42 protein-coding genes (1 of these 42 running past the window's edge) are annotated in these 57,671 nt (G+C 70.5%); 19 read left to right on the top strand and 23 right to left on the bottom strand.

From position 1 onward, the window contains the following. On the top strand, nt 1–47 hold the 3' portion of the coding sequence (locus VGB24_RS17445) for a hypothetical protein (protein WP_331074227.1). It extends 205 nt beyond the left edge of the window; 47 of the gene's 252 nt are visible here — the last part of the coding sequence; its start codon lies off the left edge, out of view; the stop codon is at nt 45–47. A 222-nt stretch (nt 48–269) separates the two neighbouring features. Here the strand turns inward: VGB24_RS17445 and VGB24_RS17440 are convergent, their stop codons facing one another. From VGB24_RS17440 to VGB24_RS17425, 4 genes are all read right to left on the bottom strand, one after another. Next, on the bottom strand, nt 270–3,821 hold the full coding sequence (locus VGB24_RS17440) for a carboxypeptidase-like regulatory domain-containing protein (RefSeq protein ID WP_331074241.1): 3,552 nt from the start codon (nt 3,819–3,821) through the stop codon (nt 270–272). Nucleotides 3,822–3,946: 125 nt separating this feature from the next. Then, nucleotides 3,947–4,360 (bottom strand): PDZ domain-containing protein, encoded by a 414-nt coding sequence (locus VGB24_RS17435; RefSeq protein ID WP_331074226.1) that lies wholly within the window; start codon nt 4,358–4,360, stop codon nt 3,947–3,949. Nucleotides 4,361–4,414: 54 nt separating this feature from the next. After that, the gene (locus tag VGB24_RS17430; RefSeq protein ID WP_331074225.1) at nt 4,415–5,068 is read right to left on the bottom strand and encodes a DsbA family protein; all 654 of its coding nucleotides are present in this window, start codon (nt 5,066–5,068) and stop codon (nt 4,415–4,417) included. A 135-nt stretch (nt 5,069–5,203) separates the two neighbouring features. Beyond that, the gene (locus VGB24_RS17425; protein ID WP_331074224.1) at nt 5,204–5,410 is read right to left on the bottom strand and encodes a hypothetical protein; all 207 of its coding nucleotides are present in this window, start codon (nt 5,408–5,410) and stop codon (nt 5,204–5,206) included. A gap of 305 nt (nt 5,411–5,715) precedes the next feature. On the opposite strand from VGB24_RS17425, the gene VGB24_RS17420 reads away from it, so the two are divergent. The 4 genes from VGB24_RS17420 (at nt 5,716) to VGB24_RS17405 (ending at nt 9,460) form a co-directional block, all read left to right on the top strand. After that, entirely contained in the window at nt 5,716–6,081 is a 366-nt protein-coding gene (locus VGB24_RS17420) for an alpha-amylase C-terminal beta-sheet domain-containing protein (RefSeq protein ID WP_331074223.1), read from the top strand. A gap of 150 nt (nt 6,082–6,231) precedes the next feature. Then, nucleotides 6,232–7,605, top strand: coding sequence for an amidohydrolase family protein (locus VGB24_RS17415; RefSeq protein WP_331074222.1), 1,374 nt, complete (start codon nt 6,232–6,234; stop codon nt 7,603–7,605). Further along, entirely contained in the window at nt 7,602–8,699 is a 1,098-nt protein-coding gene (locus tag VGB24_RS17410) for a sensor histidine kinase (RefSeq protein WP_331074221.1), read from the top strand. Before VGB24_RS17415 ends, VGB24_RS17410 begins: the two co-directional genes overlap by 4 nt. Further along, nucleotides 8,696–9,460 (top strand): LytTR family DNA-binding domain-containing protein, encoded by a 765-nt coding sequence (locus VGB24_RS17405; RefSeq protein ID WP_331074220.1) that lies wholly within the window; start codon nt 8,696–8,698, stop codon nt 9,458–9,460. Before VGB24_RS17410 ends, VGB24_RS17405 begins: the two co-directional genes overlap by 4 nt. Before the next feature lie 34 nt (nt 9,461–9,494). Here VGB24_RS17405 and VGB24_RS17400 read toward each other — a convergent pair whose 3' ends face one another. The 3 genes from VGB24_RS17400 to VGB24_RS17390 form a co-directional block, all read right to left on the bottom strand. Further along, nucleotides 9,495–10,118, bottom strand: coding sequence for a hypothetical protein (locus VGB24_RS17400; RefSeq protein WP_331074219.1), 624 nt, complete (start codon nt 10,116–10,118; stop codon nt 9,495–9,497). A 35-nt stretch (nt 10,119–10,153) separates the two neighbouring features. Then, a complete protein-coding gene (locus VGB24_RS17395; protein ID WP_331074218.1) occupies nt 10,154–11,326 on the bottom strand; it encodes a hypothetical protein in 1,173 nt (390 codons plus the stop codon). A 186-nt stretch (nt 11,327–11,512) separates the two neighbouring features. Next, a complete protein-coding gene (locus tag VGB24_RS17390; protein WP_331074217.1) occupies nt 11,513–12,226 on the bottom strand; it encodes a carbonic anhydrase in 714 nt (237 codons plus the stop codon). A gap of 162 nt (nt 12,227–12,388) precedes the next feature. On the opposite strand from VGB24_RS17390, the gene VGB24_RS17385 reads away from it, so the two are divergent. Further along, a complete protein-coding gene (locus VGB24_RS17385) occupies nt 12,389–13,369 on the top strand; it encodes a LysR family transcriptional regulator (RefSeq protein ID WP_331074216.1) in 981 nt (326 codons plus the stop codon). Between the two features lie 453 nt (nt 13,370–13,822). After that, entirely contained in the window at nt 13,823–14,773 is a 951-nt protein-coding gene (locus tag VGB24_RS17380; protein ID WP_331074215.1) for a TerC family protein, read from the top strand. A gap of 52 nt (nt 14,774–14,825) precedes the next feature. On the opposite strand, the gene VGB24_RS17375 is transcribed toward VGB24_RS17380, so the two are convergent. After that, complete coding sequence (locus VGB24_RS17375; protein WP_331074214.1) at nt 14,826–14,969, bottom strand: hypothetical protein; 144 nt, start codon at nt 14,967–14,969, stop codon at nt 14,826–14,828. 27 nt (nt 14,970–14,996) lie between these two features. Then, complete coding sequence (locus VGB24_RS17370; RefSeq protein ID WP_331074213.1) at nt 14,997–17,519, bottom strand: patatin-like phospholipase family protein; 2,523 nt, start codon at nt 17,517–17,519, stop codon at nt 14,997–14,999. A gap of 576 nt (nt 17,520–18,095) precedes the next feature. On the opposite strand from VGB24_RS17370, the gene VGB24_RS17365 reads away from it, so the two are divergent. Together VGB24_RS17365 and VGB24_RS17360 are read left to right on the top strand one after the other, a co-directional pair. After that, nucleotides 18,096–19,478, top strand: a complete 1,383-nt coding sequence (locus VGB24_RS17365; RefSeq protein WP_331074212.1) for a DUF1800 domain-containing protein — start codon at nt 18,096–18,098, stop codon at nt 19,476–19,478. Between the two features lie 2 nt (nt 19,479–19,480). Further along, nucleotides 19,481–20,644: a DUF1501 domain-containing protein gene (locus VGB24_RS17360; RefSeq protein WP_331074211.1), complete on the top strand. Its 1,164-nt coding sequence runs from the start codon at nt 19,481–19,483 to the stop codon at nt 20,642–20,644. A gap of 1 nt (nt 20,645) precedes the next feature. Here VGB24_RS17360 and VGB24_RS17355 read toward each other — a convergent pair whose 3' ends face one another. Further along, the gene (locus tag VGB24_RS17355) at nt 20,646–21,335 is read right to left on the bottom strand and encodes an ABC transporter ATP-binding protein (RefSeq protein ID WP_331074210.1); all 690 of its coding nucleotides are present in this window, start codon (nt 21,333–21,335) and stop codon (nt 20,646–20,648) included. Nucleotides 21,336–21,508: 173 nt separating this feature from the next. Here VGB24_RS17355 and VGB24_RS17350 point away from each other — a divergent pair, with 173 nt between their 5' ends. From VGB24_RS17350 to VGB24_RS17330, 5 genes are all read left to right on the top strand, one after another. After that, nucleotides 21,509–21,844 (top strand): PadR family transcriptional regulator, encoded by a 336-nt coding sequence (locus VGB24_RS17350; protein ID WP_331074209.1) that lies wholly within the window; start codon nt 21,509–21,511, stop codon nt 21,842–21,844. A 6-nt stretch (nt 21,845–21,850) separates the two neighbouring features. Beyond that, complete coding sequence (locus VGB24_RS17345) at nt 21,851–24,463, top strand: ABC transporter permease (RefSeq protein ID WP_331074208.1); 2,613 nt, start codon at nt 21,851–21,853, stop codon at nt 24,461–24,463. Nucleotides 24,464–24,523: 60 nt separating this feature from the next. Continuing rightward, nucleotides 24,524–26,029, top strand: coding sequence for a hypothetical protein (locus tag VGB24_RS17340; RefSeq protein WP_331074207.1), 1,506 nt, complete (start codon nt 24,524–24,526; stop codon nt 26,027–26,029). A 119-nt stretch (nt 26,030–26,148) separates the two neighbouring features. Further along, nucleotides 26,149–27,741 (top strand): erythromycin esterase family protein, encoded by a 1,593-nt coding sequence (locus VGB24_RS17335; protein WP_331074206.1) that lies wholly within the window; start codon nt 26,149–26,151, stop codon nt 27,739–27,741. Nucleotides 27,742–27,945: 204 nt separating this feature from the next. Further along, nucleotides 27,946–28,242: a metalloregulator ArsR/SmtB family transcription factor gene (locus VGB24_RS17330; RefSeq protein WP_331074205.1), complete on the top strand. Its 297-nt coding sequence runs from the start codon at nt 27,946–27,948 to the stop codon at nt 28,240–28,242. Nucleotides 28,243–28,267: 25 nt separating this feature from the next. Here the strand turns inward: VGB24_RS17330 and VGB24_RS17325 are convergent, their stop codons facing one another. The 8 genes from VGB24_RS17325 to VGB24_RS17290 form a co-directional block, all read right to left on the bottom strand. Continuing rightward, a complete protein-coding gene (locus tag VGB24_RS17325; protein WP_331074204.1) occupies nt 28,268–33,952 on the bottom strand; it encodes an SdrD B-like domain-containing protein in 5,685 nt (1,894 codons plus the stop codon). Nucleotides 33,953–34,037: 85 nt separating this feature from the next. After that, the gene (locus tag VGB24_RS17320) at nt 34,038–35,273 is read right to left on the bottom strand and encodes a hypothetical protein (protein ID WP_331074203.1); all 1,236 of its coding nucleotides are present in this window, start codon (nt 35,271–35,273) and stop codon (nt 34,038–34,040) included. 44 nt (nt 35,274–35,317) lie between these two features. After that, nucleotides 35,318–35,839, bottom strand: a complete 522-nt coding sequence (locus VGB24_RS17315; RefSeq protein ID WP_331074202.1) for a hypothetical protein — start codon at nt 35,837–35,839, stop codon at nt 35,318–35,320. Between the two features lie 48 nt (nt 35,840–35,887). After that, on the bottom strand, nt 35,888–38,170 hold the full coding sequence (locus VGB24_RS17310; protein WP_331074201.1) for a DUF11 domain-containing protein: 2,283 nt from the start codon (nt 38,168–38,170) through the stop codon (nt 35,888–35,890). 737 nt (nt 38,171–38,907) lie between these two features. After that, on the bottom strand, nt 38,908–39,324 hold the full coding sequence (locus VGB24_RS17305; protein ID WP_331074200.1) for a hypothetical protein: 417 nt from the start codon (nt 39,322–39,324) through the stop codon (nt 38,908–38,910). 108 nt (nt 39,325–39,432) lie between these two features. Further along, nucleotides 39,433–40,905, bottom strand: a complete 1,473-nt coding sequence (locus VGB24_RS17300) for a sensor histidine kinase (protein WP_331074199.1) — start codon at nt 40,903–40,905, stop codon at nt 39,433–39,435. Continuing rightward, on the bottom strand, nt 40,902–41,306 hold the full coding sequence (locus VGB24_RS17295) for a response regulator (RefSeq protein WP_331074198.1): 405 nt from the start codon (nt 41,304–41,306) through the stop codon (nt 40,902–40,904). Before VGB24_RS17295 ends, VGB24_RS17300 begins: the two co-directional genes overlap by 4 nt. A 17-nt stretch (nt 41,307–41,323) precedes the next feature. Next, nucleotides 41,324–44,095 (bottom strand): response regulator, encoded by a 2,772-nt coding sequence (locus tag VGB24_RS17290; protein ID WP_331074197.1) that lies wholly within the window; start codon nt 44,093–44,095, stop codon nt 41,324–41,326. 118 nt (nt 44,096–44,213) lie between these two features. On the opposite strand from VGB24_RS17290, the gene VGB24_RS17285 reads away from it, so the two are divergent. The 4 genes from VGB24_RS17285 to VGB24_RS17270 all read left to right on the top strand — a co-directional run bounded on the left by VGB24_RS17285 (nt 44,214) and on the right by VGB24_RS17270 (nt 49,608). Further along, on the top strand, nt 44,214–44,813 hold the full coding sequence (locus VGB24_RS17285; RefSeq protein WP_331074196.1) for a TetR/AcrR family transcriptional regulator: 600 nt from the start codon (nt 44,214–44,216) through the stop codon (nt 44,811–44,813). A 142-nt stretch (nt 44,814–44,955) separates the two neighbouring features. Then, nucleotides 44,956–46,686 carry a glycosyl hydrolase family 8 gene (locus tag VGB24_RS17280; RefSeq protein WP_331074195.1) on the top strand — a complete coding sequence of 577 codons (1,731 nt, stop codon included), beginning with the start codon at nt 44,956–44,958 and terminating at the stop codon, nt 46,684–46,686. A 176-nt stretch (nt 46,687–46,862) separates the two neighbouring features. Further along, nucleotides 46,863–47,495 (top strand): hypothetical protein, encoded by a 633-nt coding sequence (locus VGB24_RS17275; protein WP_331074194.1) that lies wholly within the window; start codon nt 46,863–46,865, stop codon nt 47,493–47,495. 1,033 nt (nt 47,496–48,528) lie between these two features. Next, complete coding sequence (locus VGB24_RS17270) at nt 48,529–49,608, top strand: AI-2E family transporter (RefSeq protein WP_331074193.1); 1,080 nt, start codon at nt 48,529–48,531, stop codon at nt 49,606–49,608. An 18-nt stretch (nt 49,609–49,626) separates the two neighbouring features. Here VGB24_RS17270 and VGB24_RS17265 read toward each other — a convergent pair whose 3' ends face one another. Further along, a complete protein-coding gene (locus VGB24_RS17265; protein WP_331074192.1) occupies nt 49,627–51,795 on the bottom strand; it encodes an ATP-binding protein in 2,169 nt (722 codons plus the stop codon). A 243-nt stretch (nt 51,796–52,038) separates the two neighbouring features. Between VGB24_RS17265 and wrbA the strand changes: the two genes are divergently transcribed. Then, nucleotides 52,039–52,722: an NAD(P)H:quinone oxidoreductase gene (wrbA, locus tag VGB24_RS17260; protein WP_331074191.1), complete on the top strand. Its 684-nt coding sequence runs from the start codon at nt 52,039–52,041 to the stop codon at nt 52,720–52,722. Between the two features lie 856 nt (nt 52,723–53,578). Here wrbA and VGB24_RS17255 read toward each other — a convergent pair. The 4 genes from VGB24_RS17255 to VGB24_RS17240 form a co-directional block, all read right to left on the bottom strand. Then, a complete protein-coding gene (locus VGB24_RS17255; RefSeq protein WP_331074190.1) occupies nt 53,579–53,833 on the bottom strand; it encodes a twin-arginine translocase TatA/TatE family subunit in 255 nt (84 codons plus the stop codon). A gap of 320 nt (nt 53,834–54,153) precedes the next feature. Further along, nucleotides 54,154–55,341, bottom strand: coding sequence for a polysaccharide deacetylase family protein (locus VGB24_RS17250; protein WP_331074189.1), 1,188 nt, complete (start codon nt 55,339–55,341; stop codon nt 54,154–54,156). 116 nt (nt 55,342–55,457) lie between these two features. Next, nucleotides 55,458–56,066: a hypothetical protein gene (locus tag VGB24_RS17245; protein WP_331074188.1), complete on the bottom strand. Its 609-nt coding sequence runs from the start codon at nt 56,064–56,066 to the stop codon at nt 55,458–55,460. A gap of 47 nt (nt 56,067–56,113) precedes the next feature. Continuing rightward, complete coding sequence (locus VGB24_RS17240) at nt 56,114–56,935, bottom strand: undecaprenyl-diphosphate phosphatase (RefSeq protein ID WP_349263935.1); 822 nt, start codon at nt 56,933–56,935, stop codon at nt 56,114–56,116. Between the last annotated feature and the right edge of the window lie 736 nt (nt 56,936–57,671).

Raw genomic sequence — 57,671 nt, 5'->3', positions numbered from 1 at the left:
CTGCAGCCGAGTGGATGCGCGAACACGAAAGCGTCCACGCGAGCTGAAGGTAGTGCCCATTCGGAGAACATCGAGAGGACGCGTGGCGCTATGAACGGCCGGCGGCCTCTCTGTTCTGCGCAGCCGGTAGCGCACCTGAATGGCGTCAGGGCGCCTGTTCGAATCCGACCGGCCGACTGTCCGTAAACAAAGCCCCCCAACGCTGTAGCGCTGGAGGGGCTTCTCGCGTCGGGGGGCATGGTTTTGTCCGAGTCCGGAGAGGGCCCAGTTCAAAAGTCCGGCAGCAGCTTTACCCCCGAATGAGCGGACATGGGCAGTGTCGCGCGAACTTCCGCCCGGAGCCGGCGCGGAAGCCGCGACCACTGCTCGGGTGTGAGAATCGAGCGCGTGGTGGTGAGGCCCCGGTCCAGAACGCCCTGTCCGTCACGGAGCAGTTCGCGCTGGCGCTCCGCGGCGGACCGCACGCGTGCCGCGTCCGAGCCGCCGAGGTCCAGGACGCCGTCCGCCAGCGCACCGGCGATCCGCTCGGACTCCGCTCGCACCGTGTCCGCCGCCGCCCGGAGCGCGGCGATCTGCCCGGGAGCAAGCCCGACGGTGTGCGTGATGTCGTGCTGGAGCACGTCGGCGGGCACGTTCCGCCACGACCGCAGCATGTCCGCCCGCAGCTTCTCCGGGTCGGCCCGGTCCTGGTTCAGGACCGCCTGCGCCACCAGCGCCTGCGTGGCCGGGTCCGCGCCCACCATCACCCGCGCCTGGATGCGCAGGGACGACGGCACGCGGCCCCAGCGCCCCGCGTCGGGTCCGAAGCCGGGGTTCACCTGGTAGCGGAACTCCCTCGCCTCCGCGTCGAATCCCACCGAGCGGAGCAGCACCGGATCCGCCGACGGGAACTGCCCCCAGCCGCGTACGCCCCTCGGCCCGGGGAAGAGGTGGTCCAGGGCGGACGTCACGTTCTCCGCCGACACGGTGAGCACGACCCGCTTGTTCCGGGGCCCGCCCGGAAAGAGGTTCAGCTGCAGGTCGAGGAACGAGTTCCACGGAGTGCGGCAGCTGTTCCTCGCGGCGATCCTGCCCGCCTGCCTCTGCAGGCAGGAACGGGTCGCCGCGGGAACCCGGTCCAGCAGGGCGGCCATGTCCGCCGACAGCCGGGGATCGCCGGCGCCGGGAGTGAAGACGAAGGCCCTGTCGTTCGCCAGCCCGTCGCCGTTGATGTCGCCATCGATCACGGGCGTAAACGGCGTTCCCGACAGGAGCCGCCAGACCACGGTCCCGGTCGCCCACCGCCGCAGGTACCGGATCATCGACAGCTGGACCGCGTGCCGCTGCTCGAAGTCGCTCGCGGCCCACTCCGCCGTGCGGGGATCGGCCGCGGTCGTGGCCCAGCCGCCGGCGGGGCCCGCAAACCCGGTGCTCTGGTCGCGCGCCCAGGTGAGGGTGTAGTGCAGTTCCGTCAGTCCGCTCCCGGTGAGCCGGTGCAGCACCAGGCCGAGGGTGCGGGAGGACGAGGCGCCGCGGCCGTTCACCTCACGCACCACCCCATAGCGCGGGTCGCGCCGCGAACTTTCCGGCGAGAGCTGGCCAGAAGCGGGGTCGATGGAGACGGGCGCAACGAACACCGGGCGCCCCCCTTCCGCGTCCAGAAAGAACGCGGGCTCGGGATGGAGGTTGCGGTCGCTCGCGAGCGCGACGGCACGCCCGCGCGCGTAGCCGAGACGCAGTTCGGCCCCGAACCCCGACGGCCGGTGGAGCCAGGTGGCACCCAGCGAGGAGTGCCAGACGCTGGGCGGCGAATAGCCGGCGGAGAAGCCGGTCACCCCCACCATCGCGGCGGGGGACGATCCCGCGGCCCCGCCCGCGCACTCCGTGGGGATGGCGGCCGGATTCTCGACGTACTCCTCCCAGCGTGGCGCGGGCACGGCCGATCCTACGCAGAAGAGGTTCGCGGTCCGGCCGCTCTCGCCCGCCAGCAGGGCCGCAAGGAGGCGCGTGGGCGCCCCGCCCCGGAAGAGCCCCGTGCCCCCGAGAACGCTGAAAGTCGACGCCGGCCCGGATCGGTACCACGTGAACCCGGCGCGCGGACTCATGCGCCAGCGCGAGTCGGCGGGAATCGGCAGCATTCCGAAGGTGGAGTCCGCGCCGGTCCAGGAGCGCGTAGGGCTCGCGAAGGAGTATCGCTCGCCGCGGACGCCGGTGAGAACCCGGAGGTCGGGACCGGGCTTCCACACGTGGGCTGCGTACGCGGCCATGTACCCGGCCGTCACTTCGGAGGCACGGTCCCCCAGCGCCCGCGTGAACCGCACCGGGCGCCCGGCTTCCAGGTCGCCCAGGCTCGCGAAGGTGAAGGTCCCCAGCCGGTTGGCGCGGCTCGCGCGCCACACCTGCTCCGTCTGCCAGGCGCCCCCCACCTGCAGCTGGTGCTTCCCGTCCCCGAGCGTCAGGACCAGGCGGTCCCCCACCTCGAAGGCCGTGCGCTCCTCCGCCGGAAGTCCCAGGGGTTCCCCGCCGAAGGCCAGCTGTCCCCCGGACCATGGGTCGCTGCTTCCCCCGGAGGTGATCCAGACCTCCCCGGCGGGACCCGCCCCCGCGCCGGGAACGCGTTGGCCCGAAAGGGAGCCGCGGAGGCTGAGCTCGTTTTCGGCCCGGTCAAGGCGCGACGTGAGCTGCACGAGCGCCCCGCCGCCGAAGCTCTGTTCGCGCGCCTGCGCGAGGAGCCCCTGGGCCGGGCCGGCGGCGCGGCTCGATTCACGGCCGCGTGCATCCAGGCGGAGCATCGCCTCGTGCCGTCCGTCCGGGAGGTAGTCCAGCCGTGCGATCGCGCTCGCGGACCGTGTATGGCCGGCCGCGGCGCCGATCGAAGAACCGAATCCCAGGCCCTCCACGATCTGGCGGAAGCGGGCGAGCGAGTCGGCGGGGAGGGCGGAGCCCGGCCCGGCGGGGTCCGGTCCGAGCGGCTCCACCCGCCGCTGGTCCGCCTGGGCCGCACCGTACACGAAGAGCCGCCCGGGCAGCAACGGTCCCCCGCCGCCGCCGCTGACGAACAGCTGGCGGGGCCAGGCGCTCCGTCCGGCGTCCGGGACGCCGTCGGACGCGCGCCACTGCGTCTCCGCCGCCAGCCGCATCGCGCCGCCCCAGACGTTGGTGCCCCCCATCGTCCGCCCGGCGATCTCTCCGCCCGTGAACTGTCCGCGTGATACGTCGTAGGGATGGGGGAACACGCCGGCCGCCGCCAGGCCCTCCGCCGGCACGTCGCGCGCGTCGAAGCCCGCCCCGTCCAGCGTGGTGCGGTTGCCCGTGGGCGGCTGTCCGTCGATGGAAAGGTCGCCGCCCGCGACCGGCACGTACTGTCCGGACACCCCCGCGGACGTGGCAAGGTCTCCCGGCGCGCCTGGAAACAGGCCAATGGAAGCCGCGGCCCGTGACGCGGGCTCGCTCCCGGGGGCCGCTCCCCGCCGCACCGGCTGCGGAGCGCGCCGTGGGGCGCGGGCGACGACCGGATCCAGCTGGACGGCCGCGCGCGCTACAGGCGTGAGCTGCACGTCGAGCGTCTGCGCGGGGCCTTCGTCAGGAACCGTGAGAAGGAGGGAACGGCCGACGAATCCTTCCGCATCCACCTGGAGCACGTACTCGCCCCCCCGCGGCAGCGCGAGACAGTAGCGGCCGTCCAAAGCCGGAGCCGCGCGAGCGGCCACGTCGAACGTGGAGCCGGTAGCCTGTACGGTCGCACCCGGTATGGGTGCTCCGTCCGGCCCGGTTACGCGCCCTGTGAGACGACACTCCCGCGTCTGACCAGACAGGCTATGTGGTCCAAGGGCCGCGAGCACGGCGCCGGCCACGATGCAGACCCGGCGAAGCGCTGCCCAGAACCCGCCACCGGGCGCGGAGAACCGCGGCCGGCCGGGCTGCGCGGATCGCCGCCGCGCCCGTCGAGGGGTCCCCACGGGCGCGGTCACATCGCGGGCGCGTTGGGGCGGCGAATGCTCGCAAGAACGAACTCGCGGACCGACGACCCCCGCCGGATGCGGATCGTGAACACCTTTCCGGGCTCGCCGAACAGCGTTCGGGGATCGCGCGCGTCGGTTCCGTTCACGAGCAGGAGCACGTCGCCGGGAAGAATTCCCACCCGCGCAGCCGGTGAGCCCTGCGTCACCGCGTGCACGACGGGGTAGTCGGCCCACCGCGGCGTGCCGTCCGGTGCGGGGCTCGGGCGCCCCTGCACCCCGATCCCCGTGTACGCGGTGTTTCTGGCGTTGCGCGACTCGCCTCGCACGGCCCCCTCCCGGGGCGGCTGCGCGCCCTGCCCGCTGGCGTCCGCCGCGCAGACGACCGTCGCGGCCAGGAGTACAGCGATTCTCCACTTCATCTCTTCACCTCGTTCAGATCTTGGAATTCACCGGCGTATCGCCGGCCCATTCGGTCACTTGGCCGCGGCTGCGCGGACGGCGCGCTCGACGAGTTCCTCGAGCACCCCGGGTGGCGCGCCAGAAATGAAGCGCTCGTTGACGAGGATCGCCGGCGTGCCACGCACGCCCAGCCGCGTTCCCGCCTGCAGGTCGCGCTCGATGTCCGAGCCCGGGACGGAACCCTGCATGCATGCTTGGAATTCCGCTTCGTCGGGGACGCCCGCGGTGCTCGCGAGGCGGGTCCACGGGATCAGGCCCAGCGAGTCCTGCTGCGCGAAAAGGGCGTCGTGGTATTCCTCGAACCGCCCCTGGCGGCCGGCACAGACGCTTGCCTTTGCGGCGGGCACCGCGTTCTCGTGGTAGGGCAGAGGATAGTGGCGGTAGACCAGCGCCACGTCACGCGGATATCGGGCCCGAATCGTCCGGAGCCGGTCGGCGGTTTCGCGGCAGAAGGGACATTCGAAGTCGGAAAACTCGACGATGGTGACGCGCGCGTCCTCCGGCCCGATCCGCTGGCCCTCGGCGTAGCTGCGCCAGCCGGCGACCGTGCGGCTTTCGGCCTCGACCGCGGCGGCAGCCGGTGACGGAGAAAACAATTCCCGGCGTACGACGAGGCCGGTCACCGTAACGGCGCACAAGACCATTACGGCTGCACCCAGGTTGCTCAAGATGGCTTTCACGACGTCCGCACTGGTTAACACGGAGAAATGCCGGCTCGTGCCGAGCCGGGTTGAAAGACTCCCCCCCGGCCTCGCACGGCGGCAGGCGCGCAGGAGTGTGCGCCTGCCGCCGTGCGGCTTAGCTCAGGATTCCCAGCACTCGACGTTCGTTACTTCGCAGGTCTGCGTGTTGTACCAGCAGGTCGCGCCCGTGCTGCAGTAGTTGTCGGCAACGTACTGGCAGTACGCGGTGACCGATGTGCGGCAGTCGAACGTTCCTGCACCCGCCGCGGCCTCCGCCGGGCTGGTCAGGAACGTCCCGCCTCCGAGAATGACGAAGAGGGATGCCATCGAGATTTTTCTGTTCCGCGTCATGAAATTGACTCCTCAGTAAGTGTTTCCCGCGGCGGCCTCTCCGTCGCGGAACGGTGCCACCAAGCCCCGGTGGCGAATCCAAGGTCCTCAAGTGCTCGGTGAGGTACGGCGGCCTCTCCCTGCTCCAACAGGAGTGTTCGCGTGCATCCAGCAGGAACGGACCACCTGCACCAGCTTCTCAGGCGCGAACTCTGGAGTATGAAGAAAAGCATCCACAGGATCACCCCCCCGCAAGACATTGTCCCGAATAGTACCCCCGGAGAAATGTCGCGTCAATCATTTTGATTGCTCCGCGTCCCGCGCCAGAGGCAGCGCCGCGGTCACCAGGCGGTGGATCATCGCCCGCCGATGATTCTCGACACGAGACAATCTCCAGCACCATCTCCGTGCAGGCGGCGGACGCGTACCGCTACGCGGCCATCGTCAACAGCAACCTGGCGATGAAGATCGGCCCGGGAAGCTGGTCCCCGGGTGCCGGATGGACCCTCGCCGCGTCCGGCAACGACCGCCGCGTCCGGCAACGACTGGGCGGTCTGGACGAAGTAGCCACCGCGCACGGTCGACCGAGGGACGAAAAGGCCCTGCATCGCACGCCGATGCAGGCCCTTCGCTCGAGCTGGATGGGGGCGACGGATGGTCGGCGGTGAGATCGCGCGCTGCGGATGCGATCACTCGTTGCACGTCACGAGTCGTTCGTCACGCGGCGGTGTGCGTCCGCTTCGGATTCGTTACGCGGCGCGGCACGGGTGCGCATCATTCCCGTGCTTCCGATGTCCACCCTCGCCGAGGCCGCCCCAATGCCAGCCCGCAAAGCCGCACTCCTGCTGATCACCACCTGCGCCGCCTGTCTCGCCCGGAGCGCGCCCGGCGAGCGCGCAGGCGAACCAGGCTCCCTGATCGCCCTCACCCACGTGACGGTGATCGACGGCACCGGGCGCGCGCCCCAGGCCGACATGGACGTGGTGATCCGCGACGGTCGCATCGCCGAGGTGTTCCCCTCCGGCACCCGGCCCCTCCCCGCCGGCGCGGCCGTGACCGACCTGCGCGGGCGCTACCTGATCCCGGGGATGATCGACACCCACGTTCACCTGGGCACCCGCGAGCGCCCCGAGGGAATGATGGCGGAGATCCTTCACGAGGCGTTCATGGGCGGCGTCACCACAGTACGCGACATGGGCGGCACCGCGACCATCGTCGCCCCGCTCGCGGCGGCATCCCGCCCCGACCCGGCGGCGACACCCCGGGTCTACGCCGGCGCCATCATGGCGGGTCCGGGAGGATGGTTCGATGGCGAACGCGGCCGGCTGATGGCCGGGCGCTTCGCCCCGGGGCAGGCGCCGATGGTCCGCCGCGTGGACGAGGCGGTGGACGTGGAGCGCGTGGTCCGCGACGCGCGGGAGGCGGGCGCTGCGGGCATCAAGATCTACGGCGCGGTGCCGCCCGGGCTGATTCTGCGGCTGTCCACCGAGGCGCACCGGCAGGGGCTGCGCGTGTGGAGCCACCTGGCCGTGGACCCCGGGCGCCCGCGCGACGTGCTGGCGGCGGGGGTTGACGTCGTTTCGCACGGCGACATGTTCATCGGGGAGGTGATGCCGGCGCTCGCCCCCGGGGCCACGGACGAGGAGCGCCGCGCCCTGCGCCACCGGACCTTTCTATCCACCCCGCTGGATGCGCCCCCGCTCGTGGACCTGCTGGAGCAGATGCGCCGCCGGGGAACCATCCTGGAACCCACCCTGCTGATCATGCTTCCCGGCCCCGACAGCACGGGACAGGTGCCGCCGCGCGCGGCTACGCTCTTCCACTTCGCCGCGGGGATGACGCGCGAGGCGCACCGCCGCGGCGTGATGATCGCGGCCGGCACCGACGCCATCGGCGGCTCGTCGCCCAACCTTCACGCCGAGCTGCAGCTGCTGGTGGACAGCGCGGGGCTGTCGCCGCTGGAAGCCATCAGCGCCGCCACCCGGAACGGCGCCCGCGCCCTCGGCGCCGACTCGCTGGGCACCATCGAGCCGGGCAAGCTGGCGGACCTGGTGGTGCTCGCGGCCGATCCCACGCACGACATCGCCAACACGCTGACGGTGGTTTCCGTGATGCGAGCCGGGCGGATGCACACGCGCACGCGGCCCGTGCTCGTCCCCCCGCAGGCACGCGCACCCCGCGGCCGCCCGTGAGCCTGGCGCTCGCGCGGGTGTGGGCGGCAGCGTTCCTGGCCGCCACCTTCATCGGCGTCGTGTTCGCCACGCAGGGCGTGGTGCAGCACCTGGTGCGAGACCGGGATCCGCCCGTGCTGGCGACGCTGGCCCTGCACCTGGTTCCCTGGTACGGGTGGGCGCTGCTGGCGCCCGCCATCGTGCGGCTCTGCGCGCGCCTGCCAATCCGCGCGGACCGCTGGGGTCGTGCGCTGGCGGCGTACGGGGCCGCGGCCATCCTCCTTACCCTCGCCCACACCCTGCTGATCGCCGCGCCCATCGTGTGGCTGGGCGACCCGCCGGGGGACCGCCGCCCGCTGTGGATCGCCTTCGAGCACCTGCTGCTGAACCGCGCGGCGGTGAACCTGCTGGCCTTCTGCATGGGGGTGGCGGCGTGCCATGCGCTGCTGTACCACCGCACCCTGCGCGACCGCGAGGTGGCCGCCTCGCACCTGGCGGCGCAGCTGGCCGAGGCGGAGCTGCGCGCCCTGAAGATGCAGGTGCAGCCGCACTTTCTGTTCAACACGCTCAACGCCATCGCCGCCCACGTGCGCGACGAGCCCGACGTGGCCGAGGCCATGGTGGTGCGGCTGAGCGAGCTGCTTCGCCTGGTGCTCCGCCGCGGGCCCGAGCACCAGGTCGTCCTTCACCGCGAGCTGGAGATGGTGCGCCACTACCTGGCCATCCACGAAGTGCGCTACGGCGGGCGGCTGACGGTGCGGTACGCGGTGCCGCCGGAGCTGGAGGGGGCGCCGGTGCCCTCCATGCTCCTGCAGCCGCTGGTGGAGAACGCGGTGGCCTACGGGGTGGCGCGGCACGGCGGGCCGGGGTGGATTTCGGTGGATGCGACCGCGCGCGACGGCATGCTGATGGTGGGGGTGGCGAACAGCCGCGGACGCGGCGGGGGGCGGCCGGACGCCGCGGGCTCCGGCATCGGCCTTTCCAACACCCGGGCGCGGCTCCGGCAGATGTTCGGCGACCGGCAGGGGGTGGAGATGGTGGAGGGGGAGAACGAGTTCCGGGTGACGGTTTCGGTTCCGCTCCAGGAGAACGCCACCGCGGGGGAGCACGGATGACGGATACGGTGTGGCGCGCCATCGCCGTGGACGACGAGCCGCCCGCGCTCAAGCGCCTGGCCGCGCTGCTGGCGGAGGTGCCCGGGGTGCGGCTGGTGGGCACCTACGACGATCCGCGGGAGGCCGTTCCCGCCATCGAACGCGAGCGGCCGGACCTGCTGTTCCTGGACATCCAGATGCCCGAGATGACGGGCTTCGAGCTGGTGGCGGCGCTGGGCGACGAATGCCCGCTGGTGATCTTCGTCACCGCGTACGACGAGCACGCCATCCGCGCCTTCGAGGTGAACGCGCTTGACTACCTGCTGAAGCCCGTGCAGCGCGAGCGCCTGGCCGCCACGCTCGCCCGCGCCCGGGAGCGGCTGTCGACCCGGTCCGCATCCGAGATCCAGGCCCAGCTCCACGCCGTTCTCCGGGGCACGGGCGCGGGCGCGCCCGCACGCGTGGCGGTGCGCACGGGCACCCGGGTGCTGCTGGTGGACCCGGCCACCATCGACCGCGTGGAGGCGGACGGAAACACGCTGACGCTGCACGCGGGGCGCGAGCGGGTGGAGTTCCGCGAAACGCTGACCGCGTTCGAGGCGCGCCTTCCGCCCGCGCGCTTCGTGCGGGTGAGCCGCTCCACCGTGGTCAACCTGGCCAGCGTCCGCCAGGTGGAGCCCTGGTTCAACGGCGACTACGTGCTCATCCTGGCGGACGGCGCCAAGGTGACCACCGGCCGTACCTATCGCGACCGGGTGCGCGCCGCGCTGGGGCTGGCCTGAGCCGTCGAGGCACGGCGTCCACTCCACATTCGAACTACGGACGTGCGGCGGTGCCCTGCCCCGCCACGCTCACGAACCGGAGCTGTTCCAGCAGCCGGACAAGGTGCTCAGGTCCCAGGTTGGACCAGACGTTGTACAGGCACTGCTGGCCGGGAATGCGCAAATAGGCGAGCTGGTTGGGACCCGTTCCACCCTCGGGGCCGTAGCCGGCCGTGCTTCCGTCCCGCCAGCGCAGCAGGTGCGGCCAATCGTTGTAGGAGTCGTCCGCCGCGCTGGAGCCCGTGCCCGGGATGCCGAACGCACTTCGCTGCCCCGGCAGGTCGTACGCGATCGCCCACCCGCCGCTGAACTGCGCGGCACGCACCCGGGCACCCGTGTGCGGTTCCAGCGAAACGGGCGCGAGCGGAGCGCAAGCCGCCCGGTTCTCCGCCTGCCGCCATTGCGTCAGGAGCACACCGGGCGCGTCTGCAGAGGAGAGCGGCGGCTGCTCCCAGGGAGCCGGCGGCAGCACGTCCTCCACGGCCAATGGAGGCGCGGGGCTCGGCTCGGCCGCCGGCTCGACGGCCGGCGGCGGGGCGGGCGCGGGCTGTACCGGCGGCTGGGCCGCGGTGCACCCCGCCATTACGACCAGCGGGAACGCGCGAACGAGGCGATGCATGGCTTCGCGGATCGGTGCGGCCGGTGTGCGCTGCCTCAGAACCCGTACCGGTACTTCTTGCTGGCCCAGGTCCACACGACAGGCGTGCGAACGACGAACATGAAGCGTCCGTCGGTCTCCATGCTCTCGCTGAACCCGGCCACGTCTCCCCAGCTGTTGATGGAGTGGACCCGGCAGCCGCTCACCTGCGGGGGCAGGGGCAGCGGCCGCAGCCCGTAGCCCTCCCACCACACGGCGCACACCGCGTTGGGCCAGTCGGTGCCGCCCGACCACCCCGCCACCTCGCCGTAGGCGTTCACGTCCGCGGGCTTGAACCCCTCGGGGAGCGGCTTCATCCCCGCGTTCGCCGTCCAGATCCACCCGCGCTCCGCGCCGCCGCCGGTGCTTACGCCCACCACGAACCCTGTGCGCGGGCTGATGGCCACGGCCTCGCCGCCCGTGTGGCCGGGGAGCGCGCCCAGGTCCGTCAGCGTGCCGTCCGCCGCCCACAGGGCAGGCCTCTTGGCGCCCGACGCGTTGGTGTAGTATCCGATGGCGCGGCCGTGCCAGTCTACGTCGTACGCGGCGGTGCCCGCTGCGCCCAGGTAGCGGAAGCCCGTGCGCCAGTGGCTGCGGAAGGCGCGGCCGTCCGTGGTGCGCCCCACGATCACCGAGCTGTCGCTGATGGCCAGCGCTTCACCGGGTACCACGGGGCCGCCCCGCGACGAGCGCAGCACCACCGGCGTGCCGTCCGGCTCCCACGCCGCGGCGTAGTGTTGCGTGCCCTGGATGATAACGGAGCCCGCCGTCTGGCCCCAGTTGTTCATCCCCGACGCCACGCCCCCGCCGTAGCCTTCCGGAACGCGCAGGTTCACGGCGCCGGTGGCGTTGCGCCAGGTGAAGGCGGACGAACCGGAGGAGCCGTTCCCCAGGAGCCGGGCCACCTCGTCCACCTCGAAGATCTGCGTGGTCCCGGCGGGCATGTTTGGCCGGTCCTTCATGGACAGCGCGCAGCGGTTGGGGCAGTCGGTGCTGGCGGACATGGCCTGGGACGGCGCCTCGCCTTCCGGGCCCTCGAACGGCCCGTTCCCCTGCGTGCCCGTGTCGGAGGACTTCTCTTCGTTCCCGGGTTCTACGTTCGAAAGCACGTCCGAGCACCCCGCGGGCGCCAGGAACACCAGCGCCGCGCACGCGAACAGACGCCGCGCGGCCATGCCATACGTAGCCATACACCTCCACAGGTTCGAGACAGACGAGTGTCCCGGCGTGGAGAGCAACCCGCGTGCCTCGGCGCCACACGTTTATCCCGCGGCGCGCTGGGCTGATGGCCGGCATCGACACAACGAAAGCGAACCCGCCGGCAGCGACGCCGGCGGGTTCGTACCCATCACGTTCCGGACGCCTGCGCCCGAAGGTCACTCCTCCAGCAGCGTAACCCGCCCCGTCTCCAGGTCGTAGAAGCCGCCGGCGACCACCAGCTTCTCCTCGGCGATCAGCTGCGCGATCACGGGCGACGACGTGCGCAGCAGCTCCGCCTGGATGCGCACGTTATGGCGCGCCACGTCCTCCAGCTCGCGCGTGGCCGAGCGGTCCACCGCCGGGCGGATGTGGCGATACAGCGTGCTGATCTGCCCGGGCACCGCCTGGCCGGCGATGGTGGCCTTGACGGCGCCGCAGTGCGTGTGGCCCAGCACCACCAGCGCCTTGGCCCCCAGCACCGCCGTGCCGAATTCCAGGCTGCCGATCAGCTCCGGCGTAACGACGTTCCCCGCCGCGCGGCACACGAACACGTCGCCGAAGCCCTGGTCGAACACGATTTCCACCGGCACGCGCGAGTCGGCGCACGAGAGCACCGCGGCGAACGGCGCCTGGCCGGCGGACACCTCGCGCACGCGGGCCAGGTTGCGGTGGGGCCCCACGGCGCGCCCCTCGACGAAGCGCCGGTTGCCCGCCATCAGCTCGGCCAGGGCCTGGGCGGGATTGCGGATGGCCGGCAGCGCGTCGCCGCCGGCGGCGTGCAGCGGCATGGGCAAAGCGCCACCCGCGGCCACGGCGGCGCCCGAAAGCGAAAGAAGGCCCAGCGCGCGGCGGCGGGACACGGGCGCGGCCAGCGGATCGGTGGCGTTCATGCGATGCCGTTGCGGTTCGGGTGAATGGCCGGCGGACCACCGCCGCCGCGCGCCGACGATAATCACACGTTGACGACTAAAGCACAAATGCATATTCGTAAGGGGATTCATCACTTTGTCTGATGGATCGGCCCTGCACCGCCACCCGTTCCCCTTCGATCCGTGCCTTCGCTCAACTACCGGCACCTGCAGTACTTCTGGACCGTGGCGCGCGAGGGGAGCATCGCCCGCGCCTCCAAGGTGCTGCACGTTACCCAGCCCGCCATCAGCGCGCAGCTGCAAAAGCTGGAGCAGCAGCTGGGCGAGCCCCTGTTCGTCCGTGCCGGCCGCGGCCTGGCGCTGACGGAGGCGGGACGAACCGCGCAGAAGTACGCGGACGAGATCTTCGGCCTGGGGCGCGAACTGGCCGAAACGCTGCGCGGCCGCCCCACCGGCAAGCCCATGCGGCTGACCGTGGGGGTGACGGACGCGTTTCCCAAGCTGCTCGCCTACCGCCTGCTGGCGCCCGCGCTCAAGATGGATCCGCCCACGCGGCTGGTGGTGCACGACGACCGGCCCGAGCGCCTGTTCGCGGAGCTCAGCATCAACGAGGTAGACCTGGTGCTCACCGACTCGCCGCTGCCGCCGGCGGCGCCGGTGCGTGCCTTCAACCACCTGCTGGGCGAGTGCGGGATCACCTTCTTCGGCGCGCCGGCGCTGGCGGATGCGTATGCGCCGGACTTTCCCCGGTCGTTGGATGGCGCGCCCATGCTGCTGCCGACGGAGGGCACCACGCTGCGCCGCTCGCTGGCACAGTGGTTCGACGACATCGGGGTTCGCCCGCGCGTGGTGGCCGAGGTGGGCGACAGCGCGCTGCTGAAGACCTTCGGGCAGGCGGGGATCGCGCTGTTCGCGGGGCCGTCGGCCATCGAGCCGGAGATCCGGCGGCAGTACGCGGTTGCGGTCGTCGGGCGCGCGGACGAGGTGCGCGAGCGGTTCTACGCCATCTCGGTGGAGCGGCGGCTGAAGCACCCCGCCGTGCTGGCCATCTCGCAGGTCGCGCGCGAAAGCCTGTTCACCGCCCGCCGCCGGCCCGGCACCCGAAAGAAGGACGCGCCCGCGGTGACGGACGGCGCGGCGGTCGAAGAGGTCCCGGAGGCGTAGCGGCGGCGTGCGTCACTCCAGGAACGAAGAGGCCCTCCGGCCCGTGCCGGGGGGCCTCTTCGTATCCACGGATCGGCCACCCGCCCTCGCGTCGGAGCGGATTCAATTGCATAGATTCGAACTGATCCATAATCCACGCTTATGATTCCCGCTCTTTCTTCCATCATCAAGTCCCTCCCCAACAAGCACTTACGGCAAGCGAGGACGATGGGCCAGTAGAGCATCGAGACGGGTGAAGGCTAAAAGGCTGAACTTGATGGCCAGCGGAATCCCCCACAGATTCGCCGCTGTGGGGAGTAGCCATCCGGTCGCGCAGCGCGGCGCCGGAGCCGCCGGCCGCCACCCCGGGGTGCCCATGCGCCCCCGGCCGGCGAGGACGGACGGGTCCGTTCCGGGCAAGACCACGTGGAATCGTACCGGGCCGCAGCGCGGCCCCACAGCAACGAGGGTCCCGTGGCAACGAGCATCTGGTTCTGGGTGGGCTTCAACGCGTTCGTGCTGCTGATGCTGGCGCTGGACCTGGGGGTGTTCCACCGCCGCGCGCACGAGGTGAAGCTCAAGGAGGCGGCCGCGTGGAGCGCGGTGTGGGTGACGGTTGCGATGTTGTTCAACCTCGCCGTCTACGTGTACGCGGGCCCGCAGGCCGGGCTGGAGTTCCTGACGGGATACCTGGTGGAGAAGTCGCTGGCGGTAGACAACATCTTCGTCATCGCCCTGATCTTCTCGTACTTCGCCGTGCCGTCCATCTATCAGCACCGCGTGCTCTTCTGGGGCATCCTGGGCGCGCTGGTCATGCGCGGCGCGTTCATCGGCGCGGGGGCGTACGCGCTGGAGCGCTGGCACTGGGTGATCTACGTGTTCGGGGGCATCCTGCTGCTGACGGGCATCAAGATGGCCGTGCGCAGGGACGAGGCGGTGGACCTGGAGAACAACGTGGTGGTGAAGACGGCGCGCCGCTGGCTTCCCCTGAGCGCGCGGTACGACGGCCAGAAGTTCTGGACGGTGGAGAACGGAAAGCGGGTGGCCACGCCGCTGTTCCTGGTGCTGCTGCTGGTGGAGTTCACGGACCTGGTGTTCGCCATCGACAGCATTCCGGCCATCTTCGCCATCACCAAGGACCCGTTCCTGGTCTACACCTCCAACGTGTTCGCCATCCTGGGGCTGCGCAGCATGTACTTTCTGCTGGCCGGCGTGGTCCACAAGTTCGTGTACCTGAAGTACGGCCTGTCGATGGTGCTGGTGTTCGTGGGCGGCAAGATGCTGCTGCTGGACGTGGTGAAGGTGCCCACGGCGGTGTCGCTGGCGGTGATCGCCACCCTCATCGGCGGCTCCATCGCGGCCTCGCTGTGGACCGCCCGCGGCCGTGCCGCACAGGGCGCTACACCGGCGCCCGCCGTCCACTGACGTCAGGCACCAAGCCTCATTGGCGAGAGCCCGCCGGGATGCCCGGCGGGCTCTACCATTTGGCGATGCCGTGTGGCTCCTCGGACAGTTCGAGCAGGGCGTCGGCGTACGGCTCGATCAACTCGCGCTCCGTGAGCCGCGCCACGTCTGCGCAACGATAAGCCCGGTGCGCACCGGCCGGGCGCTGCTGCGGCACGCACGGATCTTCCCCGGCTCCCCGAACTCAGTTCTGCGGAATTCCGTCTGCGACGTCTCCACTTCGAGGCGAGGGTGGGCTCACCTTCCGCGACCCGCGCTCGAGGAAGGAGAAATGGGTAATCCAGTAGAGCATTCCGTTCACGTCGTTGAGCCCGGCGTAAAACCCAAAGCGGTCGCCGTCCTGAATCCGTTCATTCGGTTCCACGATAGACCGGGCTCCGAATCTCAACCGGTCCGCGAACAGATATAGAGTGGCTCCCACCGCCCGCGCGTTCGCTGTTTCATTCCCTTGTTGACGCCAGCTGTTGATCTGCTGACCGCTGATCTCCAATCCCGAGATCCAGTTCCACGGTGTTCTCCAGAGCAGCCCCAAGCCCGGCGTCATTTCCCATCGTCCGTTCAGAGGGCGGTACCCGAGAGAGAGCGGCATGGTCAGCGCCAGGCTGGTCGAAGGCGTGTTCAGGGTGGGACGCCAACCCAGTTCCATTCCGCCGTCCAGGACGCTGAAGGAATACGGGAGCACGCTCATGACCCGGCGACCGGTGTGCTGACCGACGCTCTGGATGGATGACGGGTCCAGATCCAGCCCCGCTTTCGCCGGCCTGCGTGTCGCGAACGCGTTGAAGAAGAAGTCGATTACTTCCGTGAGATCCTCGCGAGCGAGGGGTCTCGTACTCGGATCATTCGCAAGTCGGTCTTCTACTCGCCAAAGTTGGTGAATCAGCCGCGCAGATATCCACCGTACCGCCGCACGAGGTGAGTGGATGAAATCGACGAAGGTTTGCTCGGCCGGGCATTTCTCCGGCCGCCGCCAAGCGGCAGGTACACAATCGGGGTGGTTACGCCAGCGGCGGAGTTCAGGACCTGCGGATCGCCTGAATGAATCGAGTAAGAATTCGAACCCGTCCGTGCACAGAAGTGTTTCTTCCCACGACCGGGCGGCGCAATTGACCGCGTTGTCCCACGAACGTGGGCGAGTGTTCTGCACTAACTCGTCAGCGGCCGACATCATCGCTTTCAGCAGCACCAGCCGGGCGCGCCCAACCGAGTCTGACGGACTCGGGATAGCCCCACGAATGGAGTCGTGGTACTCCGCAGCATACGCCGATCGTAGCACGTGCGGAGCCAGGTCACCGAACGGAATGGTCGAATCCGTGATCAGTCCACGAAGCACACGGGCTCGGCACGCTTCGGATTCCTTGGAAATGGCGTCGCAGGCGGTCATGGACGTTGCGGCGTACTGCAGCCCGTCGTAGATCCCGGCGTAGAAGTCGTACTCGCGGAAGGGTTTGCCAAGGAAGGCCGCGAAACTTCCCAGATATCCACCGATCATCGGCCGTGAACGAGTGGTAACCTCGATCCAGTCCTTCCGTGAATCCCGCGCCAACGTTCGCGCCAGTGACTGCAACTCATATTGCCGGGCAGCCGGGACCGCCGTGCCGGCGACTTGAAGAAGGGTCGCAAGGCCACGGTCGGCTGGCGGCAACGCTTCGTCACGCTGCACCGCCGTTCTCGCGGCGTCGCCACGGACCTTCTCGGTGTCGATGTAAATGACGCGCGTGTGCTGCTCCCACCCCGGCACCCTTCCCGGATGCTGATTGTACATGTCGAGCGCCAGTGTCAGCGGATTGTTGTCGAACAAGCCACCGTCGATGAACACAGCGCCGCTGAAGCAGCTTCGGCCTCCGTCTGCGCACTGCCGCCGTGCATCCAACTGATCAGCCGCCCAGTATTCCAGGTGCACTGGCTGGAACGCTATGGGAAACGCGCCCGAGGCTTGCATCGCGTGTTTGACCCACAAGCGCGAAATCTGCTCCGTACCCGCCACGGCGGGTCCCAGGATCACCTTCCCCAACGCCGAGTCTCTCCACATCCTCTCGTCCGGGTACTCAAAAACGAGGCGCCCGTTCCGCTCGCGGAGGCTGAATACTGTAGCCACTCGCTGCGTAGCAGCGGTTATAGCGCCCCCGCCGCGCTGAGTGGCAGGCCGGATCACAACACTGTCGCGCCCAACCTTGGTGAGCGTAATGCCGATCGGGATATCGCAGCCTGCCTTTGCGCCAGGTGCTTCCATCCGCCGGTCCACCGCGTCGAAAATCACGTCCTCGACATACCGGCGGCTGAGAACGGAGGAGTCGGTTCTAGGGTTGGGAATGACGGGGTCGTAAAGCTGGTTCCATCCCGTGTGCGCCCACAACTGCCAGAAGAGGCTGCTATCGGGCGCGGCGCCGGTATCCGCGATGCAATCTTCTATGGCAGAGAATGTCGCGTTCACATTGCCGGCCGAAGCACCGGTGGCCAGCGCCACACGGTACGCGCCCCGCAGGTTGTGCCGAACACGAAAGTCCGGATCCCGCGACCCGCGAAAGACCTGAACCAGAGCCCAGTTCACTCCGGCCTGGTATGCGCCTCGGCTGATCCCGCCGCTGGCCGAAAGAATTACCGGGAACGTGTCTACTACGGTATGCCCTTGGGAGCGTGCCGGGATCGCGACGCCGCCGATAGCGGCCACAAGCACGATGAGGGAGCGAAGACGGTACTTGATCATAGAAGCCTTTCCTTTTGAATCCAACCGATAAAAAGTACCTTGCCGCAGTGTAATCCGTCTGCTGACGCTTTCCTACTGTCTCGTTGATTGGACCGTCACGGGAAGCGGTTGGCCCCGAGCCACGCGCGGGGCTGCCGGATCATATCGGTGGCGTGGGGGCGAGTAGGTTTCGGAGCGCATGCAACCCGATCCGTGCGCCCCGTCCACGGCGGGTGAACCCGCGGCTGGAAAAGCGGAAAGCCCGACACGGGCCGCTGGCGCGTCCCGTTCGGGGCTTCACCTGCACGCACGCCACACCTGCCGAAGTGCAGTCGAATTCTCCCTTTCCCCCGCTTGCGGGGGAGAGGGCCGGGGAGAGAGGGCCGCCAGGGGCATGCGCCGGGAACAGTCGAAACGTCCAGATCCGATCGTCATCAAAGCGGGGCCGTCCAGGCAAGGGACGGCCCCGCTTACGTATCGTGAGCACGTGGGAGCAAAGGTCCCCGAATCCCCAACACATCCGGCCCGACGGATGTATATTCCGGTGCAGGCGCGTCGGCGCGGTGGAAATCCCTCCCGAACCCGCGGTGGAGACAGATGGCGAGTGACGCGGCGCTGCGGGCCCTGAACCGCTTCGGCCTGGGCGCGCGGGTGGGCGAACGGGCGCGTATCGGCGACGCGCGGGGGTGGCTGCGCGCGCAGCTGCAGGGCGCGCCGCCGGAGCTGCCCGCGCCCGCCAGCGCCGTCCCCGCCGACATCGCCGCCGCCCTGCGCACGGTGGGCATGCGCGCCGTCTACAGCGAAGAGGAGCGGCAGCAGGCGCGCCGCCGGCTGGCGGGCATCGCCGAGGACGAGAGCCGGGCCGCCCTCGCCCAGCGGATCGGGAGCGAGCGGCCGTTCGTGGAGCGGCTGGTGGCGTTCTGGTCCAACCACCTGTGCGTGTCGGCCGGGGCCAAGCGGCTGGTGGCGCCGCTGGCGGGAGGCTACGAGCGCCAGGTGGTGCGCCCCCACGTCCTGGGCCGCTTCGAGGAGATGGTGCTGGCCTCGGCGCGGCACCCCGCCATGCTCGTCTACCTCGACAACCACCAGTCCGTCGGCCCGGCGTCCCCCGCGGCGGGACGGGCGCGGCGCGGTGTGCAGCGCGGGCTGAACGAGAACTACGCCCGCGAGCTGCTGGAGCTTCACACCCTCGGAGTGGACGGCGGATACGCGCAGGCGGACGTGGTGGAGCTCGCGCGCATCCTCACCGGGTGGACGGTCGCGGGGCTGTACGGCCCGGGAGCCCGGCGCGCCAGCGGTGATGACGACGCGCCCGGCCCGCTGCGCTTCGCCTTCCGCCCCGCGCAGCACGAGCCCGGCCCCAAGACGCTGCTGGGCCGGCGCTACCCGGAAGCCGGCGTGGACGAGGGAGAGCAGGCCATCCGCGCCCTCTGCCGGCATCCTTCCACGGCCACCTTCGTCGCCAGCAAGCTGGTCGCCCACTTCGTTTCCGACCAGCCGCCCCCCTCCGCGGTGGAGCGCGTCGCGCGCGTGTTCCGCGACAGCGAAGGCGACCTGCGCGCCGTCTCCGCGGCACTGGTGGAGCTGCCCGAGGCGTGGAGCGAGGGCACGCGCAAGTTCCGCACGCCGCAGGACTGGCTGGTGGCCGCCCTGCGCGCGCTGGGCGTGCCCGGGGCCGGCGAGAACCTGGCGCGCGCGCTGCGGCAGCTGCGGCACCCGCTCTGGTCGCCCGCCGCGCCCAAGGGGTTCGGCGACACCATGCAGGACTGGGCAGACCCCGACGCGCTCCTCAACCGCGCCGAGCTGGCCCGCACCCTCGGCCGCCGCATGGCCGGCACGGGGCCGGACCCGCGCGCGCTGCTGGAGGTGGTGGAGGCCCCCGCCGCCGACGCCATGCGCGCCATGCTAGCCGACAGCCGCATCGCCCCGGCCGAGCGAATCGCGCTGGCCATCGCGGCGCCCGCCTTCCAGTGGAGGTAGCGATGGACCGTCGCGAGTTCCTGAAGTCCATGTGCTCCGGCGGGATCGCCACGTTCGGTTTTCCCGTGGTGAGCTTCGCGCACGTGCGGCAGAGCGGCCGGCTGGTGTTCGTGCTGCTGCGCGGCGGGTTCGACGGGCTGGCCGCCGTGGTCCCGTACGGCGACCCCGCGTACGAGGGGCTGCGGGGGCCGCTGGCCTTTCGGGACAGCGACCTGGTGCCGCTGACCCCCGTCTTCGGCCTGGCGCCGGGGCTGGCGCCGCTGCGCGAGTTCTGGGACCGCGGCGAGATGGTGGCGCTGCACGCCATCGCCATCCCCTACCGCACCCGCAGCCACTTCGACGGGCAGGCCATCCTCGAGACGGGGCTCGACCGGCCGGTGGGCGCGTCGGACGGCTGGCTCAACCGGTTGCTGCAGATCATGCCGGGGGAGCGCTCGGGAATCGCGATCGCCTCGGGAATGCCGCGGTCCATGGCCGGCGCGCACGAGGTGCAGACCTGGTCGCCCACGCAGCTGGGCGCGGTGACCGACGAGTACCTGGACCGCCTGGCGGTGCTGTATCGGGCGGACGGCACGCTGCACAACCGCTTCGAGGCGGCGCTCCAGCAGCAGGAGCTGGTGGGCGAGGAGGAGATGGCCGGCGCCGGCGCGCGGCGCGGGGGCGTAACGCCGCTGCTGAGGTCCGCCGCGCGCATCCTGCGGCAGAGCACGGGGCCCAACGTGGCGGCGGTGGAGTTCAGCGGCTGGGACACGCACGCCAACCAGGGGCTGGCGGGCGGGGCGCTGGACCGCCTGCTGGGGCAGCTGGCGGAGGGGCTGGTGGCGTTCCGCGCCGAGATGCAGGACGCTTGGGCCGACACGACCGTAGTGGTGATGACGGAGTTCGGCCGCACGGCGCGCCCCAACGGCTCGCGCGGAACGGACCACGGCACGGCGGGGGCGGGATTCCTGATCGGCCCCAGGGTCGCGCGGTCGGCCGTCCTGGCCGACTGGCCGGGGCTGGGCGACTCCGCCCTGTACGAGGGGCGCGACCTGCGGCCCACGCTGGACACCCGCGCGGTGCTCAAGGCCGCCGTCGCCGGCACCTTCGACCTCACGGGCGCGCAGGCGGACCGCATCTTCCCGGGATCGGAAGGCGTGCGGGGCCGCTACGAGCTCATGCGCTGATTCACCCCGGACCCTCCTCGCTCACCCGGCCGTCGAACAGGTGAACGGTGCGTTGGGCGTGCTCTGCGTAGCGAGGGTCGTGCGTGACCATGCAGATGGTGGCGCCCTCCCCGTGAAGCTCGCGCAGCAGTCCCATCACCGCCGCGCCGTTCACCGAGTCCAGGTTGCCCGTGGGCTCGTCCGCAAGCAGGACGGCGGGCCGGCCGGCGATGGCGCGCGCCACCGCCACCCGCTGCTGCTGCCCGCCGGAAAGCTGGCCGGGGTAGTGGTTCAGCCGATTCGCCATCCCCACCCGCTCCAGGGCTTCGGCCGCGGCCCGGCGTCGTTCGCTCGCGGGCATCTTCCGGTACGCCAGGGGCAGCTCCACGTTCCCCTGCACCGTCAGGTCGCCGATCAGGTTGAAGGCCTGGAAGATGAACCCGATCCGGCGGTTGCGGACCTGCGCCCGCTGCGCCGCCGTCAGCCGCGCCACCGGGTGCCCGTCCAGGTGGTACTCGCCCGACGTAGGAGAGTCCAGCAGCCCCAGGATGGAGAGCAGCGTCGTCTTTCCGCCGCCGGAGGGTCCCGCGATGGCTAGGTACTCGCCCTGGCGCACTTCCAGGGTCACGCCGGCCAGCGCGTGGGTTTCCACCTCGTCGGCGTGGTACACCTTGCTGATGCCGTCCAGGCGGATCAGGGGCTGCGTAGTCATGCGTTCGTCGTTGGGGGGAGCGCTCCGCGGGACGACGGGTGAGACGCCGCCCGCCGCAAACGGTTGGCCACCGCGAGGAAAGCTCGGCGAGAACCCAAACTTGCGCCCGACTCCCCTTGCCTGTCTAGGGGAGGGGCGTTAGTATTTCCCCTAGATGCCCTAGAGGAGTCCAGATGACCGATTCGTCGCCGGACGTGCTTCCCGGCACCCTCGACCTGCTCGTCCTGAAGACCCTGTCCCTGGAACCGCTCCATGGCTGGGGAATCGTCCTGCGCATCCAGCAGCTTTCCGGGAACGTGCTGCAGGTGAACCAGGGCTCGCTGTACCCGGCCCTCCACCGCCTGGAGAACCGGGGCTGGATCGCCGCGGAATGGAAGGACACCGAGAACAACCGGAAAGCCAAGTACTACCACCTGACCACCGCGGGAAACGCACAGCTGGCGCAGGAGATCGCGCGCTGGAACCGCTACTCCGGAGCGGTGCGCCTCGTGCTTTCCACGGCGCCGTAGCCCTCCATGCACTGGATCGCCGACCTCCCCCGCCGCGTTCGAACCCTGTGGCGACGAGACGTCTACGAAACGGACCTGCACGCCGAGGTCGAGTTCCACCTCGAAATGCTGAGGATGGAGTTCATGCGCTCGGGCATGTCGGCCCAGGAGGCGCGGCGGCAGGCGTTCATCACCTTTGGCGGCGTGGAACGGTTCAAGGACGAATGCAGGGACGCGCGCGGGCTCGGGAAGCTGGAAGACGTGATCCACGACACGCGTTACGCGCTGAGCGCATTTCGGCGCGCGCCGGGCTTTGCGGCGGCGGCGGTCCTGCTCGTGGCGCTCGGGATCGGTGCCTCCGTGGGCGTGTTCAGCGCGGTGAGCGCCCTCCTTCTCCGGCCTCTGCCCTACCACTCCCCCGATCGCATCGTCGTACTCGGTGAAGCGCCGGTTGCGGGGGCGAGCACTCGGCCCGTGACCTCGTACGACAATTCGGTCGAATGGAAAGCCCGGGCCCGCTCCTTCGCCGCGCTGGCGGTCGTGGACGAGTGGAGCCCCACCCTGTCCGGAACCCGTCCGGCGGAGCGTGTCTCAGGTGCCCTGGTCACGGCTGACCTGTTCGGAGTCCTCCGCGTGCACCCCGCGATCGGACGCGCCCTGGTGCCCAGCGACCATCTTCCGGCCAGCGAACGTGTGATCGTTCTGGGCCACGCGTTCTGGCAGCGGCGTTTCGGCGCGGACTCCTCGATCGTGGGGCGGAGGGTAACCCTGAACGGCGCTTCGTTCCGGGTGGTGGGAGTGCTCCCCCCCGGGTTTCGCGGCCCGGCCGAACTGGGGGGCGACCTGTGGGGGAGCTTCGTCCGCCATCCTCACGAAACGCGCGACTCCCGGTCGCTGCGGGTCTTTGCCCGCCTGCGTGAGGGTGTCGGGGTAGCCGCGGCCCGCGAAGAGCTGGCTCGCGTTTCGGCCACCCTCGCCCGTGAATACCCCGAGAACCGCGGCATGAAAGCCGTTCTGACGCCGCTCCGCCGCGAGCTGGCCCGGGACTCGGAAAAGCCGCTCATCCTTCTCGGCGCCATGACCAGCCTCGTGGTCCTGGTCGCCTGCTGCAGCGTGTCCAACCTGCTCCTGGCACGGGGCGCTGCTCGCCAACGCGAGATCGCGGTACGCGCCGCGCTGGGCGCGACCCGCGGCCGCATCGTACGGCAGCTGTTGACGGAAAGCGGGCTGCTCTGCCTTGCGGGTGCGGCAGCGGGGCTGGGGCTGGGAATGGTGGCGGTACGCGCAACCGGGTGGCTGGGCCCGCGCGAGCTGCGCGCCGCCGCCATCGGGCTGGACACGCGCGTCGTCCTGTGCGCGGTGTCGCTCAGTCTCGTCCTGGGCCTCACGGCGGGAATTCTGCCGGCGCTCGCCGCCACCCGCCGGGACCTGCACGCGGTGCTGCTTCCGGGTGCACGCGGCAGCACCGCGCCGCGCGGCCGCCTGCGCCACGCCCTCGCGGGGGCACAGCTGGCGGGGGCGCTTGCACTCGTGTCCTGCGGTGCCCTGCTCTTCAAGAGCTTCGCGCGCGTCCAGGCAAACGACCCCGGCGTCGGTGCGCGGGGCGTCCTCGCCTTTTCCGTGAGCCTCCCCGAAAGCCGGTACCCCGACACCCTGGTGGCCGCCGCGGGGGCGGAGATCGTCAGCCGGGTGCGGGCACTCCCCGGGGTAACCGCTGTGGCGGCGACGAGCCTGGTGCCCTTCTCCGGTGAATGGGACCGCGTCGGGGTGGAGGTCGAGGGCTGGGCCGGCCCCGGGGACGTGCTCCCTGAAGTGGACCGGTTCGTCGTCAGTCCCGACTACTTTGCCACCCTCGCGATCCGCCGTATCCGGGGGCGGGTTTTCGGGCCGCTCGACGGTGCTTCCGCACCCCGCGTGGCCGTCGTCGACGAGCGGTTCGCCGAGCGGGTGACGGCCGGCCGCCTCCCCATCGGCCGTCGCGTGCGGCTGCCCGGCGACTCTTCGTGGGCCACCATCGTCGGCGTCGTGGGGCACGTGCGCCACTATGGGAGAGACGTAGATGGCGGGGGGCAGATCTACTTCGCGCAGGCGCAGTACCCGCGGCGCTGGCTCGGCATCCTGGCGCGTACGGACGGGGGTCCGCGGTCCATCCTGGGGCCTGCGCGCACCGCGGTGGCGCGCGTGGACCCGGAGCTCGCGGTATACGGTGCCCGGACGCTGGCCGGCCTCATCGCCGAGCAGGGCGCCTCCCGGCGTCTCGCCACCGTCCTCGTGGGAGTGTACGCCGCCATCACGGCGGTGATCGCGATCGTGGGCGTATACGCCGTGGTTTCGCACGAAGCCGCCCAGCGGACCCGCGAGTTCGCGGTCCGGCTGGCGCTCGGCGCGTCGCCGCGGGAAATCGTGATCTCGTCGATGCGCACGGGCATGGTCCTGACGGCCGCCGGAGTAGCGGCCGGCCTGGTGCTGGCGCACGCGGCCACCCGCGCATTCTCTGCCCACCTGTACGGGGTCAGGGCGAACGATCCCGTACTCCTGGCCGCGGTTGCGCTGCTCGTGGGGGCCGCCGCCCTCCTGGCCAGCTATCTCCCCGCGCGGCGCGCAGCATACTCCGACCCCGTGATGTGGCTCAAGGAGTAGCCCTCCCCTCCCGCGATGCGCACATCCCGGGACGCGTTCACCCTCGGAACAGGAACCACCATGCTCCCGATGACCCTCCGCCGCCCGCTCTTCCACATGGTTGCCGTCGTCGCGGCCGTGCTCGCCGGCCTTGCGGCCGACGCAGCCGGCCAGGCGCAGCGAACCCCGGCGGAGTACCAGGTTTCCATCGCGGCATCCTCGCCGCTGCTGGCGCGGGTGCGCGCAAGGCTCCCCGTGGCCGACGGCAGGCTGGAGATGGCGGGCTGGGGCGCGGACATGCATCCCCGCGGGTGGGCGCACTACGTCCACGGCCTCACGGTGAGGGATCGGCGTGGCCGGCCCATCGCCGCCGCCGCCGTCCCCGACTCGGCGGTATGGCGCCTGGGCCAGCCGGCGCCCGGCGTCGTGGACGTCGAGTACACGGTCGACCTTTCGTACGCCGCCCTCCCCTGGCCCTACGGAAATGAACAGGCCTCGCTGTACGCCGACGGCCAGCTCTTCACCGTATCCAAGGCATTGTTCGTAACGAGCAGCGCGACCGGCCCCCGGCGGGTGGAGTTCAGCCTGCCGGCGGGCTGGCACGTGGCCGCGCCATGGGCCGCGGTGCTCGGCGTGCCCGGTGCATTCGACGTTCGCGACCGGAACAGCCTCATCAACAACTCGCTTGTGGTCGGACCGGTGCCTCCGACGACCATCCGGGCGGGAGCATTCACCTTTCAGCTCGCGCTGCTCGGGCCCGCGGCGTCGGGCCGCGCTGAAATAGAGGGAGCGCTCAGCCCCGTGCTCCAGGAATTCATCAGGATCTTCCCCTCCACCCCGCCGAGCCAGTACCTCATGACGGTCTTCCGTGCGGCCGAGCCCGACGCCGAGGCGTACGCCGCCAGCACCGCGTTCAGCGAAGCCGAGGACCTGCTTCCGGACAACCGGCTGGGCTGGGCGCAGACGCTCGCGCACGAGCTGTTTCACGCCTGGAACGGACACGCGATCCACGCCGCCAGCGCGTCGGACCTGCAATGGTTCAGCGAAGGCGTGACCGACTACTACGCCACGCGCACCCTCGCGAAAGCCGGGCTGATCGGCGAGAGCGAGTTCATCCGGCGAATGGAACACGTCCTCGGCCGGTACCTGTACTTCCGGTCGGCACCGGCATTCGACGGGGTGACGCTCCGGGCCGCCGGGACCCGAAAGGGAACGTACCGCCTGGGCGTGTACGACGGTGGCTGGACCATCGGCCTCTGCCTGGACATGCAGATCCGCACGGCGTCGCGCGGAAGCCATTCGCTCGACGACGTAATGCGGTCGTTGTACGAACGGTTCGGCGTCCCCGGCACCGCCGTCGCGTACGACGACGTGGTCCGCACCGCCGCGGCGGCCACCGGAACCAGCTGGGACGACTTCTTCCGGCGCTACGTGGACGGCAACGAGACGCTGCCGGTGGCGGACTGCCTGAAGCAGGCCGGGTACCGGGGGTTCGGGCAGAGCTACGCGGGTGACTACTACGTGGTGCCGTTGGACGGTGGGCTCCTGCGCGACGAGCTGTTCGAAAGCGCCGGGGTGGTGCGGTGATCCCGCCTTGGCCTCGTGCACCGCTGCCCGCGGCCGCGTGTCTGCTGCTCGTGCTGCTCCGGCCCGCTCCCCTGGAGCCGCAGGTGCCGGACGCGACTCTCCTGGTGCCCGGAGCCCCCGTGGAAGCCGCCCTGAGCGGGGGCGTGCGACACCGGTATGCCGTTCACCTGCCGGCCGGAGGCTACCTGGACCTGCGCGTGGAGCAGCTGGGGGTCGATGCGGTAGTGGCGCTGCGCTCCCCGGCCGGAGTGGTGGTGGACGAGGTCGACGGTCCCTCCGGCGCAGCCGGCGAGGAACGCGTGGTCATCGGCACGGCGATCCGCGGACGCTACGTCGTCGAGGTGCGCGAGTACCAGCCGGGGCCGCGCGGCGGGAGGTACCGAATCCGGATCGAGAAAACCCTGACGCCCGCGGCCAATCGCCGGCGCCTGGCCCTGGAACGGGGAGAACGTTCGGCCGTGGCGGCCTGGCTGCGCGGGCGTGCCATTCCGCTCGCGTCGCTGTCGGCCGAGGACACTGCGATGTTCGGCGATGCACGCGTCGTCGCGCTGGGCGAAGCCACCCACGGCTCGCGCGAGTTCATGGAGGTCCGCCGCCAGATCACGATGCACCTGGTGCGCAGCCGCGGCTTCGTTCGCGTGGCCCTCGAGGGGAGCGTGGCCGAAGGGGAGCGCCTGGACGCCTACATCCAGGGTGCCGTCGGCGAGGACGCGCGCTCCGTGCTTCTGAACCAGGCGTTCTGGATTCCGCGCACCGCCGAAATGGCGCGCCGTCTGGACGACCTCCGCACCTACAACCAGGGGGTGGAGGGTGATCGGAGGGTACGCATCGTGGGCGTCGATCCCCAGGACGTCCAGGGCTACGCCGCGCGGATACGAGCGTACCTGGACGACGACGGATCGATCCCGACGGAGCTCGCCGTCGCTGCCCGCGGGGCCCTCGACACGCTGGAAGCGGCAGACCGCGAAGCTGCGCGTTTTGGATCCTCCCGGCTTCCCGCTTCGGTCCGCCCGTCCCTCGTCGGTCTGCAGGAGCACCTGATTTCGCGGCGTCACCGAATCGAAGCCGCCAATCCCGGCACCGCCGAGCCCCTGGTCCGAGCCGTCACGGCGCTGATCCAGTTCGCTTCCTTCAACAGCGGGGCTGCTTCAAGGGACCGGACGCGCGACGCCATCATGGCCGAGAACACGCTCGCGGTCCTGCACTCGGCGCCAGCGGGCACGGGAGTCGTGCTTCTGGCGCACAACGCGCACGTGGCGGCCGCCCGCGACTCGCTCGGCCCCACGACCACGGGAGGTGTGCTGCGATCCCTGATCGGGGCCCGTTACTTCGCGGTGGGCATGAGCTTCGGCGGGGGGAGCTTTCTGGCCCAGGACGTTGGTTCGACGGCGGGCGCCCTCCGCGTCTTCGGCGTCGCGCCGGCTGCGGAAGGCACCCTGGACGGCGATCTCGGGCAGGTGTGCCGCGAACCGTTCTTCGTCAGCCTCGTCGCCGCGGGAGCCGGGCCGCCGGAGGTGCGGAGATGGCTTGCGCGGAGCACCCGAATGCACTGGGTTGGAGCGATGTTCAGCCAGGCCTGGGGGGAATGGCACGCCGTCCGGGAGTTCGCTCCGGGGACGAGCTTCGATGGGCTCGTCTACGTCCCACGATCCTCTCCGGTCGAACCGCTGGACACTCTCGCGGACGGTGTCCGCACGACGCGCGGCCGGTAGCGTTCCGCGCGGAGCGCACGACGCCCCGGCCTGCTTTGCAGCCCAGCCATACGCTTCCAGACGGCCCACTGGCGGCGCTGGACGTGGCCTCGCGCGGCTTCATGCTCCAGGCGCTTGCTGTACGGGTTGCCACCTGCGACTATGTTTCCGCTCTCATCGAAATGACGGCTCCACGGAAACACGCTTCAGCACCCCCTCCGATCGATGCTCGCTCTTCCCCTGCAAGCGTTGGCCGACCAGACCCGGCGCGAGATCCTGAGCGTACTGTCTTCCTCGCCCGCGTCCGCCGGGGCGATCGCGAACCGGTTCGATCTTGCGATCTCCACGGTATCGCACCACCTCTCCATTCTCCGCCTCGCCGGACTGATCAACGTGCGGCGCGAAGGACGGAGCCTGATCTACTCCATGAACACGGAAGCGACCCGGCAGTTTCTCGCGGAGCTCCACGCGCTCCTGGGCGTCGCGGCCGAACCCCGCGCGGAACCCGGCGAGCCGGATTGAACCCGGCAGGCAGCTTCACTCCAGATCATCCCCCAGCTGCCGCCGAATCGTCCTGGCGCGGACCCGACACCCCGTCCCCTTTCCGGCGCCGTTGAGCGACGAAGAGGAGAGCGAGCAGCCCGGACATCAGCAGACCCGCGGCGCCGCCCACGACGGCCCGGCGGACGGGCCGCGCTGAAGCCTCGTTTCGCGGCAGCTCCGGGAGGTGCGGCTGACCACGCTCGTCGCCAGTGGACTCGGGCCGAACTTCTTCAACGCGCCGGTCCGTCGACCGAACGCCCGCAGCCGGCGCGGGCCGCCCGCGGACGGGCGTGCCGGAACCGCGAGCGGCAGCCGCCACCCGCGTGGGCAGATCCCTTGGCGAGGCGTCGGACGCATCCACCGTGTGCGCGGCGGAGTCCGGCAGCGCCAGGGCGGCGATGCGCCCGATGGGCCGCTCCAGGGCGGGAGCCACGCAGATCGCGCCACACTTACGAGCGGCCTGCACGGGAGCCGGCGCGACCGGCGGCAGCAGCGAAGCGGGTAGGGCAGGCGCCGCCGCGGGGGGCGCGCTCACACGGGCCGGGGCGCCGCCGAAGTCGTCGGCGAAGACGCGCTCCTTCCAGAAATCCGCGATCGACGCGGCCGTGCCTTCCGTGAACCGCATCCCCAGCACCGCGAAGAAGCCCTTCTGGCCATTGCGGGCGAAGTCGGCGTCCTCGAGCGTGCCGAAGCGGTAGCCGCCCTCCACCTCCAGCCCGTTGACCAGGCCGAGCGTCAGCGACGGAGCCGCGCTCCACATCTGCGCACCGGTCATCCCTTCCACCAGCAGCCGCGCGTCCATCCGTGCGCGCAGCTGGCCGACGACGTCGCGCTCCACGCGCCCACCCACGTAGTGGGCCAGCGACCGCAGCGTGCCCGCACCCGCCGCGGTGTCGCGCGCCATGGTGCGTCGCACGGCGTAGCGGGTGGCGAACGAGAGGCCATCGACAGGCGCCCAGATGGCGTCCGTCGCGGCGATCAGCCGCTCCTCGCGCCGCGAGCCGTCCAGCACCGTCGACGCCAGCGGGTTGTACGCGTACCGCCACTCCAGCTTGGCGAGCACGTTCCACGCGTCGTTCCGCGCCGGCCGAACCGCAAGCCCCACCATCGAACGCTCGCTGCGCGTGAGCTGGTCCAGCGGGCCGTCCTTCCGCACGTCCTCCATCCAGTCGTGCCGCGTCAGCAGGGCGCCGGACCGGCCGAGCGACACGTCGCCCGACAGGTCGAAGCGCCAGCCCGTGCGCAGTTCGCCGTCGTGGAACTCGCCGCGGTAGCCCAGGCGCGCGCCAGTGGCGGGAAGGATGTCCACCCCGAGCGCACCCGACCAGCGCTCCCGCTCCGGCTGGGCAAAGGGCAGGGCCCGCACGGGGTCAGCCAGCGGCGCGCGGCTGAGGCCCATGTGCCGCTCCACCAGCGCATTGACGGTCCAGCCGTCCCGCAAGGTCAGGCGCTGGTTCCACCCGAGGACGGCGGCGTGGGCCACCTCGCCGGCGTCGATGCGTTCCACCCCGCCCCAGGCGCGGGCGCCCATTCCCAGGTCCGTCTTCAGGTTGAGGCCGGACACCATGTATGCCGCCGAGTCGCGGTTCTGCCGCGCCCAGCGCCAGGTGCCTTCGGCGCGCAGCCCGGGGATCAGCGCCTGCGAAATCCCGAGCCCCACCTGGTCGGGGAGTGAGCCGCCCTCGTGCGCGGACTGCATCTGGCGGCTCCCCTCCAGCCACATCTCCGTGCTCTCGCTCAGCGCGAGGCGCGCCGTTCCCAGCGCCATCGAGGAGGTGCCCGCCTGCTGGGCGTCGCTCAGCAGGCCGGCCTCGGCGCTTACCCGCCGGCCCGCCACCTTGCGCTCGGCGGAAAGCGTGGTGTGCTGGCGGCGCACGCCGAACTCGTGGAACTCCTGGCGCTCGTGCTGAAGGCGAAGGCGCGCGTCGGCGACCAGGCGCAGTTCGGTGCCGAGGCGGAGCTCCTCCAGCCCCGACCGCAGCCGGGGGTTCATGGCCGAAGCGAAGCCCTCGCCCACGTGCAGCCACTCGGCGGTGAGCGCGACGCGCTCCCCGGGCAGCTCCCAGCGCAGGTGCGCCTGGCCCGCCACGGAGGCCGAGTCGGGGCGCCGCGAGCGGATGACCTCACCGCCGAACTGCAGGCCCCCCCGGCGGATGCGCATCTCGGCCCCGAACAGCTCCGCCGCGCCGGGAACGTCACCCGCACCCACGGCGTCGTGTACGCCGAAGAGGGCGACGTTCATGGAATCGGCACCGAGGCGCGGCAGCAGCCGTGCCGCATTCGTTTCCATCCGCAGGCCGCCCACGAAGCGCGCTTCGCCGCCCGAGCGACGCTCCATCAGCGCCACCACGAAGATCGGGTTGCCCATCCCGTCCTGCGAGGGCACGGCACGGCTGAGCATCACCTCGCCCGTGCGGTAGTCGATCTGGTAGTCGAAGTAGCGTACCAGCTCCTCGCGACGAAGCAGGCGCGCGGCGTTGTCGCGGGCGCGCACTTCCACCGCCAGCCGATCCGTTCCCGGCCGAACCGCCCCGCCGAAGCGGAAGGGACCGGTCGTCCCGTCGGCGCGGAGCTGGGACTGGGCGAGCGCCTGGTCCGTCATGCTGCCGAACGCGCGCCACACGACGGCGCCCGTACCCACGCGGCCCATGGCGCCGGTCAGGCTGCGGCCGTAGCCGCCCAGCCGCTCGCTGCCGCTGAACTCGCCGGTGCGGATGTCTCCCAGCTCCATCCAGTCCAACCCGTGCTCCACGCGGGCGGACAGCGCCTGGGTCGCGGCGCCGTACGTCCGGCGGTCGCTCTCGTCGCCGAGCGTCGGGTATCGGGCGTCTTCCGAAGGGTCGTAGCCGCGGCCGAAGAACTCGGATTGCGGATCGGTGCGGCGCGAGTCGTACGTCACGCTCACCGCCGTCTTTTCACCGAGCGAGCCGCGCATGGTCATGGCGCCGTAGCTCTCGGGCGCGGCGCCCACTCCCAGCTGCACGGCGCCGGTGGCGATGAGCGGCCGGTCGGAGGGAAGGACGGTGAACGGAACGCGGAGCTCCGCCTGCCCGATGGTGACCACGGCCTCGCCCGTGCCCACGCCCGTGCCGGCGCGCAGCGGCACCTCGGCGATCCCGTCCACACGGGCACGCACCTGCTGCCGGGCACCGGTGCCCCCGAACGCCGCGCCTGCGGCTTCCACGGCCAGCTGCGGCCTGTCGGCCACGGGGACGCCCCACTGGTCCAGCACGCGCACCGGCAGGGTGGTGAGCTCGCGGCTCTCGGCGTGCATCACCACCGGCCGCTCGTCTACCCGCTCGAGCCGCGCGGCTGCGCCGGTGCGGTGGATCGACACGCTGTCCCAGCGCTCGTTCCCGAACGAGTTCTTCATCCACGCCCTCAGTCGGCCGGGCCCGCGCTCCACCTGGATGCCGGCGAAGTCGAAGGTGCCGTCGGGACGCAGCACGCCCTCGCCCACCAGCCGCTCCCCCAGGTACAGCCGGGCCTGTGCGCCGGCCTCGCCCCGGAGGCGCACGTTCAGGCGGTTGCTGGTGAGCACCACGCCGTCGGCCGGGCTGGCGATGCGCACCGGCGGGCCCATGACGAAGGCCTGCGCCTCCTCCGCCCGGCGCTCCTCCGACGAGCGTGCCGGGGCCACCATCGCCGCCGCGACCGGGTCCAGCGGGGGCGCGGGCATCCCCCCGCCGCCGGCCATCGGGGCGGGCGGGGCGTCGCCGCGGGGAACCACGCGGAACGACAGCGTGGGCGTGGTCCATCCGTCGGCGTTCACCCGGACGGAGGCGTCGCCGGGCGCGATCCGCGTTCCCGCGGGGAGGCTCAGGGTGTCGAGCCGCAGCACGTGGCTGCCGCGGCGCAGGTCGGCGAACGAGAAGCGCCCTTCACGGTCGGTGGTCACCACCTGCCCGTCGGCGCTCCACACCTCCACGCCGCTCAGCCCCGCTTCCCCGGCGCCCTGGCGGCCGTCGCCGTCGCGGTCCACCCACACCTTGCCGAGCAGAGTCCGGCTTTCCATGGCGTTGCCGCGGCGCACGCGCACCCAGGCCACCGCCGTGTCCGTGCGAACCAGTCCGCCGGCGCCCGTCGCGTGGGCGCGGTTGCCCAGGCGCGCGGCGCCACGAGGCGCGTTGGCGATCACCGCCGAGTAGCGGACGGTGTGCTCCGCGCCGGGAGCGAGCGGACCGGCCACGTGGAACCGCACGGTGCCGCTCGCCTCGGCCACGAAGTCGGCGCCGGTGATGCCCTCCCTCACCAGCCGCATTCCCGCGGGGAGCTCGTCGTGAATGGTCATCCCGGAGATCGGCACCAGGCCGCGGTTCCGGAGCGTCAGCACGAACGGCACGGCCTCACCCAGTCCGGCCTCGAGAGCCCCGGCGGACTTGGCGATCCCCAGCACGCCGGGCCGCTGGGCTTCTACGCGCAGCGCCAGCGAACTGGCCGTCACCGCCTCCACGTTCAGTCCCACGGCCACCGCGCGATTGATCAGCGCGTGGTCGCGGGCTTCCTCCGTCACCCGGGCCGTCACCTCCACCTCGACGGCAGCACCGGCCCGCAGGTCGCCGATCGCCCAGGTGACCACCTGGCCCTGGATGACGCCGCCCGAGCCCGCCGAGACGGGCACCAGCCCCACCGGCACCGTGTCGCTGATCACGACCGTGCGGGCGAGGTGCTCGGACGAGGCGTTCGAGGCGCGGATGCGGAAGACGATCGCATCCCCGAGCCCCACGGCGTCGCCCCCGTCGTGCGTCTTGCTCAGCTGCAGCGAAGGCGCGCCCAGCTCGGTGACCACGGGTCCGGACGCAACCGGCACCTCGTCGCCCCCCGAAAGCACCGCCACGTTGCGCAGGCTGCCCGCCCCGGGGCCGACCTCCGCGCGGAACGACACCGTGCCGGAGGCCCCGGGCTCCAGCGCCCCCAGGGAGAACGTCAGCACCTCGCGTCCGCCCACGGAGGCAACGATGCCCGCGTCGGGAACGGCCGCGCCATTCATCCGCACCGTCCCGGGCACGTGCCTGAGCCCCTCGGGGAGGGTGTCGGCGAGCACCAGCTCGCCGGTGGCCGCGGTTCCGTCGTTGCCGAACGAAAGCGTATAGGTCAGGGTGTCGCCGCGGGTGGCGCGGGGACGGTCCACCGACTTCGACAGCTGAAGCCGGGGCAGGAGCACCCTCACGTCCAGGCGGTCGCGGATCGACGCCCGGACGCTGGAAAGCGCCTGGCTGACGGCGGAGACGTCCACCTGCACCGCTGTGCCCTCCGCGGCGTCCGCGGGGGCGTCAGCCACCAAAAGCACAGCAACGGCGCGCCCTGCAGATATTTCTACGGCGGTCGAAATGATGGAATCGGCGGCACTCAGCATGCCGTCGCCGTCCACGTCCGCATGGAGCGCAACCGTCCACCCCGCCGGCGCCGCGGCCGCCAGGAGGAACCGGTCGCGCCCGTTGCCCCGGTTGGTCAGCGTGTGCGCAAGCACGCGCCGGCCACCCGGGGCGATGGCGGCCGAGCGGGGTGGCGCAAGCGCCACCCCCACCGTCCGCCGCAGGGTGACCACCGACGTGGCGGCGGCTTCGCCCGGAGACCCTTCGGGCCCCCGGTACGTAGCCGTCGCACGGTTGGTCACCACGTCCACGATCGGGACCTGGGCCGCGGCGCGAGCCGCGGGAACCATGGCAAGCAGAATGGCGGCCGCCAACCCCCGGAGGGCGAACGCCGCCCCCCGGCTACCACGGCCACCCGCGCCCGTGCGCATGAAGATGCACATCCCGAGAGCCATCACGTTACTTGACCGTTACCTTGATCCAGAAGTACCGGCTGGCGCCATCCGCCAGGGAACCGGTCAGCGTACCCGTCACCGTGCCGGTGCCGGCATTGTACAGGACGGTCCAGCCCGGGGCGTCGGCCGCGTTGGAGACGTACGTCACCTGGCCGGGCAGGACGTCGGTCACCACCACGCCGTCGGCTTCCTGGTCGCCGTTGTTGGTCACCGACAGCTTGTACCAGATCACCTCGCCGGGGAGGACTTCCTCGCCCGTGGTGATGGGGTCGGTCTCGTCCGCCGCGTCGTTCACGGCGTCGTGCTTGTACGCCCCCTTGCTCATCGCGACGCTGGGGCGAGTGATCGTGATGTCGTAATCGCCGGTGTCGTCGACGTTGGTGTCGTCGGCGCTGGTCGCCGTCAGCACGATGCCGGTGGTCCCGCCGGCCGCGATGGTGAAGTCGATGGTGTACTCCACGCTCACCGTCACCGACTCGCCGGCGTCGAGCGGCACCGAGCCCCCCGAGATGCCGGTGCCCGTCACCGACACTACGGTGATCCCCGGCCCCGGGCTGGTGCCCAGGGTGAACGTGTCGGAGTCGCTGCCCTCGTTCGTCACCGTGAACGTCTCGGTATGCGTCCCGGGGAAGCGCGTGATCGCCTGGTTGTCCGGGGTCACCTCGACGCCGTCCTGGTCCGGCGGCTGGATGGTCGCGACGTCGTCGTCCGTCTCTGCGGCATCGCGGTGCGAGCGGGCCGTAAGCGTGATGGCGATGCTCTCGCCACCCTGGCCCTCTTCCACCGAGTAGACGACGCCCACGGTGATGCTGCCGCCCGCGGCGGTGCTGTCGTCGGCGAGGACGGCGGCGTTCAGCAGGGCGAGCGTTGCGTACGGGTTGCCCTCGAACGTGTAGCCGGTGATGCTGACGCCCGTTCCGGGGACGACGCCGGTCACGTTGAAGAAGTCCTTGCCGTTGCCCTTGTTCTCCAGCGTGAAGCTGGCGGTGTTGCCCGTGGTCGGGCTGTTGGGCGTGAGCGTGCCCGGCCCCGTGACGTCCACCACGGCCAGGTAGCCGACGGTCACCTCGACGGTGTCGGCCACCGTCGGGTACTCCGTGCCGTTCTCGTCCTCGTAGTCCACGGTGGCTACGTTGCTGATCTTGGTACCTTCGGGCGTCATCTGCGCCGCGGCCGGATTGGCCAGCGCAAACGGCGCCAGCGCAAGTACGGCGAGCAGCGCCCGCCTGAGCATCTTCATGGTCGGAGGGTCCTCTCCTGTGGGTGGGTGTTGCGTGGTGAAAATCATGTCCCGCGCGGGGCGGGGGGGGGCGCCGAGCCCGCGTCGACGCGGGCGTCGAACTCGGCGGTCACCGTGGCGCCGGGCGCCACGCTGCCGTCGATGGTCCATCGAACGTGGGTATAACGCTCGGCAGGCACCGGGCGCCGCTCACCGGCCACTTCCTCCATGGGCCGCGCCGAGAACGTGCGGCCGCCGTCGGCGGAAAACTCCAGCCGCGCGTCGCTGCGGCTGCTGGTCGCGGATCCGCCCACGAAGCGCATCCCCGCCGCCAGGGGGTTAGCCAGCTTGACCCCCCGCACGCTGGCGGTGCCGGGGTTGCGGAACGAGAGCCGGTAGTGCAGCACGTCGCCGGGACGCGCGTGCTCGTCGGACCGGGCCTGGCCACGGTCGGCCTCTGCCCGGGCTGTCCGGTTTTCGACCGTCACGGCCAGCGGGGATCGGCTTGCCTGGCCGCCCTGTGCGGCTGCCGGCTCCACCACGCAGCAGGCGAGCACGGCACCGAGGAGGATGCTCCGTATGTTCATTTCCATCTCCGTCGAAGTGTTGAGAAACTCAGGAATTGCGCGGGAAATCTACTTGATGCGGGCCACGAAGCTGATCGATCCGGCGGACGTCGCGGGATCCGGGGGCAGGGTGCCGGCCAGCCGCCACCGGACGTGCCGCACGCAGCGGTCGTAGCCCGTTGGCGCCCCGCAGCCGGCCGAGGCGGGGATGTAGGTCCAGTCGGTCCCGTTGACGGAGTACTCGACTGTAGCGGTCACTCCCGATGGGAGGGTTTCGCCCGCGCTCCCCAGCTTGAGGTCGACCTCGACCGGAACGCGCTCCACCAGGATGACTCCGGCGGCGAGCGCCTCGCCCCGGTTGCTGAACAGGCCGGTGAACGTCAGGTCGCTCCCCGGAGCGAGCGTTCCCGTGGGAGTCACCTGCTTGGTCAGCGTGACCGCCGGGGACACGCGGCGAATGTCCACCCACCCTTCGGAGCGGAGGGTGGTGTCCGCGACGGCGCGCGCGCGCAGGAGCTCCAGGTTGATCGCCGTGTCTCCCGGCGCCAGGCGGTACCACACGGTATAGCTCGATGTGCTGCGGGCGGCGAGCGTCACCCGCGCACTGTCGGGCCGGGTCTGCGAGGTGATCCCCGGGCCCCGCAGCGAATCCACCGTGATGAAGACGCCGGGGGTGGCGGCCGTTCCCGCCAGCCGCGCCAGCAGGTCGTAGCTGCCGCTGGCGCTCGACAGGTTCTTCACCGTGAACACCTGCTCGTACGCCACGTCGCGAAGCCGCGGGAGCGGAGACGCGACACCCTTCGGGGTGACGTCGATCGAGGTGCTGAGCGTGGTGACGACCCTGCTCGACGGCTGAGTGCCGTTGTTGTTCGCGCCCGTGGGGTCGTAGGTGGCCCCCGCGGAAGCACTGATGTTGGTGATCGTCGTCAGCGAGGACGGAGCGACGGCCGTGATCGTATCCGTCCGCGTCGCACCGTCTGCCATCAGGCCCACGCTCCAGGTGACCACGCGGCCCGCGACGCTGCCGGCGTTCGTGGCCGAGACGAAGGTGACCCCGGTGGGGAGCGTATCCGTGACGACGACGCGGAGAGCCGGGTCGGGGCCGTGATTCGTCGTCGTCAGCACGTAGCGGACGGTGTCGCCGACCACCGCCGTCGCGGGTCCGGACTTGGTCGAAGCGAGATCGGCGGTCCCGACGATCACCGTATCGGCGTCCGTGCCCAGGCTGGTGAGCCCCGCGTACCCGCCCGCGTTGTTGACGTACTCGCCGGCGGCCGAAACAGTGCTCGTGTACTGGAGAGTGATGGAGCCGCCCGCGGGGAGCGCGTAGGAGGTTCCGGTGGAGCCACGCCACGCCAGGCGCCCGGTGGCGCCGGAGGTTGGAACGGATCCGGAGTTGGCCGCCGTCACTCCGCTCGCCGCGGTGAGGGCCGCGTAGGTCATTCCGGCGGGGAGCTGGTCGATGATGGAGTCCATCTCCGACGCGAACGCCGACGGATTCGTAATCGTCACCGAGTACGTGACACTGCCTGCCGCGGGGAGTTGGCGGGGCGTCGCGGTCTTCGACACGGTGAACGGGTTGGTCGCCGCGGGAAGGCTGGGACCGACGAAGCTCTCGTAGTTCGACGAGTACTTCAGCTGCCCGCCGCTGAACTGGTTCCCGTACGGCCGGGCGCGCGACGTCACTCCGGCGCAGAGATACCGGAAGAAGTAGCGCACGGTGATCGGCTTCCCCGACCCCGTCTGCTGCTGCGTGGCCGCTTTGAACGGGACGTCCTCCGTGCCCACGGGGTAGGCCGTCACACCCGACGACACCACCCGCAGCTTCATCAGCTGGAAGCAGCCGGCGTTGAAGTCCTGGTTCCCGGCTACCTGCAGGTTGTACGTCTCACCGACGTTCACGCCGCCGAACTCGTAGTAGACGTCGAACTCGATCGTCTGGCCCACCACGGCGCCCGGCCCGAGGATGCCGTTCATCAGCACGCCGCCGGCCTGTGCGCTCACCATCGAGAAGGTGGTGACCGTGCCGCTGCCCGTCGTCACGCCGGCCGTCAGGTCGCTGACGCTCACCGTGAGCGTCGACGCATTGCCGAAGGTGCAGGGATACGCGACGAACCAGTACAGGATGCGCGAAGCACCTGGCTCGAGCGCCCCGATCCACTGCTCGGCTGCTTGCCCGCCCCCGAGCGCGATCCCGTTGGCGAAGCCCGCGATCGTCGCGCGGAGGTTCGTCTGGCGCACGCCGCTGGAGTTGCTTACCCGGAAAGCCACGTAAGCGGCACGGGGTCCTTCCAGGCAGGGCTTGTTGCTGTCGAGCGTCAGGTTGGGCGAGCTGATCATCGCGATGCTCACCGCGGGAGCCACGTTCCCGATCGGGAACGACGGCGGATCTGCGCCCAAGGCCGTCGAGGCGGCCAACAAGGCGATCGCGGCTGCACCGGCCGAAAATCGCGCTCGGCGCAGCCCCGCCGAAACGGGCCCTATGCCGGGGCGCCCACAGATTGCCCAAATAGGACTGAACCGCAGGAACTTTGCGGATAATACTGGCACGTTGAAGAAGCGAACGGAGGAAGTGGAGTAGCCCGACGAAGCGCGACGCGGGGAGGACCAGTGGAGCGGGTACTGAGATGCAGAGGAGCCAACGGCTGCTGCTGGCGCGGTACCTTTGTGCAAGTTTGTGCCCACCGAGGCAATTCTGGCCTAAATGGATGCGGCAAAACAACCTGGAGAGTTTCGCACGTCGTCCCCTTACGGCAACGCGTTCCCAAACGGGATCATAAACGCGTTCCCACGTGGGAACATTGTTCGTGACTCACCATCGCGTGTACCCGAAACGCCAGGCTCCGGGTTCGTTCCAGCGGTCTCGTGACGCCTCGCTGCAGGGGTGCCGGGGTGGTCGGTGGGGCGTGCAAAGGCTCGCCTGGCGCCTTTGCACAGAAGGCGCTTTCATTGATCCATAGGCAAAAGTCCAAGATCTATGCGGGATTCGCTTATTTCGACGCGAGTAGAAATTATCGTGCAGGGTGGTTCACGCTGGGGAATTGGCGTGATCTCCCCCTGGAAGGTGCGGGGGCCGCTACGACCTGAAGCTAGTCCGGCGGGCGGGCGCCCGTTCCGGGCCGGATCGCCAGCGCTTCTACGAGCACGCCCTCGCTGGGATCGTATTCCTTCACCCTCAGGGCAGACCCGTTGGTCCACTCCACCACGATGCGGGTGGGTGCGCGCTCCACCGCGGCGGCTTCGTACGGGGGCCAGCCCGGGCCCGCCAGGCGGTCGCCTTCTTCCAGCTCGGACGCCTGCTTGACGCGCCGGACGCGCTCCGCCGAATCCGCCGGGCTCACTACGACGGCCACGCCCGGCGGAAACTCGTCCCAGCGCCGCTCGTCGCCGCAGCGCCAAAGGACCTGCATCATCCCGCCCTGCATTTCGGCCGCCTCAACCACCCAGCGCTGGCCGTCCCGCTCCCGCGAATCGCCGGGGCGAAGGTGTTCCGAATTCCTGATCATCTGGACGCACGTCGTTGTCGGACCCATGGCATGGCGGTCGCGCCACCCCTGACGGTACGGCCGGAGAGCGGCATCCTGCAATCCCCGTCCACTTCCCGCCGGTTCGGGCTAATCCGCCGGAGCGGTGCGGGGGAGGTGTACGGTGAACGTGGTGCCGCCCTCGTCCGAAGCCACCTCGATGGTCCCCGCGTGGGCGTGCACGATGCGCTCGGCGATGTACAGCCCCAGCCCCAGGCTTCCCGACGGCCCGCTGGCCGCGCTCGCCGTGGAATCGCGCGGCTTCATGGGGTGAAAGATGCCCTTCAGCTGCTCGGGGGGAATGGCGGGTCCCCGGTTGTGCACCGCCACCGTGATCTCCTCGCCGCCACCGCCCACCGTGACGGTGACGGGCGTGCCCTCGGAGCCGTGCTCCAGCGCGTTGCCCACCAGGTTGCCCAGCACCTGGGCGATCCGCGCCGCGTCCCACTCGCCCCGCTCCTCGCCGCGGGCGTGCACCTCGATGGGCCGCTCCGGGTGAAGCGCGGCAAGCTCGTCCACCACCTCGTGCACCACCTTGCCCATGCTCACGTCGCCGCGGACGATGGGGATGCCCCCGCCCAGCCGGCTGCGGGTGAAGTCCAGCAGGTCGCCCACCATGTGCACCATGCGCGTGGAGCTGCTGGCGATGCGCCCCATGAGCGTCAGGTGGGGCTCGGCGAGTTCGCCCGTGTCCAGCATGAAGCGGGCGGAGGTGAACACCACCCCCAGCGGCGTGCGCAGGTCGTGGCCCAGGATGGCCAGGAACATCTCCTTGGAGTTGTCGAGCTCCTCGGTGTAGCGCGAGACGGACTCCGCCAGCGACTGGTCCACCGCCTCGTTGAAGCGGGTGAGGTCATCGACGTCGGCGGGGGTGAGCTCGCCGTGGGCCTTGGTCCACAGCCGGATGACGCTCGCGCGCAGGGCGCGGTACTCCGAAACCATCTGCTCGATGGTGAACCCGCTGCCGGCCCGGTCGGCGCCGTGCTCCTCGGCCGCGGTGGCCGCCGAAGCCTCGGCCGCGGGAGCGTTCCCCTTGGACTTCTCCGACTGCTCGTCCCCGCCCTGCTCCGTGCCCAGGTCGGCGGCGATCACCTTCAGCATCTCGGCGGCGTGGTCGCGCAGCGCCACGATGTCCATCCCGCCGCTGGCCGGCGTGCACGTGCGGGCGAAGTCCTCCCACTCGGCCAGGATGGACTCGGTGTTGTCCGTGATGAACCGCGCCAGCGGCACGCGCGCCGGGCCGGAACCCGGCGCGGCGGGCTTGGTGGACTCTGCCGGCTGCGTGGACTCCGCCGGCTCCCTGGACTCCACGGCTTCCGGGACGGGCGTGGCCGGGCGGATGCCGAAGAAGTTGTCCTCGATCAGCCGCAGCATGCGGTAGCCCGCCGCCTTCACCTTCTGAAGGTCGGGTACCAGGCTCTTCCCCTCGCCGTCCTCCGCGCGCTCCACCAGCAGCTCGACGTAGCCGATGATCTGGCCCAGCGGCGTGCGCAGGTCGTGGATCAGCCCGGGTGGCAGCGCGTGCCGGGGCGCGTCGTCGGCGCGGCGGGCGGGGGCCGTCACGCCCGCGGCTCCGCTCCCGAAGGCGCCAGGGCGGCCGCCCTGCCCAGCAGCGCCTCGATCTTCCCCAGCAACCGCGGCAATTCCACCGGCTTGGTGTCGTAGTCGTCGCAGCCGGCCTCCATGGCCTTGCCGCGGTCGCTGGACATGGCGTGGGCCGTCAGGGCGATCACGGGAATCCCGCGCGTGGCCGCGTCGGCCTTCAAGCGGCGGGTGGCCTCCCAGCCGTCCATCACGGGAAGGCTCATGTCCATCAGCACCAGGTCGGGGGCCTGGGTGCGGGCCATCTCCACCCCGCTTTCCCCGTCCACCGCCAGCACCACCAGGTAGCCCTTGCGCTCCAGCCGCCGCGACAGCATGTCGCGGTTCATCTCGTTGTCTTCCACCAGGAGAATCTTGGTCATGGCGTCGTCGAGAGCGCTCACGCGGGAACCGCGCGCCGCTCTTCTCCCTTTCTCGTGATCATGGGGCGCTGCGCGCCGTTGTCGCCCAGCAGGTCGCGAACGCGGTGCAGCAGTCCCTGGGGCTCGTCGCCCACCTTCTGGACGATGGTCTGCACGTAGCCGTTCAGCCGCTGCCGCTCGCCGTTGCTCAGGTCGTGCGACGTCACCACGACGATGGGAACGCCGCGCCACTCCGGGCGGCTGCGCACCTCTTCGGTGAACTCGAAGCCGTCCATCTCCGGCATCATCAGGTCCAGCAGGATCAGCCGGGGGCGCGCCTCTTCCATCACCTCCAGGGCCTCGCGCCCGTTGGCCGCCTCCGTCACCTTCCACCCCTCGGCCTGCAGCATGCCCTTCATCAGGGCGCGGGTGGCCTCGTCGTTGTCCACCACCAGCACCGCGCAGGGCCCGTCGGTGCAGGTGTACTTCTTCAGCAGGCGAGAGAGCCGCCGGCGGTCCACCGGCTTGGTGGCGAACTCGGCGGCGCCCAGCGAAAAGCCCCGGTTGGGGTCGTCGACCATGGTCAGCATCACCACCGGGATGTGGCGCAGCCCCGGCTCGGACTTCAGCGCCGTCAGCACGCTCCAGCCGTCCATCCCCGGCATCATCACGTCCAGGGTGATGGCCGCCGGCTGCATCTCGCGGGCCAGCCGCAGCCCCTCCTCGCCATCGCTGGCCACCAGGACGCGGTAGCCTTCCTTGCCCAGGAACTGCTGCATCAGGTCGCGCTGCACCGCGTCGTCGTCGATCACCAGCACGCAGCTGGCGTCGGCGGGGAGCGAGTCCAGGAGGGCCGGCCCGGCGCCGTCCACCGAGCCCAGCGCGGGCGCGGCCACGGGGCCGGGGTCGGCGCCGATGACCAGGGCGGGAAGCTTGATGGTGAACACGCTCCCCACGCCGGGCTCGCTGCTGACGGTGACGTCGCCGCCCATCATCTGGCTGTAGCGGCGGGTGAGCGCCAGCCCCAGCCCCGTGCCGCCGAACTTGCGCGTGGTGCTGGCGTCGGCCTGGGTGAAGTCCTGGAACAGCTTCACGATCTGCTCGGAGGTCATGCCGATCCCCGTGTCCGTCACCCGGCAGACGATCCACTCGCGCCCGTCCATCCGCTCGCGATGGGCGTCGACGGTGATGGTGCCCGACTGGGTGAACTTCACCGCGTTGGAAAGCAGGTTGAACATCCCCTGCCGCACCTTCACCTGGTCGGCGTGCATGCTGCCCAGCCCGGGGGCGATGGCCAGGTTCAGCGTGTTCGAGTTGGCCTGCACCAGCGGCTGGATGGTGGAAGACACCTCTTCGATCAGCGCGCCCACCTCGAAGTCTTCCAGGAACAGCTCCATCTTCCCCGCCTCGATCTTGGACAGGTCCAGGATGTCGTTGATCAGCGCCAGCAGGTGCTTGCCCGCGGTGCCGATCTTCTGCAGGTCGGCGGCGAACTCCGTCAGCTCGCGCTCCTCGGCCTCTTCGAACAGCATCTCCGAGTAGCCCAGGATGGCGTTCAGCGGGGTGCGCAGCTCGTGGCTCATGTTGGCCAGGAACAGGCTCTTGGTGCGGTTGGCGGTCTCGGCCGCCTCACGGGCCATCCCCACCTCTTCCTCGGCGCGCCGCCGCTCGGTGACGTCTTCCAGCCCCAGCACCAGGAGCTCGCCGTGGTGCCCCGCCTGCAGCCGGCGCGCGTTCAGCAGCATCACCCGCCGCCCGATGTCGGGAAAGTCGTGCTCCAGCTCGAAGTCGTTGAAGACGGAGCTGGCGGGGATGATGTCTTCCAGCAGGGTGCGCAGCGCGGGGATGTCCCACTGGCCGTTGCCCAGCTCGTAGATCAGCCGCGTCTCCGTCTCGTCGGCGGAGACCTCGAAGGTCTGGTAGAAGGCGCGGTTGGCGCTGTGCACGCGCAGGTCGGGGTCCAGGATCAGCAGCGGCTTGCGCACCGTGTCGACGATGTCCTGCGCGTACGTCTCGATGGCCTGCAGGTCCGCCTCGGCCCGGCGGCGCTCGGTGACGTCTTCCATGGCCAGCACCACCAGCTCGGCGTGGCTGGACGCGCGCAGCTTGCGGGCGTTCAGCAGCATCACCCGCGTTCCGATGGTGGGAAAGGTGTGCTCCAGCTCGTAGTCGTTGAACACCGAGCTGGTGGCCATCACCTCGTCGAGCAGGGTGCGCAGGTCGGGGATGTCCCACTGGCCGTTGCCCAGCTGGTAGATCAGCCGGTTCTCGGTTTCCTCCGGCGACACCTCGAAGGTGTGGTAGAAGGCCCCGTTGGCGCTGTGCACGCGAAGCTCGGGATCCAGGATCAGCAGCGGCTCGCGCACCGTGTCGACGATGTCGCGGGCATACGTCTCGATGGCCTTGAGGTCGGCCTCGGCGCTGCGGCGCTCGGTGACGTCTTCCATGGCCAGCACCACCAGCTCGGCGTGGCTTCCCGCGCGCAGCTTGCGCGCGTTCAGCAGCATCACCCGCCGCCCGATGGTGGGAAAGGTGTGCTCCAGCTCGAAGTCGTTGAACACCGAGCTGGTCTTCATCACGTCGTCCAGCAGCCCGCGCAGGACGGGGATGTCCCACTGGCCGTTGCCCAGCTCGTAGATCAGCCGGTCCTCCGTCTCCTCTTCCGAGACGCGGAACGTCTGGTAGAAGGCCCGGTTGGCGCTCCGCACCCGGAGCATGGCGTCCAGGATCAGCAGGGGCTCGCGCACGGTGTCGACGATGTCCTGCGCGTACGCCTCCAGCTCCGCCCCACGTGGCTTCCGTCTCAGCATCCGGCCCTCTTCTCTCGTTTCGGAACACCGGACGGAGTGTATTGACCAACCGGTAAATTCAAGCTAACGTATATCTACCAAACGGTCAATAAAATTCCTGGGATAGACGGGGGGAGAGATGCCGGGGAAGCGGGCTTCGGAAGACGTGCGGCGCGAGCAGATCCTGCGGGCGGCGTTCGAGGTGGCGGTGCGCGACGGCATCGGCGGGCTGACCATCCGGGCGGTGGCGGCCGAGGCGGAGCTGAGCCATGCGCTGGTGCTCTTTCACTTTCAGCGCAAGGAGCGGCTGGTTCACGACCTGCTCGACTGGCTGATCGCCACCACCCCGGTGCTGCGCGCGCCGCTGGAGGTGGCGGACCTTCCCCACGCGATGGACCGGCTGGACGCGGTGCTGCGGCAGGAGATGGAGCGGCTTGCGCGCGAGCCCCGGCACACGCGGCTGTTCCTGGAGTTCTGGGCCATGGGCGCGAGGGACGACGCCATCCGGGTGCGCATCAGCGCCGAGCTGGAGCGCTACCGGCGGGCGTTCCACGCCATCATGGAGGCGCTGCTGCGGGCGGAGCCGGCGGCGTTCCCCGGCGCCACGGCCGACGGGCTGGCGGCCCTGGCCGTAAGCTGGATCCACGGGTGCGCCGTGCAGGCCATGATCGATCCCGAGCACTTCGACACCGGCGAGTACCTGGCGGCCGTGCGCGGCATCGTGGGCCAGCGGGGGTGACGCGGGGTGCCGGCGATCCGAGCAATACAACATGCGTTTACTGTGTTTAGGGGCACATCCATTGCGCTCGGGGCCTGGGCACAGCGGAGCGGCCGGCGCACGGACGGCCCGCGCCCAGCCGTACCCTCGATGGAGGTGCCCCATGAAACGCAGCACCCTTGCCCCCCTCGCGCTCGCGGCGCTGCTGGCCGCCTGCGACGACCAGCCGACCGAACCCGGGACCCTCGCCTCGGCGGGCGGAAGCACTCCGCGCGCGGCGCTTTCGACCGCGGGGGCCACCCCGTACCCGTATCGGTGCACGCAGAGCCTGACCAGCAACCAAGCGGCGGCGAACGACGTGCTGCGAGCCAAGTACGAAGCGTGGCGTACGTCGCGGGTGTCCTACGAGGGTGCGTACGCCCGCGTGATGGCGGACGGCGACTTCACGTATACCGACAACAACGGCACCACGCAGGCGCTTCCGTACGCCACCATTTCCGAGGGCCACGCCTACGGCATGCTGCTGGCCGCGTACATGGGCGACAAAAAGACGTTCCACGCCATGGAGGCGTACCGCGACGCCAAGAAGAACGCGAACGGCGCAATGCCCTGGCTGATCAGCGCCGAGGGGGTGGCGGGCAACTCCGCCGCCACCGACGCCGACGAGGACATCGCCTTCGCGCTGCTGCTGGCCGACCTGCGCTGGGGCGGCTACTGGACGCCGCTGAACCAGGTGCTGGCGTCCATCAAGACGCACATGGTAGAGCCGGCCGGCTCCACGCACGCGTACCTGCTCAAGCCGGCCGACATGCCCCTGTCGTGGTGGCAGGCGGCCTTTCCGGGCTACATGTCGCCCGCCTGGTACAAGGCCTTCGCCACCTACACGGGCGACGGGTTCTGGACCCAGGTGTCGGACAAGTCCTACCAGTACCTCGCCAGCGTCGACGCCGTTTCGGCGTACGGCAACGGCGCGACGGGGCTGCTCCCCGACCGCACCACCCCCGACGGCACGCTGGACGCGGACACGGCCAAGCACCGCTTCTCGTGGGACGCCATCCGCGCGCCCTGGCGGCTGGCGGCGGACGCGGCGTGGAACTGCGACACCCGGGCGAAGGGCCGCGTCGACAAGATGAACGCCTTCTTCAACGGCACCGGCCCCGGCAAGGGCCCCACCGGCATCGGCTCCATCTACCGGACCAATGGGGAATTCCTGGACGACGACCTGTACGGCGGTCCCTTGCGCAACCCCTGGTTCTACGGCCCGCTCACGTCGGCGGCGCTCCTTTCCACCGACGGCGCGTACAAGGCCGGGATGTGGACGGAGACGGTGAACATGACCACGTTCCAGCGCTATGGCCACGAACTGGGCCTGTTGGGACTGCTGCTGGCCAGTGGCAACATGTACGACCCCCTGGCCGGCTACCAGCGGAAGGCGCTGGACGAGTTCGAGTCGGGCGACTCCAACCGGTGGTGGACGTACGCGGATGCCGGCGTGTCTACGCTGACCAAGGCGATGGTCTGGCCGGCGGCCATCGGCCACGGGATGAAGGTGACACACAACGTGGTGAGCTGGGCGGGGATCGGCACCACGGTGAACCAGGACTGGAGCGGGTACGGGGCGATCGAGTTCTGGATCGAAGGCACCAGCGCCGGCAACACCGTCCACGTTGAAATCGAGGACGCCGACGGCGAGCTGTTCCGTCACAGCTTCGTCAACGACTTCAGCGGATGGAGGTTCGCCAGCGTACCGCTGAACACGAGCGGCTTTCCCCGCCGCGGGTGGCAGCCGGTGGCAACCAACAACGGCATGACGCTCACCAACGTCAAGTCGTTCCGCTTCGAGCCCATGGGAAACGCCAGCTTCGGAGTGGACCGCATCGTCCTGGTCCCCTGACGGCGCGGCGGCGCCCGGCGAAGGACGAGAGGGCCGGCTGCCGCCGGCCCTCTCGTCGTTTCGCCGCCTATGGCGTCCGCGCCGGTTTGCCTTTCGCCCGCCCGGGTGCTAACAGGTGTGCGGCGGTTCTCACCAGGCGGGAGCCGCGAATCGCGCATCCTGTTACCGGCGGGCGAATGAATCAGCAGATGGTGCTGGAGATCGTGGGATACGTGGCCTCCGTGCTGGTGGCCGTTTCGCTGATGATGAGCAGCATCCTCAGGCTGCGCCTCATCAACCTCGTGGGTTCGGCGGCGTTCACCGTGTACGGCGTGCTGATCCACGCGTACCCGGTGGCGGTGGTGAACCTGATCATCGTGTTCATCAACCTGTACTACCTGCGGCAGATGCTGGGCTCGCGGGAGTACTTCAAGCTGCTCCGCGTGCAGCCCGGGTCGGAGTACCTTGCCGCGTTCCTGGACTTTCACCGCGCCGAGATCCAGCGGTTCCTTCCTGGCTTCGCCCACGCGCCCGCGGAACGGCAGCTCATCTTCTTCGTGCTGCGCGACATGGTCCCCGCGGGATTGTTCATCGGGGAGACGCGGGGCGACGGGGCGCTGCGGGTGGTGCTGGATTTCGTGATTCCGCAGTACCGCGACTTCAAGACGGGGCGATACCTGTTCGCCGACCAGGCGCACTTCTTCCGCGAGCAGGGCATCCGCGAGATCCTGAGTGAGCCCGGGAGCAAGGAGCACACGGAGTACCTGCGCCGGATGGGGTTTTCGCCCGGCGCGGACGGTGGAATGTACCGGCTGGCCGTGAGCGGGTGACGGAGTCGCGCGCGGGGTGAGGTTCAGGGGGGCGGGTGAACCGCGGCAACGCGCGGGTCCGGTGCCGTCCAGGGGCGGGTGAACCCGCGGCTGGAACAGCGGAAAGCCCCGACACGGGCCGCTGGCGCGTCCCGTTCGGGGCTTCACCTGCACGCATGCCGCACCTGCCGACGCGTGATGTCATCCCGATGGAGCGGCCACGCCCAAGTCGCGGCAGCACCAAACTTTGCAGCGACTGAGGGATCCGCCACACACCTCGGATAATGCCTCGTGGCTGCGGACGCACCTGGGCTGTTCTTCCCATTGGTGGGCGAGCGCGAACCACACGGGGTTCAATCGAGAGAGGGCGGCGGCTCGTCCGCGGGGTGTGTGGCGGATCCCTCGGTCGCTGCGGTCTTCCGTGCAGATGTCGAGGTCCCCCGTGGCCGCTCCGTCGGGATGACAATCGTGCTTCGGCGGGCAAGGTGCACGTGTGGTTGAAGCCCCGGGCGGGACGCGACAGCGGCCCGAGCCGGGGCTTTCCGCTTTCGAGCGGCGGGTTTACCCGCTCAACGGAGCCGGGGCTTTCCGCGTTCCCAGCGGCGGGTTCACCCGCTCACGGAGCCGGGCCTTTCTCCTTTCTGTGGGTTCACCCACTCACGGAGGCCGCGGCACTCTGACACTCGCGTGCGCTTCGATTGCTGTGGCGGATCCCTCGGTCGCTGCGGTCTGCGGTGGAAGGCGTCGGGGTTCCCCGTGGCCGCTCCGTCGGGATAACAATCGTGCTTCGGCCGGCGAGGCGCGCGTGCGGTTCACCCGCTCACGCGGCGGGGAGGTCCGCCAGCCTTGGCCACGCGCGTCGGGCTGGCTCCCTTCCCCCGCGCAGTTTGCGGGGGAAGGGTTGGGGGTGGGGGGCGGCCGCGGCATGCGCCGGCGCGTTTCGGAGCGCATCCTGGACCCGGCACGCGCCTCCCGCACTGGACGGCGCTCGCGCCCAGCCGCATCTTGTCCGCGCTACTCCTTCGCCTCTCTCCCCGGATCGGGCCCGCCCGTCATGGATTACGCACAGATCCGCCGTGGTCCCCTGCCCTTTCTCGTGGGCGCGGCCGCCGTCGTCATCCTGGTCGGCGGGATGCGCGCGGCGTCGGGAATCCTGAACCCCATGCTGATGGCGGGCTTCCTGGCCCTGCTCTTTCAGCCGCTCACCCGCAGGCTGCGCCGGTGGGGGATGGCGGGCGGGCTGGCGGTGACGCTCGTGGTGATCGGCGTGGTGATCTCGGGGCTGCTGCTGATTGCCTTCGTGGGCGAGTCGCTGCGGCAGATCGCCGTGGAGTTTCCCAGCACCCGCGCGGAGCTCGACGCCATGGTCGGCGGGCTCTCCGCCACCTTGGCCACCTACGGCATCGACGCTGGATCGTACCTGCAGAGCGCGCTCCGGGGACCGGCGGTGGGGCGGGCGGCGCTGAACGTGTCGGGGAGCCTGGCGGCCACGCTCAGCAACCTGGCGCTGACGATGTTCATCTTCGCCTTCATGCTGGGCGGCATGTGGCAGCTGGAGCGCCGCGCCCAGACGGGCTCGCGGGACCACAGCCCGCTGGCCGCGCGGTTCCTGGCGTTCTCGGAAACCATCCGCCGCTACATGGGCGTGCGCGCGGTGCTGGGGCTGGTGGCGGCCATCCTGAACTACGTGCTGCTGCTGGTGCTGGGGGTGGACTACGCGCTGCTGTGGGCAGTGCTCTCGTTCCTGCTGAGCTTCGTTCCCAACATCGGCTTTACCCTGTCGCTGGTGCCGCCCACGCTGCTGGCGCTGGTGGACAGCGGGTGGCAGACCGCGCTGATCGTCTTCATCGGCTACCAGGTGATCAACAACGTCCTCGACAACGTCATCGGGCCGCGGGTGGTGGGCAAGCAGATGCAGATGTCGGCGCTGCTCAGCTTCCTCTCGGTGATCTTCTGGGCGTGGGTGCTGGGCCCCACCGGCGCCATCCTGGCGGTGCCCCTGACCGTGCTGATCCGCGACCTGGCGTTCGGCCCGGTGTCGCCGCCTGACATCGGCCCTCCCCGGCCCGTCACCAGCTCCGCGGTCCCCGCTTCCCACGCGCCGGACCCGGCTCCAACGCCGAAGCCGGGCTGAACCAGCATCGCGCGGAAGTCAGTCCCCGAACGGCACCTCGCGCGGCAGGCGGACGGTGAAGCGCGTGCCCTGCCCCGGCGTGCTTTCCACCGACACGGCGCCGCCCAGCATCTCCGAAACCTGCCGCACCAGGGCCAGCCCCAGCCCCGTGCCGCTCACCCGCAGGTGCTTGGCGGTTTCTGCCTGGTAGAACGGCTCGAAGACGCGCCCCAGGTGCTCGGGCCCGATGCCGATCCCCGTGTCGGCCACCACGAACTCCATCTCGCCCTCCCGGGCAGTCACCTGCAGCTCCACCGACCCCGACTCGGTGAACTTGATGGCGTTGGAAAGCAGGTTCAGCAGGATCTGCCGGATCTTGCGCGCGTCCGAACGCATGGGCACCGGCCCGTCGGGCACCCCCACGTGGAACGCCAGCCCCTGCTGCCCCGCCAGCGGCTCCAGCATCTCGCCCACGCCCACCGCCAGCTCCACCACGTCGAACGCCTCCACGTCCACCCGCTCGCGCCCGGCCTCGATGCGGCTGAAGCTCAGGATCTCCTCGATCAGCTCCAGCAGGTGCCGCGCGCTGGCGCCGATGCGCCGCACCTGGGCCTGCGACGCGGTGGGGATGGCTTCGGGAATGCCCATCAGCAGCAGGTCGGAGTAGCCGATGGTGGCGTTCAGCGGCGTGCGCAGCTCGTGGCTCATGGTGGCCAGGAAGTCGGCCTTGGCGCGGTTGGCCTCTTCCGCGGCGGCGCGGGCCCGGCGCTCGGCGTCGTACAGGCGCGCGTTGTCCACCGCCACGGCCGCCCACGAGGCGATGCCCACCGCCAGCCGCTCGTGGGTTTCGCTGAACAGGGCGGCCCCCTCGTGCCCCAGGAAGATCCCCCCGATCACCTCGCCCGAGCTGGAGGTGACGGGCACCGCCAGGTAGCTGCGCACCGGCAGGTGCCCCTTGGGCATGCCGAAGTGCGGGCCCATCGTGCCGTACCGCGGGTCCTGGGTGATGTCGTCGCTGCGCACCACCCCCTCGCCCGCGAAGGTGGGATGGAACACCGGCGTATTGCGGGGATTGGGAAACTTCGAGAACGCCTCGCGCGGCACGCCCGAGACGGTGTACAGGGTGTACGATTCTCCGGCCTCGTTCTTCTGGTTGTAGAAGAAGGCGCCGAACTGCGCGCCGGTGAGCGCCGTGGCCGCGTCGGTCACGCGCTCCACCAGCGCCTCCAGGTTCAGCTCCGAGGCGAACGACTCGCCCAATGAATGGAGCGTCTCGGCCACGCGGGCGTGCTCGCGCAGCACCGACTCGGCGCGCTTGGCCTCGGTGACGTCGTAGTAGTGCTCGATCCGCCCGCCCGCGTACACGCCGGAATGGATGGGGCGGCTCCAGTGCGCCAGCCAGCGCCCGTCCTTGAGCCGGCACTCGAACTCGGCGACGGAGTCGTTGGCGGCGTAGATGGCCCGCAGCCGCCGCTCGAACTCGTCGGAATCCTCCACGCGGTGCTTCAGCTCCTCGTGAAGCAGCCGCCGCTTGTCGCGGCCCAGGATGCGCACCCGCTCCACGTCGAAGAATCGCTCGATCGCGCGGTTCACCCAGATCACCTGGAACTCCGCGTCCAGGATGATGGTGCCCACCTCCGACGTGTCGAGCGCGTCGTCGGCCAGGGCGCGGTAGCGCGCCTCGCTTTCGGCCACGGCGTCGCGCGTCTGCCGCCGGGCGGCTACGCGCGCCTGGATCTCCGAAACGGCCAGCGCCGCCAGGTCGTCCAGGATCTCCATGTGCTCGTCGGTCCACTCCCGCGGGTGGAAGTCGAAGACGCACAGGGTGCCCAGCGTGTGGCCGTCGTCCGTCGTCAGGGGCGCCGCGGCGTAGGCGGCGATCCCCGATTCCGTGGTCGCGCGGCTGTCGCGGGTCAGCGGGTGCTCGCGCACATCGGACACGCGCAGGGCCCTGGCCGACGCCACGACGTGCTTGCAGTACCAGGAGTCCAGCGGAACGGCCCCGGCCGAACTCCACGCCTCGGGCCCGTAGCAGGCCTTCGGCAGCTGCTCGTCGGCGGTGAGCAGGTTCACCTGCGCGACGGGCGCGTGCGTGGCGCGGGCAGCGGCGCGGGCCAGCCGGTCGAACGCCTCCACGCGCTCGCCCGCCAGCAGGTCCGCCGCGCGCAGCACGTCCAGCCGGGCGGGGTTCGTCAGTGTGGCGATCAACTCGTGCTCCAGTCGCGGTCCGTACGGCACCGGAACCCATCGAAAACATGGGGAAAAACCCGGTTCGCCGGCAGCCAGGGCGGCAAGAAGCACACCGCCTAACTCACGACAGGTTCTAGACCTGTCGGGTGGCCGCCGCCGGGTATGCCGCTTGCGTTTGCCCCGGCCCGCCAAAGCGCCTTAGTACTAAGATAATTGGTGCTGGCTGACGACAGACAACCGCGGAAGGCGAGGGAGAAGAGGATGGCGACGAACGTTCTGGTGATCTACTACAGCAGCTACGGGCACACGGCCCGGATGGCGCAATCCGTGGCCGAGGGCGCCCGCGGAGCCGAGCCCGACGTGGAGGTGCGGGTGGTGCGCGTTCCCGAGCTGGAGGAGGCGCGCCGCGCCATGTCGACGCAGGAGTGGTACGTAAAGGCGCAGGAGGCGCACGCCGACATTCCGGAGGCCACGCTGGACGATCTGCGCTGGGCCGACGGCATCATCTGGGGGATGCCTACGCGCTTCGGCAACATGTCGGCGCAAGTCAAGCAGTTCATCGACACGGCGGGCGGGCTGTGGGCCAACGGCGAGCTCGAGGACAAGGCCACGGGCATCTTCACGAGTTCGGCCACCATCCATGGCGGGCAGGAAACGACGGTCATCACGGGCCTGGTGCCGCTGCTTCACCTGGGGATGATCTTCGTGGGCACGCCGTACGGGCAGAACCCGCAGATCCTGACGACGGACGGCATCGGCGGCTCGCCGTACGGGCCGGGGACGCTGGCGGGGAACGACGGGTCGCGCCAGCCGGAAGAGCGCGAGCTGACGACGGCGCGCAACCTGGGAAGCCGGGTGGCCAAGGTTGCCCGCCGGCTGAAGAGCCTGCGCGCCACCCAGGAGCACGGCCAGCAGCCCGACGCGCCGCAGTACGAGGGGCAGTAGGGGGAGGCCCCTCCCCCGGCCCCTCCCCGCACGGTACTGCTGTGCGGAGAGGGGAGAAGGTCGATTGGGGTTCGAGGGGGTGCCGGTGCACTCGACGGAGAACGTGAGCGAGGAACAGTGCGCTTCGAGGAACCCGGCGCATGCCCCTGGCAGCCCTCTCTCCCCGGCCCTCTCCCCCGCAAGCGGGGGAAAGGGAGAATTCGATCGCGCTTCGATGTGAGCCGGCGCATGCCGCGGCCGCCCCCCTCTCCCTGCCTCTCCCCCATAAACCCCATGGGGGAGAGGAGCACTTCGGTCGGGGGTTCGATGGGCTGCCTGCGCACTCGACGGAAAACGTGGGCGAGGAACAGTGCGCTTCGAGGAACCCGGCGCATGCCCCTGGCAGCCCTCTCTCCCCGGCCCTCTCCCCCGCAAGCGGGGGAAAGGGAGAATTCGATCGCGCTCCGGCTGGTCTTGGGCACTCGACTGCGCGTGCAGACCGCGCAGGCGGACTTCGGGCCGTTGTTGCCGCGACTTTAGTCGCCCCAGCAGGGTCGGGGCCTCCGGTATGTGCTCGCCCGGCGCATCGGAATCCGAAGTGTACCCCCTCTCCCACGCTGTTTGTGGGAGAGGGTGGACGAGCCTAGGCGAGGACGGGTGAGGGCCCCACGGCAGCCGAGGCCCAAGCATCCGTGGACCGCTGCCGCGCCCTGGCTGGTACGTGGCCGCGGCTGGATCCTTCGGCCCGCGGAGTGTCTGCTTCGGGCGAGTGCAATGCGCCTGGCCCCAGGATGACAGGCCGGGGATGCACAGACAAACGAGAAGCGGCCCCCGGCATCGGTGCCGGGGGCCGCTCGTCACATTCCCTTCGCGCCGATCAGGCGACGCGGGTGGGCTCGCTCTGCACCGGGGCGGAGACGTCCGCGGTGCCTGCGGGAGGCGGCGACTGCAGGTAGTTCTGCTGCGCGTTGGCCTGGATCGACTGCTCGTCGAGCCCGTTCACCGCGCGCTTGAAGTCGCGGATTCCCTTGCCCATGCCGCCGGCCAGCTCGGGCAGCCGCTTGGCGCCGAACAGAAGCAGCAGCACGCCGAAAATCAGTACCAGCTCGCCGAAACCAAGTCCGAAAGGCATGGGAACCCTCCCTGTCGTCGAAAAAAAGAAAAGCGGAAGCCGTCGAGTACCTTCGTTTCACCGGCACCGCTCCGCGTCGTCGACGCAGGTGCCGTATCACAGCACCCAAGATAACCGCTTCCGCCGGGCCGGACAACCGCGCCGATCACGGTTCAGCCAATCCGGAAGTCATTGTCATCCACCGCCTTACAAAAGAAGTGCGTTAGTGCGTGAGTGCGTGGAGTGCGTGGAGTGCGTTAGTAACCCCCGGACGAGCCGGTTCGTCCGGGGGCCACTCGCACTAACGCACTAACGCACTCACGCACTAACGCACTTCCACCTCACCGCCCGGTCGTTCCCCCGGCTGCCGGTGCCGCGGGAGCGGCCGCGGCGGGCGCGCCGGCCACCTCGCGCGGCGTGCGTCCGCCCAGCGCCGAGCGGTTCAGGTACTGCCCCATGCTCGCGGGATAGCTGATGGTCCGCGGGTCGCCGTCCGAAATGTAGCGGTGCGTGGGGTCGGCCTCCCAGCGGCGCAGCTGCGCCTCCAGCGCGCCCGGCGCCACGATGAAGCGGTCCACCGAGTGGGGATCCCACCGCGTGTCCCAGGGCGTTACGCTGGGCCCGCCCGACACCTCCAGCACCACCTTGTTCTCGTAGCGCTTGCCGTTGCGGTACGTGCCCGCCCACGCCAGCGGCTTGTTGCGCGGCCACATGCCCAGCGGCAGCGCGAACGTCACGATGTCGTAGTCCTGCGGCAGGTACGCCTTGATGCTGTCCTCGCCGATGCCGATCCAGTCCTGCGCCTGCTGGTCGTTCGCCGCCCGGTCCAGCCGCGCGTGGTACAGGGTGTGGTTGCACACCTCGTGGCCGTCGCGGACGATCATCTCCATCTTCTTGCGGATGTTGGCCTCGCGCTGCTCCCGCGGCGTGTCGCGGTCCTTGGTCTCGCCAAAGAAGTTGGACGGATGGCTCGCGGCCGGCAGGATGCACCACACCATTCCGCCCGGCCCCCATCCCGGGTTCTCGCGCTTGAACGACATCCACGACCCCATCATGGTGTTGGGGTCTACCTCGCCGTTGCCCGTCAGGTAGAACTGGCCCCGCGTTGCGTCGTCCATGGTAAAGACGACGGGCGTGGTGCCGCGCGGGATGTCGATGTTCCCCTCCAGCACCTGGCGCATGGTCACAGGCCGGTACCCCGCCTCGTACAGGGTGCGGATGTCCTTGCGGAAGTTCTCCAGCGTGCGGACGAACTCGCCCTCGGGGCTGCCGGTGCGGTGGTACTCCAGCACCATGATGCGGCCCAGCTCGTTGGGCGGCAGCTGCGTGGTGGGCCCCGCGGGAAGGTTGTTGGCCGTCTGCCCGGGCTGCGCGCCCGACGCGGTGCCGGTGTCGCCCGGCGCGGCGGCCGTGGCGCTGTCGTTGCCCTGCTCGCCGTCGCCCTCGGCGTCGCCGCCTCCGCAGGCGGCCAGCAGCACCAGCAGCGCCGCGGCGGCGGCCTTCTGCGCCCACTCCGATCGGTTCATCATCTGCACTGGATATTTCGGGATGCACGAACGCCCGCCGGGGCGGGTCCGCGGCACACGCGCGGAGTTTCCGGCCCCGTCAGGCGCAAGGTTCGTGCGCGGCCGGGCCGCGCCCGCGATCACTCGTCGGACAGGCGCGGCAGCAGGTCGTCGGCCAGGCGGGCCAGGGCGCGCTGGTACACCATCCGCGCGCGCAGCTCCGGAAGGTCCAGCCGCTCCACGTAGTGGGCCACGGCGCGGGTGGGGTCGGCGTGCTGGTGCTGCTCCATCAGCTCCACGAACTCCATGGCGAAGCGGATGTGCGCCGTCACCAGCGTTTCCTCGGCGCGCGCGGCCGCCAGCTCCAGCCACAGGTTTTCTTCGTCGCTGCGCTGCTTGTGGCGGCGGATGTAGCGAAGCGCCCCCATGGGCGTGGCGTAGCGCCAGTCCCATCCCCATCCCCGGTGCCCCTCGCGCGCCAGGTCTTCGCTCACGTCGCGCTCGTCCATCAGCGCCACCGCCCGCGTCCCGATGGGCTCGGCCTCGTCGCCGTCCAGCTCCATCGTCTCGATGTAGCGGTCGATGGCCTCGTCGAAGGGCATGCGCGGCGCCAGGATGGCCACCAGGTCCAGCGCCAGGTTGGCGTGCACGTCGATCAGCGCCTCGCGCGCGGCGGCCTCGGTGCGGTCCAGCTTGCGGGCCAGGTCGGCGGGGAGCCGCTGGGTGAACAGGGACGATACGCTGGGCATGGAGTCGGGTCCGGGCCGGGGGAGGAGAGACGGGGCGCGGGGCGGCCTCAGCCGCCCCGCGTGGTCCACGCCATCGCGAGCAGCACCAGGCCCACGGCGATGCGGTACCAGGCGAACGGCACGAAGGTGTTGGTGGAGACGAAGCGAATCAAGGCCCGGATGACGACCATCGCCGCGATGAACGACACCACGAAGCCCACGGCGAACACCGGCGCGTCCGCCGCCGACAGCAGGTGGCGGCTCTTGAAGAGGTCGAAGCCGCTGGCGGCCACCATCACGGGGATGGCCAGGAAGAACGAGAACTCCGTCGCCGCCAGGCGCGACATCCCCAGCGACAGCCCGCCCATGATCGTTGCGCCGGAGCGCGACACGCCGGGAACCAGCGAAAGCAGCTGCGCCAGCCCCACGCCCAGGGCCGTCGGCGGGCGGATGTCGTCCACGCTTTCCGTGGTCACCACCCGCGTCTTGTGCCAGTGCTCCACCAGCAGGATGGCGATGCCGCCCAGGACCAGCGCGATCGCCACGATGGTGGTGTCGAAGAGCTTTTCCTTGATGAAGTCGCGCGCGAAGAAGCCCACCAGCGCCGCCGGGGCGAAGGCGATCAGCAGGTTCCAGATCAGCCGGCGGGCGTTGGGGTCGCGCGGCGCGGCGGCGAGCACCCCGAACACCTTCTGCCGGTACAGCCAGACGACGGCCAGGATGGCGCCCAGCTGGATGAAGACGTCGAACGTCTCGTGGTTGGCGTACGAGTCGAAGCCCAGCCACTTGCCGGCCAGGATCAGGTGCCCCGTCGACGACACGGGAATGAACTCCGTGGCTCCCTCGACCAGCCCCATGACGGCGGCCTTCAGCAACAGCATCACATCCATCCGATGTCCCTTCGTCCCGTTCCCGTTGTGCTGCGTGCCGGCCGTGCAGCGTGCATTCGGCTGGAGTGATCGGTCCTGCGCGGGGGGGCCCCTCCCCCGGCCCCTCCCCCGGCAAACTGAGCCGGGAGAGGGGAGAACTTCGATCTGGATAAGGCTGGGCTCCGCGCATGCCGCGGCAGCCCCCTCTCCCGGCCACTCCCCCGCAAACTGCGCGGGAGAGAGGGGAACTTCACGCCGGATGAGGCTGACTGCCGGTGAATGCCGCGGGAGCCCCCTCCCCCCGTCCCCCGTCCCCCGTCCCCCGCTGCGCAGGGGAGGGGGAGACCTGATTCGCGCTTCGGCCGGCTCGGCGCACCTCACTCCGCGAGCAGTCCGCGAAGGCGGACTTCGTGACGTTCCAGCCGCGGTTTCAACCGCCCGAACGGGGGCCAGGGCCATGCGCTCGACCAGAAAACGCACCCAATCCCGATGTGTACCCCCTCTCCCACGCTGTTTGTGGGAGAGGGTGGCACGCGTGTCAGCGCGGCCGGGTGAGGGCCCCACGGCAGCCGAGGCCTCGGCTACGGTGACCGCTGCCGCGCCCTGGCTGGTACGTGCCCGCCGCTGGATCCTTCGGCCCGCGACGGTGGTGCTACGGGCCGGTTCGGTGCGCCTGGGCCTCAGGATGACAGGCTCCGCCGCTTCGGCCGGGGTGACGCGCCGAACTGGCTCCCTTCCCCCGCGCAGTTTGCGGGGG

Source organism: Longimicrobium sp., assembly GCF_036399935.1.
Taxonomy (GTDB): Bacteria; Gemmatimonadota; Gemmatimonadetes; order Longimicrobiales; family Longimicrobiaceae; genus Longimicrobium.
The sequence above is the reverse complement of the archived record's forward strand: the minus strand, read 5'-3'. Positions and strand labels throughout refer to the sequence as shown.

Coding starts and splice junctions, on each gene's coding strand:
- VGB24_RS17435 (WP_331074226.1), bottom strand. CDS start 4,360: ATGAAGTGGAGAATCGCTGTACTCCTGGCCGCGACGGTCGTCTGCGCG.
- VGB24_RS17425 (WP_331074224.1), bottom strand. CDS start 5,410: ATGGCATCCCTCTTCGTCATTCTCGGAGGCGGGACGTTCCTGACCAGC.
- VGB24_RS17415 (WP_331074222.1), top strand. CDS start 6,232: ATGCCAGCCCGCAAAGCCGCACTCCTGCTGATCACCACCTGCGCCGCC.
- VGB24_RS17405 (WP_331074220.1), top strand. CDS start 8,696: ATGACGGATACGGTGTGGCGCGCCATCGCCGTGGACGACGAGCCGCCC.
- VGB24_RS17400 (WP_331074219.1), bottom strand. CDS start 10,118: ATGCATCGCCTCGTTCGCGCGTTCCCGCTGGTCGTAATGGCGGGGTGC.
- VGB24_RS17395 (WP_331074218.1), bottom strand. CDS start 11,326: ATGGCTACGTATGGCATGGCCGCGCGGCGTCTGTTCGCGTGCGCGGCG.
- VGB24_RS17390 (WP_331074217.1), bottom strand. CDS start 12,226: ATGAACGCCACCGATCCGCTGGCCGCGCCCGTGTCCCGCCGCCGCGCG.
- VGB24_RS17370 (WP_331074213.1), bottom strand. CDS start 17,519: ATGATCAAGTACCGTCTTCGCTCCCTCATCGTGCTTGTGGCCGCTATC.
- VGB24_RS17365 (WP_331074212.1), top strand. CDS start 18,096: ATGGCGAGTGACGCGGCGCTGCGGGCCCTGAACCGCTTCGGCCTGGGC.
- VGB24_RS17360 (WP_331074211.1), top strand. CDS start 19,481: ATGGACCGTCGCGAGTTCCTGAAGTCCATGTGCTCCGGCGGGATCGCC.
- VGB24_RS17355 (WP_331074210.1), bottom strand. CDS start 21,335: ATGACTACGCAGCCCCTGATCCGCCTGGACGGCATCAGCAAGGTGTAC.
- VGB24_RS17350 (WP_331074209.1), top strand. CDS start 21,509: ATGACCGATTCGTCGCCGGACGTGCTTCCCGGCACCCTCGACCTGCTC.
- VGB24_RS17345 (WP_331074208.1), top strand. CDS start 21,851: ATGCACTGGATCGCCGACCTCCCCCGCCGCGTTCGAACCCTGTGGCGA.
- VGB24_RS17340 (WP_331074207.1), top strand. CDS start 24,524: ATGCTCCCGATGACCCTCCGCCGCCCGCTCTTCCACATGGTTGCCGTC.
- VGB24_RS17330 (WP_331074205.1), top strand. CDS start 27,946: ATGCTCGCTCTTCCCCTGCAAGCGTTGGCCGACCAGACCCGGCGCGAG.
- VGB24_RS17320 (WP_331074203.1), bottom strand. CDS start 35,273: ATGAAGATGCTCAGGCGGGCGCTGCTCGCCGTACTTGCGCTGGCGCCG.
- VGB24_RS17315 (WP_331074202.1), bottom strand. CDS start 35,839: ATGAACATACGGAGCATCCTCCTCGGTGCCGTGCTCGCCTGCTGCGTG.
- VGB24_RS17305 (WP_331074200.1), bottom strand. CDS start 39,324: ATGATCAGGAATTCGGAACACCTTCGCCCCGGCGATTCGCGGGAGCGG.
- VGB24_RS17295 (WP_331074198.1), bottom strand. CDS start 41,306: ATGACCAAGATTCTCCTGGTGGAAGACAACGAGATGAACCGCGACATG.
- VGB24_RS17290 (WP_331074197.1), bottom strand. CDS start 44,095: ATGCTGAGACGGAAGCCACGTGGGGCGGAGCTGGAGGCGTACGCGCAG.
- VGB24_RS17285 (WP_331074196.1), top strand. CDS start 44,214: ATGCCGGGGAAGCGGGCTTCGGAAGACGTGCGGCGCGAGCAGATCCTG.
- VGB24_RS17280 (WP_331074195.1), top strand. CDS start 44,956: ATGAAACGCAGCACCCTTGCCCCCCTCGCGCTCGCGGCGCTGCTGGCC.
- VGB24_RS17275 (WP_331074194.1), top strand. CDS start 46,863: ATGAATCAGCAGATGGTGCTGGAGATCGTGGGATACGTGGCCTCCGTG.
- VGB24_RS17270 (WP_331074193.1), top strand. CDS start 48,529: ATGGATTACGCACAGATCCGCCGTGGTCCCCTGCCCTTTCTCGTGGGC.
- wrbA (WP_331074191.1), top strand. CDS start 52,039: ATGGCGACGAACGTTCTGGTGATCTACTACAGCAGCTACGGGCACACG.
- VGB24_RS17255 (WP_331074190.1), bottom strand. CDS start 53,833: ATGCCTTTCGGACTTGGTTTCGGCGAGCTGGTACTGATTTTCGGCGTG.
- VGB24_RS17250 (WP_331074189.1), bottom strand. CDS start 55,341: ATGATGAACCGATCGGAGTGGGCGCAGAAGGCCGCCGCCGCGGCGCTG.
- VGB24_RS17245 (WP_331074188.1), bottom strand. CDS start 56,066: ATGCCCAGCGTATCGTCCCTGTTCACCCAGCGGCTCCCCGCCGACCTG.
- VGB24_RS17240 (WP_349263935.1), bottom strand. CDS start 56,935: ATGGATGTGATGCTGTTGCTGAAGGCCGCCGTCATGGGGCTGGTCGAG.